The organism is Enterobacter sp. SA187 (assembly GCF_001888805.2).
Classification (GTDB): domain Bacteria; phylum Pseudomonadota; class Gammaproteobacteria; order Enterobacterales; family Enterobacteriaceae; genus Enterobacter_D.
This window is the reverse complement of sequence record NZ_CP019113.1, coordinates 3,213,732-3,271,402: the sequence shown is the minus strand read 5'-3', so window position 1 is coordinate 3,271,402 and position 57,671 is coordinate 3,213,732. Positions and strand designations below refer to the sequence as shown.

General features: G+C 54.6%; 51 protein-coding genes (2 of these 51 cut by a window edge). 21 read left to right on the top strand and 30 right to left on the bottom strand.

Going from position 1 to position 57,671, the window contains the following annotated elements; genetic code table 11:
• The 4 genes from BMF08_RS15700 to ycgZ all read right to left on the bottom strand — a co-directional run.
• A protein-coding gene (locus BMF08_RS15700) for a LacI family DNA-binding transcriptional regulator (protein ID WP_072568478.1) crosses the window boundary here: on the bottom strand, positions 1 to 694 show its 5' portion. 314 nt of this gene lie to the left of the window's left edge; the window shows 694 of its 1,008 coding nt (coding positions 1–694); its start codon is at positions 692 to 694; its stop codon lies off the left edge, out of view.
• Between the two features lie 124 nt (positions 695 to 818).
• Positions 819 to 2,690 (bottom strand): beta-glucoside-specific PTS transporter subunit IIABC, encoded by a 1,872-nt coding sequence (locus BMF08_RS15695; protein ID WP_072568477.1) that lies wholly within the window; start codon positions 2,688 to 2,690, stop codon positions 819 to 821.
• Between the two features lie 237 nt (positions 2,691 to 2,927).
• Complete coding sequence (locus BMF08_RS15690; protein WP_072568476.1) at positions 2,928 to 3,206, bottom strand: biofilm development regulator YmgB/AriR family protein; 279 nt, start codon at positions 3,204 to 3,206, stop codon at positions 2,928 to 2,930.
• 103 nt (positions 3,207 to 3,309) lie between these two features.
• Positions 3,310 to 3,555 (bottom strand): regulatory protein YcgZ, encoded by a 246-nt coding sequence (gene ycgZ / locus BMF08_RS15685; protein ID WP_072568475.1) that lies wholly within the window; start codon positions 3,553 to 3,555, stop codon positions 3,310 to 3,312.
• Between the two features lie 343 nt (positions 3,556 to 3,898).
• Between ycgZ and BMF08_RS15680 the strand changes: the two genes are divergently transcribed.
• Together BMF08_RS15680 and BMF08_RS15675 are read left to right on the top strand one after the other, a co-directional pair.
• Entirely contained in the window at positions 3,899 to 5,119 is a 1,221-nt protein-coding gene (locus tag BMF08_RS15680; RefSeq protein WP_072568474.1) for a diguanylate phosphodiesterase, read from the top strand.
• 177 nt (positions 5,120 to 5,296) lie between these two features.
• The gene (locus tag BMF08_RS15675; RefSeq protein WP_072568473.1) at positions 5,297 to 6,028 is read left to right on the top strand and encodes a MerR family transcriptional regulator; all 732 of its coding nucleotides are present in this window, start codon (positions 5,297 to 5,299) and stop codon (positions 6,026 to 6,028) included.
• 3 nt (positions 6,029 to 6,031) lie between these two features.
• On the opposite strand, the gene BMF08_RS15670 is transcribed toward BMF08_RS15675, so the two are convergent.
• Positions 6,032 to 7,405, bottom strand: a complete 1,374-nt coding sequence (locus BMF08_RS15670; protein WP_083580949.1) for a glycoside hydrolase family 10 protein — start codon at positions 7,403 to 7,405, stop codon at positions 6,032 to 6,034.
• A 192-nt stretch (positions 7,406 to 7,597) separates the two neighbouring features.
• Here BMF08_RS15670 and BMF08_RS15665 point away from each other — a divergent pair, with 192 nt between their 5' ends.
• The 4 genes from BMF08_RS15665 (at position 7,598) to BMF08_RS15650 (ending at position 12,907) form a co-directional block, all read left to right on the top strand.
• Complete coding sequence (locus BMF08_RS15665) at positions 7,598 to 8,608, top strand: LacI family DNA-binding transcriptional regulator (protein ID WP_072568472.1); 1,011 nt, start codon at positions 7,598 to 7,600, stop codon at positions 8,606 to 8,608.
• Between the two features lie 109 nt (positions 8,609 to 8,717).
• A complete protein-coding gene (locus BMF08_RS15660; RefSeq protein WP_072568471.1) occupies positions 8,718 to 10,112 on the top strand; it encodes a glycoside-pentoside-hexuronide (GPH):cation symporter in 1,395 nt (464 codons plus the stop codon).
• A 14-nt stretch (positions 10,113 to 10,126) separates the two neighbouring features.
• On the top strand, positions 10,127 to 11,488 hold the full coding sequence (locus BMF08_RS15655) for a NosD domain-containing protein (protein WP_072568470.1): 1,362 nt from the start codon (positions 10,127 to 10,129) through the stop codon (positions 11,486 to 11,488).
• Positions 11,489 to 11,698: 210 nt separating this feature from the next.
• Positions 11,699 to 12,907 (top strand): aldose 1-epimerase family protein, encoded by a 1,209-nt coding sequence (locus BMF08_RS15650; RefSeq protein WP_072568469.1) that lies wholly within the window; start codon positions 11,699 to 11,701, stop codon positions 12,905 to 12,907.
• Positions 12,908 to 12,943: 36 nt separating this feature from the next.
• On the opposite strand, the gene BMF08_RS15645 is transcribed toward BMF08_RS15650, so the two are convergent.
• Positions 12,944 to 13,939, bottom strand: coding sequence for a LacI family DNA-binding transcriptional regulator (locus tag BMF08_RS15645; protein ID WP_072568468.1), 996 nt, complete (start codon positions 13,937 to 13,939; stop codon positions 12,944 to 12,946).
• A 243-nt stretch (positions 13,940 to 14,182) separates the two neighbouring features.
• Between BMF08_RS15645 and BMF08_RS15635 the strand changes: the two genes are divergently transcribed.
• The 4 genes from BMF08_RS15635 (at position 14,183) to BMF08_RS15620 (ending at position 19,314) form a co-directional block, all read left to right on the top strand.
• Complete coding sequence (locus BMF08_RS15635) at positions 14,183 to 15,424, top strand: MFS transporter (protein ID WP_072568466.1); 1,242 nt, start codon at positions 14,183 to 14,185, stop codon at positions 15,422 to 15,424.
• A gap of 16 nt (positions 15,425 to 15,440) precedes the next feature.
• A complete protein-coding gene (locus tag BMF08_RS15630; protein ID WP_072568465.1) occupies positions 15,441 to 16,874 on the top strand; it encodes a glycoside hydrolase family 32 protein in 1,434 nt (477 codons plus the stop codon).
• Positions 16,875 to 16,995: 121 nt separating this feature from the next.
• On the top strand, positions 16,996 to 18,339 hold the full coding sequence (locus BMF08_RS15625) for a carbohydrate porin (protein ID WP_072568464.1): 1,344 nt from the start codon (positions 16,996 to 16,998) through the stop codon (positions 18,337 to 18,339).
• A 21-nt stretch (positions 18,340 to 18,360) separates the two neighbouring features.
• Positions 18,361 to 19,314: an aminoimidazole riboside kinase gene (locus BMF08_RS15620; protein ID WP_072568463.1), complete on the top strand. Its 954-nt coding sequence runs from the start codon at positions 18,361 to 18,363 to the stop codon at positions 19,312 to 19,314.
• Between the two features lie 36 nt (positions 19,315 to 19,350).
• Here the strand turns inward: BMF08_RS15620 and BMF08_RS15615 are convergent, their stop codons facing one another.
• Both BMF08_RS15615 and BMF08_RS15610 read right to left on the bottom strand, forming a co-directional pair.
• On the bottom strand, positions 19,351 to 21,852 hold the full coding sequence (locus BMF08_RS15615; RefSeq protein WP_325005287.1) for a bifunctional diguanylate cyclase/phosphodiesterase: 2,502 nt from the start codon (positions 21,850 to 21,852) through the stop codon (positions 19,351 to 19,353).
• Between the two features lie 208 nt (positions 21,853 to 22,060).
• On the bottom strand, positions 22,061 to 23,626 hold the full coding sequence (locus BMF08_RS15610) for a methyl-accepting chemotaxis protein (protein WP_072568461.1): 1,566 nt from the start codon (positions 23,624 to 23,626) through the stop codon (positions 22,061 to 22,063).
• A gap of 443 nt (positions 23,627 to 24,069) precedes the next feature.
• On the opposite strand from BMF08_RS15610, the gene BMF08_RS15605 reads away from it, so the two are divergent.
• On the top strand, positions 24,070 to 24,831 hold the full coding sequence (locus tag BMF08_RS15605) for a linear amide C-N hydrolase (RefSeq protein ID WP_083580914.1): 762 nt from the start codon (positions 24,070 to 24,072) through the stop codon (positions 24,829 to 24,831).
• A 7-nt stretch (positions 24,832 to 24,838) separates the two neighbouring features.
• Here the strand turns inward: BMF08_RS15605 and BMF08_RS15600 are convergent, their stop codons facing one another.
• The gene (locus BMF08_RS15600) at positions 24,839 to 25,387 is read right to left on the bottom strand and encodes a winged helix DNA-binding protein (RefSeq protein ID WP_072568459.1); all 549 of its coding nucleotides are present in this window, start codon (positions 25,385 to 25,387) and stop codon (positions 24,839 to 24,841) included.
• A gap of 254 nt (positions 25,388 to 25,641) precedes the next feature.
• On the opposite strand from BMF08_RS15600, the gene BMF08_RS15595 reads away from it, so the two are divergent.
• From BMF08_RS15595 to BMF08_RS15585, 3 genes are read left to right on the top strand one after another with little or no spacing between them, the layout of a single operon-like run.
• A complete protein-coding gene (locus tag BMF08_RS15595) occupies positions 25,642 to 26,364 on the top strand; it encodes a DUF969 domain-containing protein (protein WP_072568458.1) in 723 nt (240 codons plus the stop codon).
• Positions 26,361 to 27,347, top strand: a complete 987-nt coding sequence (locus BMF08_RS15590; protein WP_072568457.1) for a DUF979 domain-containing protein — start codon at positions 26,361 to 26,363, stop codon at positions 27,345 to 27,347. The genes BMF08_RS15595 and BMF08_RS15590 overlap by 4 nt, the downstream gene beginning before the upstream one ends.
• Before the next feature lie 26 nt (positions 27,348 to 27,373).
• Positions 27,374 to 28,369: a DUF2891 domain-containing protein gene (locus BMF08_RS15585; RefSeq protein ID WP_072568456.1), complete on the top strand. Its 996-nt coding sequence runs from the start codon at positions 27,374 to 27,376 to the stop codon at positions 28,367 to 28,369.
• A 54-nt stretch (positions 28,370 to 28,423) separates the two neighbouring features.
• On the opposite strand, the gene bdcA is transcribed toward BMF08_RS15585, so the two are convergent.
• Positions 28,424 to 29,137, bottom strand: a complete 714-nt coding sequence (bdcA, locus tag BMF08_RS15580) for an SDR family oxidoreductase (RefSeq protein ID WP_072568455.1) — start codon at positions 29,135 to 29,137, stop codon at positions 28,424 to 28,426.
• Between the two features lie 73 nt (positions 29,138 to 29,210).
• On the opposite strand from bdcA, the gene BMF08_RS15575 reads away from it, so the two are divergent.
• On the top strand, positions 29,211 to 29,825 hold the full coding sequence (locus BMF08_RS15575; protein ID WP_072568454.1) for a TetR/AcrR family transcriptional regulator: 615 nt from the start codon (positions 29,211 to 29,213) through the stop codon (positions 29,823 to 29,825).
• Positions 29,826 to 30,059: 234 nt separating this feature from the next.
• Here BMF08_RS15575 and BMF08_RS15570 read toward each other — a convergent pair whose 3' ends face one another.
• The 3 genes from BMF08_RS15570 to BMF08_RS15560 all read right to left on the bottom strand — a co-directional run bounded on the left by BMF08_RS15570 (position 30,060) and on the right by BMF08_RS15560 (position 32,245).
• Positions 30,060 to 31,385: a type II toxin-antitoxin system HipA family toxin gene (locus BMF08_RS15570; RefSeq protein ID WP_072568453.1), complete on the bottom strand. Its 1,326-nt coding sequence runs from the start codon at positions 31,383 to 31,385 to the stop codon at positions 30,060 to 30,062.
• 4 nt (positions 31,386 to 31,389) lie between these two features.
• The gene (locus BMF08_RS15565; protein WP_072568452.1) at positions 31,390 to 31,683 is read right to left on the bottom strand and encodes a helix-turn-helix transcriptional regulator; all 294 of its coding nucleotides are present in this window, start codon (positions 31,681 to 31,683) and stop codon (positions 31,390 to 31,392) included.
• Between the two features lie 238 nt (positions 31,684 to 31,921).
• A complete protein-coding gene (locus BMF08_RS15560; RefSeq protein WP_072568451.1) occupies positions 31,922 to 32,245 on the bottom strand; it encodes a hypothetical protein in 324 nt (107 codons plus the stop codon).
• Positions 32,246 to 32,492: 247 nt separating this feature from the next.
• Here BMF08_RS15560 and BMF08_RS15555 point away from each other — a divergent pair, with 247 nt between their 5' ends.
• Entirely contained in the window at positions 32,493 to 32,858 is a 366-nt protein-coding gene (locus BMF08_RS15555; RefSeq protein WP_072568450.1) for a hypothetical protein, read from the top strand.
• A gap of 10 nt (positions 32,859 to 32,868) precedes the next feature.
• Positions 32,869 to 34,965, top strand: a complete 2,097-nt coding sequence (locus BMF08_RS15550) for a pyrroloquinoline quinone-dependent dehydrogenase (RefSeq protein ID WP_072568449.1) — start codon at positions 32,869 to 32,871, stop codon at positions 34,963 to 34,965.
• A gap of 126 nt (positions 34,966 to 35,091) precedes the next feature.
• On the opposite strand, the gene cspE is transcribed toward BMF08_RS15550, so the two are convergent.
• The 4 genes from cspE to BMF08_RS15530 form a co-directional block, all read right to left on the bottom strand.
• Positions 35,092 to 35,304, bottom strand: a complete 213-nt coding sequence (cspE, locus tag BMF08_RS15545; RefSeq protein WP_072568448.1) for a transcription antiterminator/RNA stability regulator CspE — start codon at positions 35,302 to 35,304, stop codon at positions 35,092 to 35,094.
• A 311-nt stretch (positions 35,305 to 35,615) separates the two neighbouring features.
• The gene (locus tag BMF08_RS15540) at positions 35,616 to 35,882 is read right to left on the bottom strand and encodes a VF530 family DNA-binding protein (RefSeq protein WP_072568447.1); all 267 of its coding nucleotides are present in this window, start codon (positions 35,880 to 35,882) and stop codon (positions 35,616 to 35,618) included.
• Positions 35,883 to 36,023: 141 nt separating this feature from the next.
• Positions 36,024 to 37,301, bottom strand: a complete 1,278-nt coding sequence (locus BMF08_RS15535) for a PTS ascorbate transporter subunit IIC (protein ID WP_072568446.1) — start codon at positions 37,299 to 37,301, stop codon at positions 36,024 to 36,026.
• Between the two features lie 297 nt (positions 37,302 to 37,598).
• On the bottom strand, positions 37,599 to 39,158 hold the full coding sequence (locus tag BMF08_RS15530) for a sensor domain-containing diguanylate cyclase (protein ID WP_072568445.1): 1,560 nt from the start codon (positions 39,156 to 39,158) through the stop codon (positions 37,599 to 37,601).
• Between the two features lie 328 nt (positions 39,159 to 39,486).
• On the opposite strand from BMF08_RS15530, the gene BMF08_RS15525 reads away from it, so the two are divergent.
• Positions 39,487 to 41,055 (top strand): methyl-accepting chemotaxis protein, encoded by a 1,569-nt coding sequence (locus tag BMF08_RS15525; protein ID WP_072568444.1) that lies wholly within the window; start codon positions 39,487 to 39,489, stop codon positions 41,053 to 41,055.
• A 326-nt stretch (positions 41,056 to 41,381) separates the two neighbouring features.
• Here BMF08_RS15525 and BMF08_RS15520 read toward each other — a convergent pair whose 3' ends face one another.
• From BMF08_RS15520 to sad, 11 genes are all read right to left on the bottom strand, one after another.
• Complete coding sequence (locus BMF08_RS15520; protein WP_072568443.1) at positions 41,382 to 42,833, bottom strand: tagaturonate reductase; 1,452 nt, start codon at positions 42,831 to 42,833, stop codon at positions 41,382 to 41,384.
• Between the two features lie 100 nt (positions 42,834 to 42,933).
• Positions 42,934 to 43,476: a GNAT family N-acetyltransferase gene (locus tag BMF08_RS15515; RefSeq protein WP_072568442.1), complete on the bottom strand. Its 543-nt coding sequence runs from the start codon at positions 43,474 to 43,476 to the stop codon at positions 42,934 to 42,936.
• A 95-nt stretch (positions 43,477 to 43,571) separates the two neighbouring features.
• Complete coding sequence (locus BMF08_RS15510) at positions 43,572 to 44,531, bottom strand: sensor domain-containing diguanylate cyclase (RefSeq protein ID WP_072568441.1); 960 nt, start codon at positions 44,529 to 44,531, stop codon at positions 43,572 to 43,574.
• Between the two features lie 53 nt (positions 44,532 to 44,584).
• The gene (locus BMF08_RS15505) at positions 44,585 to 45,577 is read right to left on the bottom strand and encodes a sensor domain-containing diguanylate cyclase (protein ID WP_072569444.1); all 993 of its coding nucleotides are present in this window, start codon (positions 45,575 to 45,577) and stop codon (positions 44,585 to 44,587) included.
• 133 nt (positions 45,578 to 45,710) lie between these two features.
• Positions 45,711 to 47,138, bottom strand: coding sequence for a GGDEF domain-containing protein (locus BMF08_RS15500; RefSeq protein ID WP_072568440.1), 1,428 nt, complete (start codon positions 47,136 to 47,138; stop codon positions 45,711 to 45,713).
• A gap of 231 nt (positions 47,139 to 47,369) precedes the next feature.
• The gene (locus BMF08_RS15495) at positions 47,370 to 47,867 is read right to left on the bottom strand and encodes an Hcp family type VI secretion system effector (protein WP_072568439.1); all 498 of its coding nucleotides are present in this window, start codon (positions 47,865 to 47,867) and stop codon (positions 47,370 to 47,372) included.
• 3 nt (positions 47,868 to 47,870) lie between these two features.
• Positions 47,871 to 48,221, bottom strand: a complete 351-nt coding sequence (locus BMF08_RS15490) for a putative T6SS immunity periplasmic lipoprotein (protein ID WP_072568438.1) — start codon at positions 48,219 to 48,221, stop codon at positions 47,871 to 47,873.
• Positions 48,218 to 48,772, bottom strand: coding sequence for a type IV secretion protein Rhs (locus BMF08_RS15485; RefSeq protein ID WP_072568437.1), 555 nt, complete (start codon positions 48,770 to 48,772; stop codon positions 48,218 to 48,220). The genes BMF08_RS15490 and BMF08_RS15485 overlap by 4 nt, the downstream gene beginning before the upstream one ends.
• Positions 48,773 to 48,947: 175 nt before the next feature.
• Positions 48,948 to 49,865: a glutaminase B gene (gene glsB / locus BMF08_RS15480; RefSeq protein ID WP_072569443.1), complete on the bottom strand. Its 918-nt coding sequence runs from the start codon at positions 49,863 to 49,865 to the stop codon at positions 48,948 to 48,950.
• A gap of 60 nt (positions 49,866 to 49,925) precedes the next feature.
• On the bottom strand, positions 49,926 to 51,515 hold the full coding sequence (locus BMF08_RS15475) for a methyl-accepting chemotaxis protein (RefSeq protein ID WP_072568436.1): 1,590 nt from the start codon (positions 51,513 to 51,515) through the stop codon (positions 49,926 to 49,928).
• 154 nt (positions 51,516 to 51,669) lie between these two features.
• A complete protein-coding gene (sad, locus tag BMF08_RS15470) occupies positions 51,670 to 53,061 on the bottom strand; it encodes a succinate-semialdehyde dehydrogenase (RefSeq protein ID WP_072568435.1) in 1,392 nt (463 codons plus the stop codon).
• A gap of 104 nt (positions 53,062 to 53,165) precedes the next feature.
• Here sad and ptrR point away from each other — a divergent pair, with 104 nt between their 5' ends.
• Together ptrR and BMF08_RS15460 are read left to right on the top strand one after the other, a co-directional pair.
• Positions 53,166 to 54,035: a putrescine utilization regulator PtrR gene (gene ptrR, locus BMF08_RS15465; RefSeq protein ID WP_072568434.1), complete on the top strand. Its 870-nt coding sequence runs from the start codon at positions 53,166 to 53,168 to the stop codon at positions 54,033 to 54,035.
• An 87-nt stretch (positions 54,036 to 54,122) separates the two neighbouring features.
• Entirely contained in the window at positions 54,123 to 55,067 is a 945-nt protein-coding gene (locus BMF08_RS15460; protein ID WP_072568433.1) for an L-lactate dehydrogenase, read from the top strand.
• A 2-nt stretch (positions 55,068 to 55,069) separates the two neighbouring features.
• On the opposite strand, the gene BMF08_RS15455 is transcribed toward BMF08_RS15460, so the two are convergent.
• Positions 55,070 to 55,867 carry a PhzF family phenazine biosynthesis protein gene (locus BMF08_RS15455; RefSeq protein ID WP_072568432.1) on the bottom strand — a complete coding sequence of 266 codons (798 nt, stop codon included), beginning with the start codon at positions 55,865 to 55,867 and terminating at the stop codon, positions 55,070 to 55,072.
• A gap of 180 nt (positions 55,868 to 56,047) precedes the next feature.
• Between BMF08_RS15455 and BMF08_RS15450 the strand changes: the two genes are divergently transcribed.
• A complete protein-coding gene (locus BMF08_RS15450) occupies positions 56,048 to 57,244 on the top strand; it encodes a sugar transporter (RefSeq protein ID WP_072568431.1) in 1,197 nt (398 codons plus the stop codon).
• 38 nt (positions 57,245 to 57,282) lie between these two features.
• Here the strand turns inward: BMF08_RS15450 and BMF08_RS15445 are convergent, their stop codons facing one another.
• On the bottom strand, positions 57,283 to 57,671 hold the 3' portion of the coding sequence (locus tag BMF08_RS15445) for a MarC family NAAT transporter (protein ID WP_072568430.1). Its footprint extends 277 nt past the window's final position; 389 of the gene's 666 nt are visible here — the last part of the coding sequence; its start codon lies off the right edge, out of view — the gene reads right to left on this strand; it ends in the stop codon at positions 57,283 to 57,285.

Below are 57,671 nucleotides of genomic sequence, written 5' to 3'. Positions count from 1 at the left end.
ACCCGGCTTCATAGCCGCTTTCCGTGCTCCAGCTGCCGCGCACGATCAAGGATTCATCCGGGACAATTCCCGCCTGGTTTAATGCATCGCGATACCCGGCAAGGCGGCTGTCGCCCGTTGGGGAACCTTCAGCGCCTCCCACAAAGGCAATGGTGCGGTGCCCCTGTTCCAGCAAATAGTTCATCATCTGCATGCTGCAACGGTGATGATCGACATACACGGCGTTATTGCGGTTACGCTTCAGCTCGCGGTTAATCACCACAACGGGCACCGTATTCTGATCGATGATGTCATCAAGTTCGTCAACGCTGAGATATTTGGGATAGATCATGATCGCCTCGCAGCGCAGCTGCAGCAGGAAATTTATGGCATTACGCTCATCTTCCCGGCTGTGCTTGCCGTCGGCGAGCACCAGCTGGCGCTGGTGATCTTCACTACAGGTCGCGGCCTGGTAAATCATGGCGGAAAAGAAGGGGCCGTTATACAGGCCGTTGGTGATCACCAGCCCGACGGAATTCGATTCACTGGTCGCCAGTTTGCGCGCCAGCAGATTAGGCCGGTAGCCGGTTTCTTCAATGGCCTGAAAGATGCGGGCTTTAACGTCCTCGCTGACCACTACCTTACCGTTAAGCGCGCGTGACACTGTCGCTTTTGAGACGCCCGCTTTTCTGGCAACATCCAGTATCGTGACCATAAATTCCTGCTTGTTATCAATACCTCTGCCTATTATGCAGCAGGAGCATGATAGTAAGGGGATTTTGCAGCGGAAATTGTGCGGCAGAGCAGCGAATTGGCCACTCTGCCGCAGGATGACTGCCTCAGGCCACGGTCATCAGCGGCGTGTTCTGCCGGATATCTCCGTGAGACTGATGTTTGGTTAAGCGGTAGTCGTCGCTGTTGATCACCAGTACCGGCGTGGTCAGGTCGTAACCGGCACGCTCGATAGCCTCTTTATCAAACTCCAGCAACGGCGTACCCGCTTTTACCATATCGCCTTCTTTGACCAGCGGGCGAAAATGTTGCCCCTGTAAATTCACCGTGTTCAGGCCGACGTGGATCAGCAGCTCTGCGCCGTTATCACACGCCAGCCCGACCGCATGATGAGAGTCGATGAGCGTTTCTACGCGAGCGTCACAGGGAGCGACAACCAGGCCCGACTGCGGCCGGATGGCGATACCATCACCCAGCGCTTTCTGCGCGAAGGCGTCGTCGGCGACATCTTCAAGGGCCATCACTTCGCCGTCCAGCGGGCTCATGATTTTCAGGCTGACAGGCGCAGCCGTCACTGGATTATTTGCCGGTTCGCTACGCTGTTCTTCAGCCACCGGATCCTCAAAGCCGACAAACTGTACCAGCACAATGGTCAGGACGATCGCCGTGGCGCTTCCCGCCAGCTCGCCAATAAAGGACAGTGGCGCGTCCGGGCTGATGGCGTTCACCAGCGTGAACAGACCAGGCAGGGCGGCGTACGCGTAATAGAGGGAACCAAACAGGCTGGCGACGACAGCGCCAACCGCGCCACCGATGCAACCACAGATAAATGGCTTTTTAAAGCGCAGCGTAACGCCATAAATAGCGGGTTCAGTAATACCGAAAATCGCCGTCACGCCCGCCGACAGCGAGGTGGTTTTGAGTTCGCGGTTGCGGCTTTTCAGGAAGACGCCGAACACCGCCGCCATCTGGCCGATCACCGCGATGGTCTGGTAGGCCTGGAAGGAGTCATAGCCCTGGGTGTCGAAGTTCGCCATGATCACCGGCGTAATGCCCCAGTGAACACCAAAAATCACCACTATTTGCCATACGCCGCCAATCACCGCCGCTGCCACCGCAGGGGCTGCCGCAAAGAGCGCGTTATAGCCGGAGGCAATGCCCATCGCCGCCCAGGTGGTTACCGGCCCGATGATAATCAACGTCAAGGGTACAATGATCACAAAGCACACCAGCGGAGTGAACAGGGCGCTAACCACGTCCGGCAGGATGCGCTCGACGCGCTTTTCCAGCCACGACAGCGCCCAGACAAGAAACAACGGCGGCAGCACCGACGAGGTGTACACCGTTTTCGCCAGCGGGATGAACAGGAAAGTAATGGTTTCACCGCCCGCGATACGGCCCGCCATGGCGGACCATTCCGGGTTGATCAGCGCACAACAGCAGAGCACCGCAATATAGGGGTTACATTTGAAATGCCGCGCGGCGGTTATGGCGATAAATACCGGCAGGAACGCAAAGGGCGTCCATGACATAAAGTTCAGAATGGCGAAGGTGCCGGTGGTTTTTACATCGGCATCGATAAGCCCGACCACAATCAGCAGCCCCTGCAGGATCCCGGCTGCCGCCAGAATATAAACGATGGGCGCGAACACCGCCGACATGGTGCCGATCACTGCATCCAGCCAGCGGGTTTTCGGTTTTGCTGTTGCACCGGCATGGTTTTCGCCGAGCAGGGCGGAGAGCGCGTTGAATACGTCGGCGACGTGGGTACCAATCACCACCTGAAACTGACCGCCGCTTTCCACCACGGCGATGACGCCGGGCAGATCCTGAATGCGCGTTTTAGCTTCCGCCGGAGTTTCATTGAGTACGAGGCGTAACCGGGTGGCGCAGCGGGTAAAGCTGCTGATGTTATTTTCACCGCCTGCCTCGCGAAGGATGTCACTGGCTAACTTATTGTAATCCCTGATAACTGCCATTATTCATGTACCTTTTTTATGGGTAAATTTTTATGTGACTTTTCGTGTAACCGGTTTCATGCTAGCAGTGAACGACTCGCGTGCAACCGGTTTCATGGCGGAGTGTGGGCTGAATCACATTGATTGGCTGAATGAATAAACCAGACAGTGGGGGATGAAATGCAAAAACCGGGGAAGCAAAAGGCGAGGTAAAGAGGGGGGGCCAATCCATTGGCCTGATGCAGAGTTAAATCTGTCTCAGATGTCGTCCATGGTGTAGCTGACCACCAGTTCAAGGCAGTGACGGATCACGTCAGCGGTAGTGGCATCGTGCGTGGTTTCCAGCGTACCGATTAACCACAGGATAATGTCTTTATTGCTGGCATGTCCCTGGGACACCAGCAGGCTTCTGATAGCGGTAGCCAGCAGGGCGGATTCATCCGGCATTAAATCAGAGGCGTTGCGAACATAAGCGGATAAAGCGGGGTTGTGCAGTGCTGAAAATACGTCTGGTTGCTGTGCAATCATGGAATTCATTATTATTTCACCGCGGTTAAGAGTTTATTGGCTGACTGAAGTCAGGGAATATACAGACACTTTGCTTTCATTCGAAATCTAATGATTTCTTAAGTGAAAGACATCAAATCTGCCGTTCAAATAACATGCCGATCAGCGCCTGATAATGTTGTTCTTCTTCCTGGCTGCCGGCCTGTTCAAGGCGTACCAGTAATTTTGTACAAAGATTTTTGCGATTGAGATGGCGACCTGTCGTCAGGATTTCCACCACAATTTCACCCAGCGTTTCCTGCTGAGTCGGCAGAGCGGCTTTACTAAAATATTGTGCAATGGCAGCAGATGAATCGAAGGTATACCCGTCCTGTTGCATTGGTCGCTCCTGTTAAATGTGCTGAACTTGTTAACTTGTCGACTAAGTTATACAAACTTTCTAAACTTGTACATAGCCAGCGTACAGGTTTTTAGGTATTTTGGAGTCTGGAGGATATATCGTCCTCATTTCAGTCTGTTAGGGTCGAAAATAAATTGGCGGTGTAAATGGGGAGTTGTACAGCTTATACAAGGCAAATTTGTACTCAGAATGACTTTCGTATCGGGCTTAAGCCACTGTAATATCTGGACAAAAATATATTTTCTGAAGACCACAGACGGACAAGACGAATAGCCTGGCATCTGTTAATGTTGGCCGCAGATATCACACTCTCGGGGAAAAAATGCTCACAACCATCATCTACCGCAGCCATATATGCGATAACGTTTCAGTTAAATCGCTGGAAGAAATGGTAGCGGGTGCAAACCAGATAAATAGTCGGGCAAATGTTACGGGCATTTTACTTTTCAACGGCACGCACTTCTTCCAGTTGCTTGAAGGCCCTGAAGAAAATGTGGTGGAAATTTACCGTCATATCTGTCGCGACCAACGCCACTATAACGTAGTGGAGCTTCTGTATGATTACGCTCCTGCAAGACGCTTCGGCAAAGCCGGTATGGAATTGTTTGATTTACGGCAGTCCGAAAAAGAGGAAGTTTTGCAGGTCGTACTGGACAAAGGCACGTCGAAATATCAGTTAACGTATAACGACAGGGCGCTGCAATTCTTCCGCACCTTTGTCGAAGCCACAGAAAAAGAGAATTATTTTGAGATCCCTGCCGGCGATGCATGGGAATTTGTACCCGATGATGAGGTTGTACAACTTGGCGCACCGTTGAAATCAACGTCAACAGAGTACAGCTTTGCGTTTCAGCCCATTATCGACCCGCTGACCCGTGAAATCGCGTCGGTAGAAGCGTTGTTACGTACACCGGATGGCGGCGGCCCGCAGGCGTATTTTGCGGGTATGCAGGGGGATGAGGTATACCTTGCCGATCTGCACAGCAAAAAAGTCGCTTTTGCGATGGCGGGGGGATTAAACCTGCATGAGCAGGCGTTGTCGGTAAATCTATTGCCGATGACGCTGGTGAAAATACCCGAAGCGGTTGATGTGTTGTTAGAGGGTATCGCCACCAGCGGACTGGTGCCGGAACAGATCATCGTGGAGTTTACCGAAGGCGAGGTAATATCCGGTTTTGACGCCTTTACCGGCGCGGTGCGTCAGCTGAAAGCCGCAGGTATCAGCGTGGCCATCGATCATTTCGGCGCAGGTTTTGCCGGTCTGCAATTGCTGACGCAGTTTCAGCCGGACAGGATCAAGATTAACCGCGAGCTGATTAAGAACGTGCATACAAGCGGTCCGCGGCAGGCGGTGATACAGGCGATTATTAAATGCTGCCACTCGCTGGAAATTGCCGTTTCCGCGGTGGGCGTCGAGAAAGCAGAAGAATGGATGTGGCTGGAGTCGGCTGGCATCAGCCAGTTCCAGGGACATCTTTTTGCCCGTCCGGCCTTTGATCAAATCCCGCAGGTGGCCTGGCCGGAAAAGAAAGCCGACTTATAATCATCCGCTACACCTTTGTACAAGCCCCGCAGAAGCGGGGCTTTTTTTTCATTCGAAAATTATAAATAGTGTTGATAAACAGTCACATAATTCTTGTACAACAAAAAAGGGTTTGTACAAGCTCAGGATATTGGTTAGTTTAAGGTGAAGTGTTAAATAGATGTACAAAGGAGACCTATGGCTCATTACAGTATTGGCGATGTCGCTGAACGATGCGCAATCAATCCTGTAACGCTGCGGGCCTGGCAACGTCGTTATGGATTGCTGAAACCTCAGCGCAGTGAAGGCGGCCATCGACAGTTCGATGAAGAGGATATTCAGCGCATCGAAGATATTAAGCGTTGGATCAAAAGCGGCGTACCGGTCGGAAAGGTGAAGGCATTGCTGGAAGCAAAAGAAGTGGCGGTGGACGACGGCTGGTCATTACAGCAGGAAGAGATGATGGCCGTGCTGCGCCGCGTGAATCCTGCGAACTTACGCGCCAAAATCAATGAAGCAGGGCGTGAGCACCCGGTCGATGCCTTAATCGATCATGTTTATACCCCGGTGCGTCAGCGTTTAAATCTCGATCAAAATACTGCCCGCGCGATGAGCAGCCTGCTGGATGGCGCGCTGATTGAATACGCCGTGAGCTGTGTCGCGCAGGCACGTTTAAAACCAGGTAAAGAGGCGCTCCTGATTGGCTGGGATACTGACGACCGTACCCGGCTGTGGCTGGAAGCCTGGCGTCTTTCGCAGCGAGGCTGGCATATTGACGTGCTCGCCGAACCGCTGGATCTGCCGCGTCCGGAACTCTTCCCGGGGCAGCATATTTTTATCTGGACAGGTAAAACCCTGACGCGCCGCCAGCAGGAACAGTTTGAGCACTGGCACGAACAGGGTTTCACCATCGTATTTCACGGTAAGTAAGCGTTATTTTCCCCAGCGGCCACGCAAATAGCTGACCGCCTCCCGGGTCTGGGGCTGATTAAGATAGTCTTCCCTGAACAGAATAGTGCCGTTGATATTCGGCACAGACTCGTTCAAATCGATCTGTTTTTTCAGCTCCGGCACACCGCCGTTAATTGTCCAGTCGGGTTCATTTTTCGACGCTTCACCCACTTTATATAATGCGACGCCAATATACAGGCGCGTATTTGTCGGCTTCACCACGTTTGCCCACCAGTGCGCCAGCACATCGTAACGCGCCGCATCCCGTGCAAAAGGCCAGTAGATCTGCGGGGCGATATAATCCAGCAATCCCTGTTGTACCCAGCGCCGCGTATCCGCAAAGGATTCGTCATAGGCCGCCGCGCCGCGCGTGTTCGAACCGGAGGGATCGTGGGAAATATTGCGCCAGACCCCCGCCGGGCTGACGCCAAATTCCACTTCGGGTTTCAGCTGCTTGATGGTGCGCGACACCTGTTCGATCAGCTGTTGCGTATTATGCCGCCGCCAGTCTGCTTTCGAAGCAAATCCCTGCCCGTACTGCCGGAATGTCTGGCTGTCGTTAAGCGGCGAACCAGGCGTTTCCGCATAGAAATAATCATCGAACTGCACGCCATCCACCGGGTAACTTGTCACCACTTCCGCCACAATGCTGGTGATCCAGTCGCGCACTTCCGGAATGCCGGGATCGAGCACATAGCGGTCCCCTGCGGTACGGATCCAGTCACGGTGCAGCACAAAAATACTGGCAGGACGCAGCGCCAGCGTACTGTTCAGCTCGCTGGCGGTAGAGGGTTTGATATTGGTGGAGACGCGATAAGGGTTAAACCAGGCGTGGACTTTCATGCCGCGCCGGTGCGCTTCATCCAGCATAAACTGCAACGGATCGTAACCGGGATCCTGACCAATTTTTCCGGTCAGCATATCTGACCACGGCAGAATTTTTGACGGCCACAGCGCTGTACCGTCGGGTTTTACCTGGAAGAAAACGGTGTTGATGCCAAGCCGCTGCAAATTATCCAGCTTGGTTTTCAGCGCTTCCTGCTGCATCCGGATGCGCACCGCGCTGCTGCTGCCGTTGACCGACTCACGCGGCGGCCAGTCAAGGCGGGACACCGTCGCCAGCCAGACCCCGCGCACCGGTTCGTCAGACTGTGATGATTTATCCGCCAGCGGCTGCTTTGTCACCGGCGGCAGCGGGGTGACCAGCGAATGCGGCGCTCTGGAGGAACAGCTGGCAAGCAGCAGAGCGCAGCCGGTAAGGGCAGCCACGCGGGCAACGCGGCGCAGGCGCGGCAAGCGATGATAACGGGCGATGATAGTCTCCGGATTCGCATTAAGCGGTGTGGGTGGCGTCATTTTCATGGTATTCAGACTTAAGTCAATGAGTTAGATAACTGGTAATGATGGTAGTCTCTCCTGAATCAAATGAAAAATGAGATCCCGATCTCTGTGCCGATGTAACGAAATGACATGTGAACGGGCTAACATTTTTGAGCCTGATCACACTCTATAGTTACTGCACATCAAACAGAGACACAGTAACTTCTTATGGCATCCCTGAAAGACGTCGCCAAAAAAGCCGGTGTATCAACCGCCACCGTATCCCGGGTGCTGAATAATCATCCGGGCGTGAATCCGGAAACGCGCCAGGCGGTGCGGGATGCCATGGATTTTCTCTGTTATGTGCCACTGAAAAGCGCCGTGCAACTCAGCGGAAAATGTTCGGGTCTGATTGGCGTGGTATTACCCAATCTGGTCAACCCTCACTTTTGCGAATTACTGGCCACCTTTGAAGAAGAGGCCCGCTATATTGGCAAATCGGTGATTGTGAAAACGCATCAGAATCAGCCGCAACAGGATAAACAGATTATTCATAGTCTGATTGGCATGGGCATAGACAGTCTGCTGTGGGTGCCCACTGAAGCCGAGGCGGAATTATCGGAATGGCTTCGTGCCACCCACATACCGGTGGCGGTAGTCACGCAGGTCTCCCGCTTTTTTAATTCAGTGTCCATTAACCAGACCCGTGGCGCGGAGAATATCGCCGGGCATTTTATTCATACCGGCCACACTGCCTTTGGTTTTATCGCCCAGGACGGGGTGGATAATCGCAAGGTGTCGGCCTACAGCAGGAAAATTACCGGGCACGGCCTGCAACTGGCGCTGGCGCACCAGTTCTGGATCGGTAAAGGCGAGGGGGAGAGAACCTCCGGGCATATCCATAACCTGGACGTGATCATCGATAAACTGAAAAATGACCCGGCGCGCTGCACCTGTCTGCTGGTCTATAACGATGTCGCCGCCTGCTACATTATCGATGGCCTGAAAGCGCAGGGGCTGACCGTTCCGGACGATATTGCCATCGCCAGCTTTGATAATACTGTGCTGGCGCAAACACAAAAAATAACCAGCGTCGCGCAGCCAATAAATGAAATTGCGCACCTGGCGTTTCAGATGGTGAAAAATAACAGCCAGCTGGAAAGTATCGACATGGTGGAGATCGTTTCGCGGTTAATTATCCGCGAGAGCAGCGTCAGGCTGAATATCACCACCTTATGACGCGTTAATTTTTTATCTGAATTTTATTACCACGACATTTATCCCGGATGGGACCGGTCTGATGACCCGTGCCCGGCGTTCACGACTGCGCAATGAAAAGGTACACGATATGTCTGTCACTCTGTCTGTAAAAACAACATCAAAGCACAGCGCTTATGAAAAGCTCAGCCTGAAAGAAAAAGTGGGCTACGGCATGGGGGATGCCGGTTCCTGCATGATCTGGAGCGTGCTGGCACTTTATCTGACCTGGTTTTACACCGATATTTATGGCCTCGATGCCGGCGTCGTGGGCACCTTATTTCTGGTGATCCGTATATTTGATGCCTTCAGCGATCCGGTGATGGGCGCAATATGCGATCGCACTAAAAGTCGCTGGGGCAAATTCCGCCCGTGGTTGCTGTGGATGGCGGTGCCTTTTGGTCTGGGCGCGGTGGTGATGTTTACCACGCCCGATCTGACGATGAGCGGCAAAATAATCTATGCCTGGGTGACTTATCTGGTGATGTCGCTGATTTATACCGCGATAAATATTCCCTACTGCTCGGTGGCGGGTGTGATCACGCTGAATCAGAAAGAGCGGCTGGGCTGTCTGTCGTGGCGCTTCTTCCTGAACGGACTGGCGACGCTGATTGTGTCCTCGTCTATTCTGCCGCTCACCGAATGGCTGGGAGAGGGCGACCGCGCGGCGGGTTTTCAGCAGACCATGATGATCATGGGTGCTGCCGCCACCCTAATGTTCCTGTTCTGCTTCAGCAGTATTAAAGAGCGGGTGAGATCAGTAAAAGCCAATGACTCCTTAATGCGCGATCTGAAAGACATCATCAAAAATGATCAGTGGCTGCTGATGATCTCTATTACCTTTTTAAACGTTTTCCCGGCCTTTATTCGTGGGGCGGTGACTATTTATTACGCCACCTATGTGATGCACGCCTCGGTAGGATTTGTGACCTTTTTTATGGCGCTCGGCGTTGCCTGCAATATGTTCGGCAGCGTGATTGCCAAACCGCTTACCGACCGTTTCGATAAAATTAAGCTTTTCCGCATTATCAATATTATTCTCGGCATTCTGTCATTCGCGCTGTGGTTCGTTGATCCGCAATCACTGACGCCGCTGCTGGCGCTGTTTATCGTGATCAATATTCTGCATTTGATCCAGTCCGGTCCGATTCTGTGGGCGATGATGTCTGACGTGGATGATTACGGTGACTGGAAATACGGCAAGCGTCTGACCGGCATCTCCTTTGCGGGCAATCTCTTTATGCTGAAAATGGGGCTGGCAGTCGCCGGGGCTATCGTCGCCTGGATCCTCTCCTTTACCGGCTACGTCGCCAACCAGCCGCAACAAAATCCGCAAACCCTCCAGGGCATTATTATCATGTTCTCCTTACTGCCGATGGTGAGCTATTTCATCAGCGCCTGGATGGTGCGTTATTTCAAACTCGACAATCAACTGCTGGAAAGAATCAAAGTCGACCTGGCTAAACGCGAACTTTCTGTCATGTAAATGAGGATCTACTGATGACGAGCAATAACCATTATGATGTCACCCGCTGGCATACCGGTAACCCGTACAGAGATATTGGCGAGGTGATCAACAGCATCATCGCCGATATTAAAAGCCGACAAACGCAGACTGATAGTAACGGCGGCGGCAAGCCCGGCGCGGTCATTTATATTCCGCCGGGTGATTATCACCTCACCACGCAGATACTCATCGACATCAGTTACCTGAAAATCATGGGCGCCGGGCATGGCTTTACGTCTTCCAGCATCCGCTTTAACGCGCCGCAAAATGAATGGCCGAACTGGCATGAAATCTGGCCGGGCGGCAGCCGTATTCTGGTGGATATTGCCGCAGGCGACGGGCAGCCGGAGCATGCAGGGGCGGCCTTTTATGTGGAGCGCAGCGGCGAGCCGCGCATCAGCTCGGTGGAGTTTTCCGGCTTCTGCATCGATGGGCTGCATTTCGTCGATGACGACCTGGGGCATAACGATCCGGAAAACAGCTATGTGAACGGTAAGACGGGGATTTATATCGCCAGCGCCCAGGACTCGTTTCGCATCAACGGCATGGGTTTTGTCTATCTGGAGCACGGCCTGACCATTTACCACGCCGACGCGCTGTCGGTGCATGATAATTTCATTGCCGAATGCGGTAACTGCGTGGAACTGCGCGGCGCGGGCCAGGCCTCAAAAATTACCGATAACCTGATCGGGGCAGGCTACAAAGGCTACTCCATTTATGCGCAGAATTTTGGCGGGCTGCTGATCGCCGCCAATAATATCTTTCCGCGCGGTAAAAGCAGCGTGCATTTCTCGGGGGTGGCGCGATCAAGTATTACCGGCAACCGTTTTCACGCCTTTTATCCGGGCATGGTGATCCTTGAAGATAACTGCTCGGAGAACCTGATTTCCGCCAACCATTTGCTGCGTGACCGCGAGCCGTGGCCGCCGATGCAGGGCTACGATAACGGCCTTGATGACAGCTTCGGGCTGGTGCATATCAATGGCGATCACAATTCCGTGATCGGTAATCATATCTCTGCGTCCCCCGACACGGCGCTTAGCACACCGCCGGACACAAGGCCGGTGATCATTCATCTCGTCGTCGGGCAGGGGAATTACATCGCTAGTAATCATATCATCGCCACCCGCGAAGCAGGTGCTGAACAGTCTGCTGACGCTGGCTCCTGTTTTACCACCCAGGTGGGGGCCTTGCTGGCAACGGATCGCCGCGTTGCGCTGGCGGTGACAGCCGTGCTGGTGGCGTCCGCAGCCACGCACAATACGGTGCTGGATTCCGGGGCGGATCACCAGGTCATACTGGACCGCAGCCTTAACGCCTTTCGCGCCACACCCGTGCCCGGCCAGCCTGTTTAGCCGCTGAATCGTTAAAGCATTATCTGTTCAACCCCGCATAATTACGGCAATCGTGCGGGGATTTTTCATTCCTCATGCGATCAAAACCACATAATTTCCCTTAAAAACGCTGCTTTTCCCGGCAGGTGAACCTCGTCACATTTCTTTAACCTGCTAATCAGTAGATTCGGGCGGGTCAGTCAATAATCGATTCAGCAAAAAGGACGAAAAATGAAAATTAAACTGGCTTTAACGGTGCTTGCAGTAATGATTTCGGGACAGGTGGCGGCAAAAACCTGGGTGCTGACCAGCGCTGAACAGGGCGTGGAAAAAGGAAACTGGAAGATTTCCAGCCAGGAGCTGAACGTCAAAGATCACAGTTTCAGCATTGAGCAAAAAGTGCTACATGGCGGTAAGCAGGAAGGGAGTAAAATACTCATCCTTACCAGTAAGGACGGGCTTACCATCACCCTCAGTCCGACGCGCGGTATGAATCTGCTGCGTGTGGAAGGCTTCGGCTCAAAAATGGGCTGGGAGTCGCCGGTGAAAGAGGTGGTTAACCCGGCGTTTATTAATCTGGAAAGCCGTAACGGGCTGGGCTGGCTGGAAGGTTTCAACGAAATGATGGTGCGCTGCGGCTACGAATGGACCGGTCATCCGGTCACCGCTGACGGCCAAATCTATACGCTCCATGGCAAAGCGGGGAATACGCCCGCCTCGCAGGTGGAAGTCGAGGTAGCGGACGCCGCGCCCTATGAGATCCGCATTCGAGGGTTGATTAAAGAGAGCACCTTCAAGAAAGCGGATTTGCAGACCCTGACCGAGCTGCGCTACGTGCCGGGCAGCAACAGTTTCAGCCTGCACGATGTGCTGACCAACGATGCGGACTATCCGCACGATTACCAGATCATCTATCACAGCAACTTCGGCATGCCGATCCTGGAAGAGGGCGCGCGCTTCCTCGCGCCGATGTCCGCTATCAGTCCGTTCAATGACTATGCCAAAGAGGGCCTGAAAAACTGGCAGACCTACGCCGGGCCGACCAAAGGCTTTGACGAGATGGTATTCAACATTCAGCCGCTGGCAGGGGAAGATCATCAGACGCTGGCGGCCGTGGTGAACAAAGCGGGTGATAAGGGCGCATCCATCCAGTTCGACACCCGCCAGTTGCCGGTGCTGACGCTATGGAAAAATACCGACACCCTCAAACAGGGCTACGTCACCGGCATTGAGCCGGGCACCAGTTTTGCCTATCCGGTGACCATCGAGCGCGAGCAGAAACGCGTGAAGCAGCTCCAGCCAGGGGCGAGTACGCAGTTTGATCTGACCTACACCCTGTTGCACAGCAGTGAACAGGTGGCGGACGTTGAGAAGAAAATTACCGCCATTCAGGGCGAGACGAAAATCGACGAGAACGCCACGCCGATCGCAAAAGAGTAATCCCGGCACACGCGCCCGCCTGTCCGGGGGCGCGTTTTACAACGACTCGCGCAGCAGCAGCGGGCTTTCCACACGGACAGTATCGCGATGAGTTTGCTGTTGAATGATATGCAGCGCGCTCAGACGACCAATCTCATAATGCGGCAGCTGCACCGTCGAGAGCGGCGGCACAAACAGATCGCCGATGCCCACCATATTGTCGTAACCCAGTACCGCCACGTCCTGCGGAATGCGCAGCCCCTGTGCCAGCAACGTCTGGTAGACCATAAAAGCGATGCGGTCGTTACCGCAGATCACCGCGTCGAACTGCGGTCTGCCGTCGTGGATATGCGCCAGCAGCAGGGCGGGCATATCGCGGTAGTGTTCATCGCCAAATTCCATATACGCGTGGTTAAGCGTATGCGGATCGATACCCGCTTCGCGACAGGCGCGCTCCAGCCCCTGACGGCGGCGGATGGTCGCCAGATGCTTTTCCGGGAGATGCAGACAGAGCGGGCGGCGATAGCCCGCCGCCAGCAGCGCTTTCACTGCGCTGTACTGACCCTGTTCGTCATCCGGAATATAGCTGGCCACCGGATCGTGCAGGCTTTCACAGTTCGCCAGCACGCAGGGCAGCGTCAGCAGCTTGGCGGGCAGCGGCACCTGGCGCAGGCCCATGGTGGTATAGATAATGCCGTCCGGTCGGTGGGAGAGCAGCAGATCGACCATGGTGTCCGGGCTGTCGTCGGAAAACATGTTGACCACAAAACTGTTCCAGCCGTGGGCGCGGGCGGTTTCTTCAATAGAAAGAGTGATCTCCACCGAGAAAGGCGTGGTCACAGTATCCAGCGCCAGCACGCCGATGGTGCTGGGGGAGGCATGGGCGCCGCGGATCTTTTTGGCGGACAGATCCGGCACGTAATTGGTCTGTTCTATGGCCTGCTGTACGCGAGCCAGGGTTTCCGGTTTTAGCCGTTCCGGGCTGTTAAGCGCACGCGAGACGGTCATCAGCGATACGTTTGCCAGTTTTGCCACATCTTTCAGGGAGGCCATTCTTTTACTCCATCATTGCCGCGCTGCCAGCGGCAGTATAACTAAGTTGCTGATGTAAAAGGATCATACGCTATTCCTTTTCCGCTGTGTCGCAGTCTGTGGGTCTGAAATGTTGATCGCGATCTCATCTCCATTATGTTAACGTTAACTTTTGTGATTAACATCATGAATCTCAGCAAAACGGCGTGAAGGTGAGATTTTGTTAACGTTACCATTAGCGCATTACTCCAACACGAGATCGCCATGATGAAAGTCCATCATTCTCACAGTTACCCTTTACTCAGTGCCTTGCTGTTCTTCTTTTTTGTCACCTGGTCCTCCTCAGGCTCGCTGCTTTCCATCTGGCTGCATCAGGAAGTCGGGCTGAAGGCGGGGGATACGGGGATTATTTTTGCCGTACTGTCGGTTTCGGCGCTGTTCGCGCAGATCTGTTACGGCTTTGTGCAGGATAAACTCGGTCTGCGCAAGCATCTGCTGTGGTATCTGACGGCGATGCTGATCCTCTCCGGCCCGGCGTATTTGCTGTTCGGGCATCTGCTGACCATTAACATTCTGCTCGGCAGCGTATTCGGCGGCATTTTTATCGGCCTGACCTTTAACGGCGGCATCGGCGTGCTGGAATCCTACACCGAACGCGTGGCGCGTCAGAGCCAGTTTGAATTTGGTAAGGCGCGCATGTGGGGATCGCTGGGCTGGGCGGTGGCGACCTTTTTCGCCGGGCTGCTGTTTAACATCGATCCGCGGCTGAACTTCGCGGTTGCCAGCTGTTCCGGGCTGGTGTTCATGGTGCTGCTGGCCCGTCTGCGGGTCTCCTCCGCGCCCCATGCCATGCAGGAGGCGGTGGCGGGCGGTAAAGTCACCCTGGCGGACGCGCTGCGTCTGTTGACGCTGCCGCGCTTCTGGGCGCTGGTGTTCTTTGTCGTCGGCACCTGTATTTATGGCGTCTACGATCAGCAGTTCCCGGTCTATTTCTCGTCACAGTTCGCCACGTCGCAGGAAGGCAATGCGATGTACGGCTATCTGAACTCCTTCCAGGTGTTTCTTGAAGCCGCCGGGATGTTTTGCGCGCCCTGGCTGGTGAACCGCGTCGGCGCGAAAAACGGCCTGATCTTCGCGGGCATGGTGATGGCAATGCGCATGATCGCCTCCGGGCTGGTGGAAGGGCCGCTGCTAATTTCCATCACCAAACTGCTGCACGCCGTCGAGCTGCCGGTGCTGCTGGTGGCGATCTTCAAATACAACAGCCTGAATTTCGACAAACGCCTCTCATCCACGCTCTATCTGGTGGGATTTGCCTGCACCAGTTCGGTGATCGCCTCGGTGCTGTCGCCGCTGGCAGGCTACAGCTACGAAAAATATGGCTTCGCCGAATCCTATCTGTTTATGGGCATGCTGGTGTTCGGCATCACCTTTATCTCCATCTTTTTACTGCGATCCGGCAAGGCTTCAGCGGATCCGCAGGTACCCCAACTTTCCGCTATCTGAATAAAGAGTGAAGACTATGACCTACTCAATTGCTGACGCTGAACAGGAACTCAGGGTAAAGCGCGACGCGCTCAACCTGCGCTGGTATCCGCATTACCATCTGGCGGCCCGTGCGGGCTGGATGAACGATCCCAACGGGCTGGTGTGGTTCGACGGCTGGTATCACGCTTTTTACCAGCATCATCCTTATTCCACGCAATGGGGACCGATGCACTGGGGGCATGCGCGCAGTCAGGATCTGGTGCACTGGGAACATTTGCCGGTGGCCATCGCCCCGGAAGGACCGGAAGATAAAGATGGTTGTTTTTCCGGCTCGGCGGTGGTGGACGGCGACACCCTCGCGCTGATTTACACCGGCCATAAATTTCACGGCGACGCCGGTAACGAAGACAACCTCTATCAGGTGCAGTGTCTGGCCACCAGCCGCGACGGGATCCACTTTGAGCGGCAGGGCATTGTGGTGAATACGCCGCCGGGCGTGCATCACTTCCGCGATCCCAAAGTCTGGCGCGAAGGGGATAGCTGGTACATGATCGTCGGCGCACGTCTGGGCGAAACCGGACAGGTGCGTCTGTATCGCTCGGCGGATCTGCGCCAGTGGCAGGACGAAGGCGTGCTCGATGAAGCGGAAGCCGGCATGGGCTTTATGTGGGAGTGCCCGGACTTCTTCACCCTGAACGGCAGGCGCGTGCTGATGTTCTCCCCGCAGGGCATGAACGCCGACGGCTTCAAAAATCGCAATCTGTTCCAGAGCGGTTATCTGGTGGGCGACTGGCAGCCCGGCCAGCCTTTTATCCGCGCCGGTGAGTTTGCCGAAATGGATCACGGCCACGATTTCTACGCGCCGCAGAGTTTCGCAACGCCGGACGGACGCCGCATCGTGATCGGCTGGCTGGATATGTGGGAGTCGCCGCTGCCGGAGCAGCAGGACGGCTGGGCGGGCATGCTCTCCCTGCCGCGGGAACTTAGCCTGAGCCATGATAACCGCCTGCAAATGCGCCCGGCGAAAGAGGTGGAAAGCCTGCGTCAGGCCTGGTTCCCGTGGCCGGTCAGCACCCTTAAAAATCAGCAGATCAGCGTGGCGGAAAACGCCGGGGCCATGGAAGTGGTGCTGAACTGGAATAGCGCCGACAGCACCGCCGAACAATACGGCATCAGCCTCGGCGACGGCCTGCGGGTGTATGTCGATGCCCAGCAGCAGCGGCTGGTGCTGGAGCGGTATTATCCGCAGCACGCTTTATGCGGGACGCGCAGCGTGCCGTTATCCCCCGATCGCGATCTCAGTGTGCGGCTGTTTATCGACAGCTCCTCCGTTGAAGTTTTTGTGAATAACGGCGAAGCCTGCCTCAGCAGCCGTATTTATCCGGATGCCGGAAACCGGGAATTACGTTTATTCGCCTGGAGCGGAAGCGCTTCATTAACCGACGGCGGCGCCTGGCAGCTGGAATAAATCACACTCAGATTATCAATAACCCGTCCCTGGCGACGGGCGGGTTATTGCTGTCGCTGTCGCCGGAATACCCTCTGCACCATTAATGATTGAATAGCGAAATAATAAAAAAGGTTCCCCGATGAAAATATTATGGATCGGTTGTGTGTTGACGTCTGTATTCAGCAGCGTGGTCTGTGCGCAGGAAAATCTTTCACTGGAAGCGCGTCTGGCGCAAATGGAAAGCCGCCTTAAGGCCACCGAAGCGCGAGCCGCCAGCGCGGAAGCGGAGATCCGCGCCTTAAAACGGCAGGACGCGCCCCGTGCGGTTGCCAGCGCTGCACCGGCAAAACCCTCTTTACAGGTGAATGACACCGACGAATTAAAATTCTATGGCGATGTGGAATTTAATATGGACGGCGCCAGCCGCACCGGAGGGCTGACGTCCCTTAAAACCAGCGCTAATAAAGACTGGACGCCGGGTGAAAAAGAGCGCTGGGATATAAACGGCCGCATTCTGCTTGGCTTCGACGGGATGAGAAAGGGCGCAGACGGCAAATATGCCGGATTCAGCGTACAGCCGCTGGCGGATATGAGCGGCAAAATGAATCTTGACGACGCGGCTTTTTTCTTCGGCCAGCAGGATGACTGGAAAATTAAAATAGGGCGTTTTGAAGCCTGGGATATGTTCCCGTTTAATCAGGATACCTTTATTGAATATTCCGGTAATACCGCCAACGATCTCTACAGCGATGGCTACGGCTATATCTACATGATGAAAGAAGGGCGCGGACGCAGCAACAGCGGCGGCAATTTCCTGCTCAGTAAAAACCTTGATAACTGGTATTTCGAGGTCAATACGCTGGTTGAGGACGGCAGTTCGCTGTTCGTCGATCAGAACTATCATGGAAACGCACTCGATAACCGCAAAAACGTGGTCTATGTGCGCCCGGTCGCCGCCTGGCAGTCCGGCCCCTGGACGGTGGCCGCCGCGCTGGAGAGCAATCTGGTCAATAACGCTTACGGCTATCAGCAGGAGAACGGCCGCTTTCGCGATCAGTCCAGCCGCACCGGTTACGGTATGACCATGAGCTGGAACACCCAGCGGATCGACGCGGAAAACGGCGCGGTGGTGAATCTGAGCACCGCCTACCTGGATGCGGCAGACGAAAAAGACTTCAGCGCCGGAATCAATGCCCTCTGGCATCGCGTCGAGCTGGGCTATATCTACGCCCATAACAAAATCGACCGCTTCAATATGGCGGGCGTCGATGCCGACTGTGACAGCGACTGCGCGATCCTCGCCCCCGGTCGTTACGACATCCACACCCTGCATACCTCATGGCAGCTGCCGGAGATCATGGATATGCCGAATTTCAATATTTACCTCGGGGCTTACGCCTCCTGGCTGGATGCCTCGGCGTCTGAAAGCGGCAGCAATGACGACCGCTATGGCGCGCGGGTGCGCTTTAAATATTTGTTCTGATAATCAGGTTAAGGGGAGTGTATGAAGATCTGGGCATTAGGCGACGCGGTGATCGACTTGTTACCGCAGGGAGAGATGCAGTACAGCGCCTGTGCGGGCGGTGCGCCGGTTAACGTCGCGGTTGGCGCGGCGAAACTTGGCGCGGATTGTGGCTTTATTGGCCGTACCGGGGACGATCCCTTTGGCCATTTTCTGCAAACAACGCTGGCTGAGCAGGGCGTGGATACCCGTCATATGCAGTTTGACGCGCAGCACCGTACCAGCACGGTGCTGGTGTCGCTGGGGGACGAGGGTGATCGCAGTTTCACTTTTCTGGTCGATCCCTCCGCCGATCAGTTTTTAACGGCGGACGGGCTGCCGGAATTTGCCGACGACATTCTGCATTTTTGTTCGCTGGCGTTGGTAGCCACGACCTGTCGCGAAACCCTGGTGCGCGCCATTGGCAGCATTAAACAGCGCGGTGGTCTGCTGAGTTTTGACATCAATCTGCGTGAACAGATGTGGCCGGATGCGCAGGAGATGTCCGACACGGTGCGTCATTTTGCGCGCCAGGCCGATATCCTCAAGCTTTCACAGGAGGAGCTGTACTGGTTAACCGGCACCACGCAGCATGACAAAGCTCTGGCGATTTTGGGCGGGTATCCGTCGCGCCTGAAGGTCGTGACCTGCGGGTCGGATGGCTCTGTGGTGTTATGGCAGGATCAGATCGTTGAGATGAGCGCATATAAGGTGGACAGTCTGGATACCACCGGCGCGGGAGATGCCTTTATGGCGGGATTGCTGGCAAGCCTGGCGCAGGGGAATGCGTTAGCGGATCTGACGCAGCTGAAGCAGGCCCTCAGCCAGGCCAGCGCCTGCGGCGCGCTGGCCACCACCGCCAAAGGGGCGTTGGCCGCGCTGCCGGATGAAAACGTCCTTAAAGCGTTCAGGGCGTCTGCCGCGGAACTGGCGGTTAACCTGCGCCCGGCGCGCTAGCCTGCGGGTAAAACAGGGAGCCTCGCGGCTCCCGTATCACATCATTTTATTGAGCTGGATTTTATCCAGCGGCATCGGCCTGCCAATGTAGTAGCCCTGCGCCTCATCGCACTTATACTTCTCCAGCATGGTGAGTTGCCCGGTGGTTTCCACGCCTTCCGCCGTGACGTTCAGGGAGTAGGATTTACCGAGATTAATCATATTCTCGATCACGTCTTTCGCGGTCTCTGAAGACTCCATGGCAAAGATAAAGGACTTATCCAGCTTGATGCCGTCAAAAGGAAAGGTACGCAGATAGTTCAGGGAGGAATAGCCGGTACCAAAATCGTCAATCAGGAAGCGCACGCCGATGGATTTAAGTTCATGCATGATCTCCAGCACGCGCTCCGGTTGTGACAGCGTCACGTTTTCGGTGACTTCCAGCTCAAGCTGCGCGGCAGGCAGGCCGGAAACCTTCAGCGCCTCCTTCACCCGCTGCACCAGTCCGGGATTGAGAAACTCCACGGCGGAGATATTCACCGACAGGATCATCTCCGGCAGGCTTTCGCTGATATCGATACAGGCTTTGGTCAGCACCCAACGGCTCAGCCCCATAATCAGGCCGGAACTTTCCGCCAGCGGAATAAACTGGTCGGGCATCAGCAGCCCCAGGCGGGGATGTTCCCAGCGCACCAGGGCTTCAACCGCGTTAATACGCGACTGCTTGAGGTCGTAGCGCGGCTGATAATACAAAATGAACTGGTTTTCATTGATAGCGCAGCGCAGATCGTTTTCCATTTCCCGCCGCTGGATGATTTGCTCGATCATATTCTGGCGGAAGTAGATCCAGCGGGTATGTTCCTCTTTTTTCGCTTCATAAAGGGCGATGTCAGAAAAGCGCATTAAATCCCAGGGCGTTTGCGCATCCTGCGGATAGAGCGCGATCCCCATGCTGACGCCGATATAAATATCGTTGTTCTCCACTATCTTAAAGGGCGCTGTGATCGCCGCATTAATTTTTTCACATATCGCATCGATCTGCGCTACGTGCTGAATATCGGAAAGAATAATCACGAATTCATCCCCGCCGTGGCGGCTGACCAGATCGTTTTTATTGATGCAGCCTTCCAGCAGGCGTGCGACCTGTTTGAGAAGTGTATCGCCGGCGGCGTGACCAAAGAGATCGTTTACCGGTTTGAATTTATCCAGATCCAGGGTAATGACCGCAATCTGATGGCCAAAATAGGGCTGCTCACGCACTCTGGTTTCGAGAAAATCCTTCAGATACATGCGGTTCGCCAGGCCGGTTAATTCATCATGGCAGGAGAGGAATTTCACGCGTTCGTGGGCTTCCAGCTCGGCGGTGACGTCCGTCGCCGTGCCCCTGTAAGTCGTGCTGCCACCCGGCAGATCGACGCGTTTTATCACCAGACTGCAATAACGGGTCTGCCCGCTGGCGGAGACATAACGGCAGTTTTTTAAGGTAAAAAGCGTATCCGCGCGGGGATCGCTGAACCACTGCGAAATCTCGGCGGCAGACTGGGGCAAAAAGTCGGTCAGGCTTCGCCCGAGCCAGTGACGGGTTGGATAGCCGGTGATCGCCGGGAAACGTTCTGAGATCCAGCTAAGTTTACGCTGATGGTCTATTTCCCAGATCCAGTCGGTGGTGGCTTCGGCGACATCGCGAAAACGCCGCTCACTCGCCGCCAGCGCCAGCTGACTCTGTTTTAATAGCCCGATATTGTTATCGTTGCTGCGCGCTTTGGCTAATACGTTGCGTAGCAGCGCCAGCACCAGTAACAGCGTAATGGCTGCCATACCGAGCAATAACGGTAACTCCCACTTTAACAGCGCTCCACCCGGATCATCGCTTTTCCAGTTCAGGATCATGCTGCCCTCATCGGTGGGGATGGACACCTCGCCCTGGCGATACGGCGTGCCGCCATGCCTGTTATAGCTCACCTGTTCAACGCCGTACTCGTTACCCATCAGGACAAGTTTTTCCGGGGTGAGTTTATCGACAAAGATCATCAGCGAGTGTTTATCAGAGGTGGTGAGTACGCGGCTATCGCTTCCGGCTTTGATCCAGGCCGCGCCAATAATCACCGGCTGACCTTTGGCAATCACCATGCGCGTCAGCGGCAGGCCTTTAGTGAACATCAGCTCATTCTGCAATGCCTGTAAAACCGGCTTACCCAGCCAGTTTTCGAACGGATCCTGCACGCGTTCGCCGTAGAGCACGCTGTATTTGGTTTGACCGTCGGGTGAAATAACAAAAACCCCTTCGTACTGAAATAATTTGTACAGCGAATCCCCGAGGTTCTGTCCTTCCCATGCCCACTGTAAATTCATACTCTGGTGAAGATTAATGTAGGCTTCTCCCCAGTCGGCATAGTCCGCCAGATGATCGCGGATGGTGGCGGTCCGGTTTTCTATCGCTTTTTTCAGCAAATTCCCGCTGCGGAAATCGGAACGCGCATTTTGATCGCCTGCCACATGATAAGTGGCCGTGATGGCGAGGATAAACATCACCGCAATCATCAGGATCATAATCAGCATTGATTTCTTCACTATGCTGAGGGTGTCGGTCTTTACAGCGTTAAGCGCTTGAGTAGGTTGCCAGTTCATTTTTTATCGCTCACCCATCACCGGGTACAGATGATTATTATCCAGAGGTCTCCGGAATGGTTATCGGCAGAAAAGGGAAGAGTGTTAATCACCGGCGGGAAAGGGTAAGCATTCCCGCCACGGCTGGCGGGAAGTTATCTCAGGCCTGCACCCTGTCAGCGTCATGACAGGTAAAGACCTCCACGCTGTTTAACAACAGACGCGCCTGCTCCTTGAGCGATGCGCTGGCAGCGGAAGATTGTTCAACCAGCGCGGCGTTCTGCTGCGTGGTGGTATCAATCTGACCCATGGCAATATTAATCTGGGTGATGCCGTCGCTCTGCTCGGCGCTGGCGCGGGCGATTTCATCAACCAGCTGCTGCACGTCGATCACATTATTCACGATGCCTTTCATTCCTTTATCGGCTTCATCCACCAGTTCACGACAGCTGTCGATTTTGCTGAGGGACGATCCGATGATCTCCTTAATCTCTCTGGCTGAAGAGGAGCTTCGCTGGGCGAGGGTGCGCACTTCACCGGCGACCACCGCAAATCCACGGCCCTGTTCACCGGCCCGTGCCGCTTCGACAGCGGCGTTAAGCGCCAGGATATTGGTCTGGAAGGCGATACCTTCAATGGCGGTGACGATGTCGGTCATCTTGCCGGAGGCATTATGAATATCTTCCATACTGAGCAGCACGTCATTCATACGCGCACCATTTTTGCGGATGACGTCCCCGGTTTCGCTAAACAGCTGGTTAACATGGCGGGAGTTATCCGCCGACCGTTTGATGGTTGAAGTAAGCTGTTCCAGCGTGGCGGCGGTTTCTTCCACGCTTGCGGCCTGTTCTTCCGTTCGTGACGCCAGATCCTGATTACCGGCGTCAATTTCACTGGCGGCATGGGAAATGGTCAGCGCGCCCTGTTTGACATCCGTGACGGTACTGCCCAGCCCGGCAACCATATCCTTTAATGACTGCATCATCATCCCCAGCTGATCGTCTGAGCGGACATTCACTTCCACCGTCAAATCCCCTGCGGAAACATTGCCTGCAACGCTTACGGCCTCAGACAGCGGTCGCGTAATACTACGGGTGATATACCCGGCGATAATGATGCCCAGGATGATGCTGGCAATAATAAATGTCAGAATGATGTTTTCTGATTGATTCGCGTCCCGCCGAATGTCCGCATAGGTTTTATCGATGAGCGCTTTCTGAAAATCACGCAGCTCGGTCAGTGCCTGGGTGTATTCCTGGGTTGCCGGATAAAAGCGATTCAGTATAAAAGCGCTGATCTGTTCATCCTGCCCGTTTCCTGCAAGCTGAAGTCCTTCCTGTCGTAAGGAGACAAACTTTTCACGCGCCGCGCTAACTTTCGCCAGCAGGCGTTGCCCGGTCGGTAAGCGCAATAACGGCGTCAGTTCTTCCTGAACACGGGTGATGTCCGCGGATCCTTTCTCCACGGTTTCCTGCAACGATTTGCGCAGGGCAGGATCGGCGGTGCTCATCGCCGTCATGGCTACTCCGCTGTTAGTATTTAAAAGCCTTGTCCAGTCTTCAATCATTCTTTCTTTAACAAGATGCCAGGAGATCATTTCTTCTACTTTCTTCTCACTGCTCATAGTCAGCCAGAATGCACTACTTCCCATAATGACTGACATGAGCAAAAGAAGGGCAAAGCCGGTTCCCATGCGCATACCCACACTCATATTATTCAACTTCATGATCTCTCCTGCGAAACTAATAACCCGCTTTGATATTCATCATTGCATATCGGCTTTACGGCGGCTTTCTGCACCGCAATTTCGCAGTAAAAGCATCATTCAGACATAAATATGATCTGGATCATGAAGGGTGAAATAATACGATCAGCTATCTCACCATAATAGTGTAGCAACGCTAATAACCATTTTAGCAGTGAGGTTAATTTCTTTACTTTTATAAAGCGCATTTAATGTCTTTTGCAGTGAACACTGAACATCTTTTAATTTGCTTATTTTTCTAAAACCGCTGACTGCTAAGGTTGGACTGGTCATTATAAAAAGGAAATTCAGGAGCTACATTATGGATAAGAAAGTCATTGCTCTTTTTTGCAGCGCCATACTTTCAGCAGGCACACTCTCATCCTCTGACGCCTGCACCCGTGTCACCTGGGCCGCAATCAGGCATGAATGAAAAGGGGTTGCAGGCCGATCTTTTATATCTCGGCGAGGCGAAATACGGCAAGGCTTCACCGGCAGAGAAAACCCTGGAGGCAAAAACCTTTATTCAGTACGTGCTGGATAATTTCGCAACGGTTGAGGAGGCAGAAAAAGCGCTTAAAAGCGAGCCGATACATATGATTAGCAAGGGCATGCACGCAGGACTGCATTATATGGTTACCGACCGCAGCGGCGCGAATATGATTATTGAAATTGCCGGGGGTAAACTGAAAATATATCCCAAAGCAGGCAACGCCGTAATGACCAACGATCCCAGTTATGAATCCATGCTGAAAATATATGATTATTATAACGAAAAGAATCTCGCCAGAAACATGCCTGGTTCTCCCCACTCGGTAGACCGTTTTATGCGCGCGACAGGCTGGCTGGAACAAATCAGCCCTGACAAGATGGACACTATTATTAACCTGGTTCCCGGTAAGAATTTCGCCATGCAGGCGCGTATGAGCGTGCTTTCCGTCATGCGCACGCTGTCCACGCCGTTCGCTATCTCAACCGAAAGGAATCCGGAGAACAGTACCACCCTCTGGCGCGGGATAAGCGATCTTAAAAACAACATCATGATGTTTGATCTGGCGGATTCTCCCTCCACGGTCTGGGTGGATCTCAATAAAATCGACTTCAGTCAGGGGGAAAGGGCGCTCAGCCTGTCTGATGGCGAGATCAAACAGGGGGACGTGACCCGTCAGTTCACGCCCGTGCAGTAACGCTGCGTCACAAGGATGCCGCTGCCCGCGCGGCGGTGTCATACAGAGAAGATATGGTACGCAGCAACTGTGCCGTGTCGCCAATGGCGCTGCCTGCTATGCCACTTTCAGCATGAATGTTGATCAGGCAGGCTTCACGCACATCACGGTATTTCATGCATAAGGCTTTACCTTCATCGGTGGTGGAGAAAAAGAGTTCTTTTCCTGCCTTTTCGCTGGTCACATAGCCTGCCTTAACCAGTTTTTTCAGCGCATAGGTCACCACGTGCGTGTCTTCCACGTTCAGCACAAAGCAGATGTCCGCCAGCTTTTTTTTGCGATTGCGGTGATTCACATGATGCAGAAGCGAAACGTCAAAAGCGCCCATATCCGGCTCACCGGCGGCGGTCATACAGCGCACCATCCATTTGTTAAACGCATTGCTGGTCATGATCAGCGCGTACTCGAGCTCCGATAACTCTGCGCAACGCTCAGAAACCAGATGGCGGGAGGAAACGATACGGCCGTCAGCAATATCGTCGTGATGCGTTGAGGTGGCACTCTTTTTTGTGGTCATAACGTCCCTTATCGGATTGTGACTCTTCACCAAAAATGTAAACGCAAAGCGATAAAATAAGAACATTTTATTGATAAATTGTTTACATGTTTTTGCCGTTCAGTTATAGATTTTTAGTACAGGCTCTGTGCGAATGACAGATCCCTGGCAAAACACAACATCTTTCGCCGTTATGGATCACGCTTCGCCTTGATGTGAAGTATTAAAAAAATAGCCGCCGGCGCGCAACGCTCACTTTAGACAGGATAAAAGTTATGGACGGTTCTACGCTGCTGCCGCTCATCGGGATACCGATAGTGGTTATTGGTTTTGCACTGCGATTTAACCCGCTGCTGGTGGTGGTCGTTGCCGGCCTGTCGACCGGTCTGCTGGTGGGAATGGATTTCGGCATGCTGCTGGAAACCTTTGGCGAAAAATTTGTAAACAGCCGCTCACTGGCCACCTTTATTCTGATCCTGCCGGTCATTGGCCTGCTGGAGTATTACGGGCTGAAAGAGCGGGCGCAGGCCTGGGTGGCGAAGATAGCCAGCGCCACCTCGGCACGTATTCTGATGCTCTATTTTGTCGCCCGTGAAGGTACCGCCGCGCTGGGACTGATGTCCCTTGGCGGCCATGCGCAGACCGTCCGTCCGTTACTTGCGCCCATGGCCGAAGGGGCGGCGCTCAATGAATACGGCGAACTGCCGCAACATATCCGCGATAAGATCAAAGCCCATGCCGCCGCCTGTGACAATATTGCCGTCTTCTTCGGTGAGGACATTTTTATTGCCTTTGGCGCGGTACTGCTGATTGACGCCTTCCTGAAAGAGAGCGGCATTCAGGGCATTGAACCGCTGCATATCGGCCTGTGGGCTATTCCCACCGCTATCGCCGCATTAATTATTCATATGACCCGCTTGTTGCGCCTTGATGCCAGTATTCGTCGCGACGTCATGGCCTGGAAAGCAGAGCAGGGCGCACAGGAGGCGACACGATGAGCACCTTGATCACCATTAACCGCGTCTATTACCTCATCGGCTTTGTTGTGATGCTGCTGGTCATTATGACGCTGCGCGATCGGGCTAACCCGAAACGCTTTACCACCGCGCTATTCTGGTTTCTATTCGGCGGCATTTTCCTGTTCGGCGATCTGATGGTGCAGGAGCTGGGCAAATCGCTGGCTTACCGGATCATTGGCGGCGGCGTGATCGCCATTGCGTTGCTGGCAGGCTTTGGGCTGGTGGGCAAAGGACACTATAAAATGTCCACCGATGAAGAGCGGGAAGCCTCATCCCGGCGACTGAAAAACTGGCTGTTTTTACCGGCGCTGATGATCCCCGTGGTGACGGTGATCGGCACGCTGTTCCTGAAAGGGGTTTCCATTGGCGGCGTGTATCTGCTAGATCAGAAGCAGCTCACGCTGGCCGCGCTCTGTGTCGCCTGCGTCGCCGCGATCCTCACGGGCTGGTGGCTGACGAAAGGAACGCCGCTGCATGCGATCCGCCAGTCGCGGCGTCTTGTGGACACTATCGGCTGGGCGGTGATCCTGCCGCAAATGCTTGCCATGCTTGGCGGGGTCTTTGTGGTGGCGAATACCGGCGAGTCGGTGCAAAAAGTGGTGAGTCTGTTCGTCAATCCGGATAACCGCTTCATGCTGGTGGTGATCTACTGTATCGGCATGGCGCTGTTTACCATGATCATGGGTAATGCCTTTGCCGCATTCCCGGTGTTGAGCGCGGGGATCGCGCTGCCATTCCTCATTAACGTTCATCACGGCAACCCGGCGCCGCTGCTGGCGATTGGTATGTATGCGGGTTATTGCGGCACGCTGATGACGCCGATGGCCGCGAACTTCAATATCGTTCCCGCCGCGTTGCTGGAACTGAAAGATAAATATCAGGTGATCAAGATCCAGATCCCAACGGCGCTGACGCTGCTGGTGGTGAACGTCATTTTAATGTATTTCCTCGCGTTTCGCTAAGCGCGGCATTGAGCTAAGGAGCTGTTATGGAATTAACGCAACATCAGGCGGATGCATTCGCCAGAATGCCTTTAACCTATCTGCGCCAGGAATACCCTAATCACATTATGCATCTGCTTAATGATGATGGTGATGTCTTACCGCCGCGCGCGCTGCATCCGATTTTTTATGGCTGTTTTGACTGGCACTCGGCGGTACACGGTTACTGGTTGCTGTTACGCTGCGTGCGGCTATACCCGGAGTTGTCCTGCCGTGATGACATCGTTGCGCTGTTTGACGAACACATGACGGAAGAAAACGTGGCCCAGGAACTGGCGTACTTTAACGCGCCGTTCCGCGCATCCTTCGAGCGCCCGTACGGTTATGGCTGGCTGCTGGCGCTGGCGCAGGAGCTGAAACAATCCTCACTGCCGCAGGCGCAGAAGTGGCATCAACTGCTGGAGCCATTAACCCAGGATATTCGCAACCGGCTGATGGATTACCTCAGCAAGCTGACGTATCCGATCCGCGTCGGAACGCATTACAACACGGCCTTTGCGCTGGCGCTGGGGCTGGATTATGCCAGGGCGCTGACTGACCGTCCGCTGGAGCAGGCCATTCTGGATGCGGCGACGCGCTTTTATCAGGCCGATACGGATTATCCTGCGCATTATGAGCCAGGGGGTGATGAGTATATTTCCGGCGCGTTAACGGAAGCCCTGCTGATGAGTAAAGTGGCGGATAAATTCCCGGCGTGGTTCGATGCATTCCTGCCGCATGTGGGATCGGTGTCGGCGCTGATGAACCCGGCGGAAGTGAGCGACCGTACCGATCCGAAAATCGCGCATCTTGACGGGCTCAACCTGAGCCGCGCCTGGTGTATGAAGCATATCGCAAAAGCTTTACCGCAAAACCATCCGGCGCAGACGCCGCTGCGCGAAGCCGTGGCGCGTCATCTGACGGCCAGCGTGGAGCATGTGGTGGGAAGCCATTACAGCGGCGGTCACTGGCTGGCGAGCTTTGCATTGCTGGCGCTGGAGTAAGGGCAGGGCAGAAACGGCAAAATGAGGGGTTCGGCGATGCCGAACCCCGACGGATCACGCGCCAAATGCGCCGTCAATGGTATGCATGGCGCCGGTCACAAACGAGGCTTCCGGCCCGGCAAGCCAGGCAACCATACCGGCCACTTCTTCAGGACGCCCGTGGCGTTTGATGGCCATAAAGCTGTGCATCAGATCTTTCATCGGGCCATTTTCCGGGTTGGCGTCAGTATCAATCGGACCTGGCTGTACAATGTTGATGGTGATGCCACGCGGGCCAAAATCCCGCGCTAACCCGCGCGCCATGCCCTGCAGGGCGGATTTGCTGACGGCGTAAGAAGCCATGCCGGGGAGGGGCATCCGATCGCCATTGACCGAGCCGATAATAAGGATGCGTCCGCCTTCCGGCATCTGACGCGCAGCCTCAACGGCGGCGTGGTAGGGCGCATGGATATTGATGCGAAACAGACGATCCACCACATCGCTATCCTGCAGAAGCGCGTCACCAAACAGCGCAATGCCTGAGTTCACCACCAGGATGTCCAGCGGTCCGGCCGCGCGTACCAGATTGATCACCGCGTCGCGATCGGCGCTGTCTGCCTGCACCGCTTTACTGCCTGTTTCTGCCGCCAGCTGTGTGGCAGCATCATGCGATCCCGCGTAGCTGAAAGTGACCGATGCGCCTTCGGCAGCGAAGCGGCGAACGATGGCTGCGCCGATACCACGGCTGCCGCCAATAACCAGAACGGATTTATGCTGAAATGAAGTCATGTGCGTGTCCTTGTGATATTGTAGTGATGATTACAATATTCAACGGTCACGCAGCCTGTCAAGGAGTTATGTAGTGGTCACTACAAAACAAAGTAAAACACCGGGGCGTCCCCGCAAGTTTGATGCAGAGCAGGCGATCGCAACTGCGCAAAAACTTTTTCATTCAAAGGGATACGACGCCCTGAGCGTAGCGGATTTGACCAGAGCGCTGGGCATCAATCCACCCAGCTTTTACGCCGCGTTCGGCAGCAAGTTCGGCCTGTATCAACGTGTGCTGGCGCGCTATTCCCGCCAGGGCGCGATCCCTTTTGCCGAAATTTTGCGTACAGATCGCCCGGTAGCGCAGTGCCTGGCGGCTGTGCTGAATGAAGCGGCAAGGCGCTACGTTGCCGATCCCATCGCCAGCGGCTGTATGGTGGTCGAGGGCACGCATAGTGACGATCGGGAAGCGCGCGAAGCGGCCTGCGAAATCCATCAGGCAGCAGAAACCATGATCCGCGATTTCATTGCGCGACAGTATCCCGATCAAGCCGAACGGCTGACGGATTTTATGGTAACCGTGATGGCCGGACTTTCCGCCAGTGCGCGGGCAGGGTACAGCGAAGCGCGATTACGCGAAACCGTGCGTCTGTGTACCGACGTGCTGGAACAGGCGTTGCCGGATGCTGCTGGCGCAGACGTGGAATAACGGTTTATTGCGTGAGTCGCATAAGGTTGCAATATAAACCCGGCTGTCGTGCCGGGTTTGTTTTAAGCGGTGTATAAGAGATCGGCTCGTGATGATGAGGGGCGGGGACAGACTTACAGGCGGTGCGCGTAACCATAAATCCAATTTAACATAATATACATTATGCGCACCAGAATGCATTTATGCAGATTGTGTGGCATTGAGCTTTCCGTGACCCGTCCTCAGGATGCATAACTATTTTTCTTCCAGATGCCTGCATTGCTGCCTGATGCCATTAAAAATACTGTCAGCAAGTTCCTGCGGATACGTCTGCGGAAGTAACGCCATAACACGGTCAATGACGCCCGGCGTCACGGAAATAATTTCATCCAGCATGGTTTCTATCTGCTGCTCACCCAGGCCAGCCAGCTTGCCATGGTTGATCCAGTGCCGTTTTTGTATGCGGTAAATCTGGTAATAATTGCTGCTGCCCCGGACGGCCATCGCCAGCTTGCATTTCTGCCAGGCGATCTGATTATTCCCGTGACCGATCACCGACCATGCCGACAAAACGTCATACAGCGGCGTCAGATGATAACGGCCCTGCGGCGCGATCGCGATACTGAAATTTTTGGCGTGGCCGTCCGTTGCAGCCATCAGCCAGAAAATAATCTGCGCTCTGAAGAACTGCGCTCTGTCATGTTCAGCCAGGTCAGAATGACTCAGTATTTCCATAATGTCCGAAATACCCGGCCCACCGTCCGCCTGGTATTTTCGTAAAGGAGAAACGCCCAGAGCCTGACACATATCCTCCTGGGGTAAACGAATGATCCACTGCCGATCGGCGGACCATTTCCGGTCAAAACGCGCTACCACCAGGGCCTTCTGATCTTCAAACTGCGCGATCTCCGTTCGTGCCACGGGGATGCCGTAGTGTTCAAGAAGCAACGAACACAGCCATTCATTTTCTACTGACGTACTCATATCAGCTTTCATATTGCCGACCAGCCCGAGCGGTAACTTGAAAATATGGGTCGTCGGCGTATTACCTTCGGGCATGCACCACTGGCCTTCATGCCACAGTAAGGCTGTTTTTTCCTGCGCGCCGGCAATCGATAAACACAGATCGTTAGCATCATCCTGCCTGCCGGGCAGCAATACCTGGGTAGTATTTCGCAAGGCTGTCGCGATTTCTGATGCAGAAAGCGGACGATATTTTACGGAATATAAATCCGTGGGCTCCTCGTCTTCATGCAAAAGTTGTATCGCGCCCACGCAGTCTTTTCCCAGCTCTGTCAGCAGGTCAAAAGGTTCAAGACTTTCTGCCTGATAGCGCATCGCCAGGCGTCGGCGTATCCCTTCACTGTCGGGTAATAAATTATCAAAATAGTCGCGGACAATATTCCCGCGCCAGGCTTGATTACCGGGTGTAAAAGGAAGGGACAGTGATAAAGGCCTGCCCTGCCCGTCAGCAATCCATTCCGGCAGATAGCGCAATAAATCTTCCCCTCTGCTTTTCTCCCAGAATCCGACGTGGATGCCATTCATCCATATTGCTAAACGCGGCTTTATCCTGCTCATATCGTTACCATTTCTCCAGCCGTGCAGGTGAATGTAAATCTGAATTTCCCTCCGCCTGCCTGTTCTCTGAGGCAAGGGTCGCTGAGGAAAGGCTGATTTCGACACCCAGGACGGAAAACACCTTAAACAGGCGCTCAATGCTGGCACTGGCAGGATTGGCCTCCAGACGGGCGTAAGTCTGCTGCGTTACGCCTAACCTTTCGGACACCTCTTTTTGCGTCAGGCCATGCGCTTTGCGAAAACCAAGGAGTAATGGACGCAGCTGGTTAAGCGTTTTTAACGGGTAAACATTTTTCATAATGAGGAGGCCACTTTAACGGGAGCTGATACAACTCTCAGGCTGTATTCTGAAGATACACCCTACAGGCTGTTTTATCAATATTACAGCCTGAAAGCTGTTAATGAAGGGATACGACTTTGAAGCGGTAAGACAATGAGATGACTTTGGAATATCGCCGCTCTACATTTAACATAATTACGCCCGCCTGGCGCGGACGTTCATTTCAGCATGCTGCACAGTTACCGGCGTTGACGCTTTACGCTGACGAAGCTGCGCCATCACCGGTTCCCTGGTTTTCCTGCCAGTGTGTTTTGCAGCGCTCTTTCGCTTCACCGGGGAGATCGCGTAGTTCTGGCAGGCCGTCACTGGATCCATAATCCATGGTAGACGACGCTGCTTTTTGCTCCTCCCGGGCCGCAAACTCAAGCGTTTCATCAAGTTTGATCCACTCGCCCTGATCTTGCCGGTAAATCAGCGCATAGGCAGGTCTTTGCTCATCATCGCCATAAATCTCATACTTCTGAGCGGTCGCACCATCATTGCCAAACTCCAGCGTATCAATAAGTATTGGATCAGCCATTACCTTCTCCTCTTTGCGTTAAGAGCTGAGATTTAAGTTTAGCTAAAGTTAACATTCCGGCACGCCTGCATCTTAAACCTTTATGATGAACCGCTGACCGGCAACTCCCAGATTTGAGCGCCCCATAAAAAAAACCATCTTCTATACTGAGTTACGTTCAGTGAACTTTGCCGCTGCGCATGTCAGCTGCAAAATTCACCGATACACCCTTGTTACTCTTTTTTTATTTTTGATGGGGACTTCCTGGATGTTACAAACTCAATCCTCGCGCACCGGCAGCTGGCTGCTGCTGCTGGCTGCCGTGATCGGCTTCGTCGTCGCGCTATACGCCTGGCTGACGCCGCTTACCGGCGTCACCGGTACCATCGGCGCACTGGGCGTGGCTATCGACTGTGTCGTGGTGGCGCTGCTGGCCTTTGCTATACGTGCCGTATCCCGCCGCGGTATGCGCATTTTTCTGGTGATTATTACGCTGATCATGCTGGTCGGTATTGGTTTTGCAGCGGCGCTGCTGCACCAGTACATCATTACGGCCGCAATGGTAGTCGGTCTCATTGGTCTGATCATGATGAGCCGCAACCCCGCGCATCACAACCATCGCGTAAAAGTCTGAGGAATCGCCCGTGTATAACGATAAACACTATCCCTTAATGAAAGTCAGCATGACGGCGCTGGCGCTACTGGTCGCGCCCCTCTCCCTTCAGGCGCAGGACAAAGCCGCTGAAGCCTCGATGGGAACACAGGAAAAAGTGAACGTGGACGCAGCGGATCAGCAAGATCCCGGCACCACAAAAACCACTGACGAGGCGTCTTCCGGTCAGTCAGACGGCAAAAAAGTTGAATCTGCCGGCAATCCGGCGACATCTCTGGTGCCGTCTTCCGCCACCTGGGACAGCTTCCACGGCCAGCTTAACGCCCAGAAATATAGCCCGCTGAAGCAAATCACGGCGGAAAACGTCGGTAAACTGAAGAAAGTCTGGGAGTTCCATACCGGCGATGTGTCGGATGGCAAAGGCGATACGCCTGCCACCGTCTGGTCAGCCACGCCGATTTTCGCCAACGAAACGATCTATATCGGCACACCCTTTGATCGTCTGATTGCCCTGGATCCAGGCACCGGCAAAGAAAAGTGGCACTATGACACCAAATCTTCCCGCAAAGCGCTGACGCAGCCGGTACTGAAAAACCGTGGCGTCTCTTACTGGCAGGCAAAAAATCCGGTCGCCGGAGAGGCCTGTCAGAAGATCGTCTATATGGGTACGGTGGATGGCAAACTCTTTGCGCTGGACGCCGATTCCGGTAAGCCGTGCGAAGGTTTCGCTGATAAAGGCGTGCTGGATATTAATCAGTGGAACACGGTAAACGCCAAATATCCGCTCTCGATACTGCAACCGCCAACGGTCGTCGGTAATCATCTGCTGGTTGGCTGGGCCGGTAAAGACTGGGCTTATGCCGAAGCGCCTCCGGGCAGCGTGTTTTCATTTAATGCGCAGACCGGCGAGCGCGAATGGACCTTTGAGGCGATCCCGGAAGAAATTCGTAAACGTACCGGTACCGCCAACGTCTGGACGCACATGTCTGCCGATGAAGCCCATGGTCTGGTCTATCTGCCGGTCTCCTCTCCTTCCCCTAACTACTGGGGCGGTAACCGCGTCGATCCGATCCCGCTCGGCACTTCCACCACGGCGCTGGACATTAACACCGGTAAAGTGGTCTGGTCACGCCAGTGGGTGCATCATGATGTGTGGGATTATGATATCAACTCCGCGCCGACGCTGATGGATATCACCGTTGACGGCAAACAGATCCCGGCGCTGATCCAGGCGACCAAACAGGGCTTCCTGTTTGTGGTAAACCGTCTGACCGGCGAGGATGTCTGGCCAATCGAAGAACGTCCGGTGCCGCAGGGCGATGGTTCGGTGCAGGGCGAAGTGCTTTCGCCAACGCAGCCGTTCCCGACCAAACCCGCCCCGCTGCTCGATCAATCGAAAAAGCCGGAAATCTGGAAACTGGCGGATATGGTGGGCGCGGGCCAGTGCTCCCGTCTGTGGGATAACCTGACCTATGAAGGCATGTATACGCCGCCAACCACTAAAGGCGAAGGCGCCCTGACCTATCCGGACAGCGCCGGTGGCGTGCAATGGGGCGGCGTGGCATTCGATCCGCAAAAACAGATCGCCATCGTCAACACCTCGCACATTGTGCAGTATGTGAAGCTTTACAGCCGCGAAGATTACGATAAAGCGGATAAAGGTTCCGGTAACGAAAGCGGTTTCGCACCGCAGGAAGGCGCGCCTTACGGTATGCGTCTGATGGTGGCGAATAACTGGCTGGGTATGCCGTGCTGGCAGCCGCCGTTCGGCGAAATCGTCGCGCTGGATATGCATACCGGTGATGTGAAATGGCGTCGTCCGGTTGGCGCGTCTCAGCAGTACGGCTTCTTTATGCCGGAAAGCTGGGGCTCACCGACTATCGGCGGTCCGGCTGTCACCGCTGGCGGCGTGGTCTTTATCGGCGCGTCGATGGATGCCAAAGTTCGCGCCTACTCGGTTGAGAGCGGTGAAGAGCTGTGGTCCGATCAGGTGGAAGCCCCTGCGGTAGCGAACCCATCGGTCTATGAATATAAAGGCCGTCAGTATGTGGCGTTCGTGGCAGGCGGGAATACTATCCTGAAGGATCAGGTTGGCGATCAGGTCGTGGTCTATGCGCTGCCTGAATAATGGCGTATAAATCCTGCCGCTAAAATAATAAAAAACCCGCTCATGGCGGGTTTTTTTATCACGTTCACTTATCTGCTCAGGCTTATACCGTCATCGCTGTCGTAAGCGTCAGTGCGATTTTCGCGGTTAAAGCGCGGTAACGTTAGCCGCTGCCGGGCCTTTAGCGCCATTCTCAACAGAGAACTCAACTTTCTGGCCTTCATCCAGGGTCTTATAATCGTTACTCTGAATGGCGGAAAAATGTACGAATACATCTTTGCTGCCGTCGGCTGGGGTAATAAAGCCGAAGCCTTTTTCAGAGTTAAACCATTTTACTAAACCAGTCATTTTATTAGACATAGATACTTCCTTTAATTATTTGAGCCACACGTCGTGGCGAACATGGCCTGTTGCAGATGATGACTTATTGGGCGCTTAGGAGGAGGCTCATGCAGAAGAGTATCTTTGGATAACGCTTGAAATGAGGACTGCTTTACTAAAACTGCTTTCATAAGGTCTGTATGCCAAACCGATGACGCATAGTGGACTGTTAAGAATTAATTAGCAAGATTACTTTTGTCAGTGATTTGAAAAGGGAATTTACAAATGTGCCGTGCCGCGATGTTATCAGCCCCGACCGGCACGGCCAGGGCATGCGGTATATGGTCGCCCTACTTCCATTTAGCCCAGGGATCTTCCCCAGGCGATGCTACGCTTTTTTCACCCAGCGTGCTGACGTACAAATCTTCCACCTCTTTGCGCGCCCAGGGCGTGCGGCGCAAAAATTTCAGGCTTGATTTGATACTCGGATCTTTTTTAAAACAGTTGATATTGATGCGCGCGGCCAGTTCTTCCCAGCCAAAACGGGCGACCAGATCGGTCAGTAAGGCTTCAAGTGTGACGCCGTGCAGCGGGTCTTTGGAAACATGCTCTGCCATGGTGATCCCGAAGAAAGAAAAAATCCTGCTCACCATACTGTCCGGCGCGGCGTAATGCAATTGTTGCGCAAGGCTCTCACGAGTTAAAGCGCGGCAACAGGATTCAGAAAACCGGAGGAGCCTGCTCCCCCGGTTTCTGGTTTAGCTGAATAACCGCAGCAGATAATCAAGAATCAATGACGGCAGCGTAAAGTCCGGATCCGCAAAGGTTACGCCTTTCGCGCCCAGCTGCGAGAAGATAGGCAACGTCAGCGCCGGTAATACGCACAGCAGTAATCCGTTAATGCTGCTGGCGATCACCGCGCCGCGGAATCCTCCGGTGGCATTACCAAAGATAGCCGCCGCACCGCCGGTGATAAAACTCGCCATGATCCCCGGCACGATAATCGGCAGACCGATAAAGGGGAACAGGAAGATACAGACCAGCTCAACCGCAAAGCTGATGAGGAAGCCAATCAGCGTGGCGTTTGGCGCTTTGGTGAATAACACCATCACATCCACCGCCGGGACGGCCCCAGGCGCAAATACACGGGCAAAACCTTTAAAGGCCGGGACGATCTCTGCGGTAAATAAATTTACCCCGGCTTTAGCCAGATACAGGCCGCAGGCAAATGTCGCCGACTGCTCAAGCACAAAGATAACCACGTTCTTATCCCCTGCCCCTGCGCCATACACCACGGTCATGGCATCCTTAATCTGCGGCTGGGTGGCAAAAATACAGGAGATCAGCAGCAGCACCAACATTGTTAACAAGGTTGCAATATTTGGCTCACGAATAAAATCAAATTTATTGCTGATATTTAAATGTTCGGTATCGCTATTTTTATTACCGAACCATTTCCCCATATAAGAGCCAATAACATAAGAAGAAATAGCCGCATGAGAAATAGCGTATTCATTGGAACCGATGATTTCACGGCTAAAGCGGCTCAGGATAAATGGCGATACCGCCATATAGGTGCCGATAAGCAGCGAGGCAATGATAATCATCATGGTATGACTGAAACCGAACTGCATCAGCACCGCGGTGATGGCAAATGCCATAAACAACACCAGATGCAGCGACAGGTAAATGTATTTACAACGGGTAAAACGGGCCAGCAGTATATTTAAAATCATGGAAAACAACAGGATAAGCGCAGCGATTGAGCCCAGCTTATCAATGGTAGCCGCCATGATGGCTTCGTTGCTGGGCACCACCCCAACGATGTTAAAGGCATTAGAAAACAGTGAGCTAAAGGCCGTCAGCACTTTCATTAAGATGCTGCCGCCCACTTTGATCATCGTAAAACCGATAAAAGATAAAAAGGTTCCTGTAATTAAACGGGAAATTGAGGCTTTTTGAAATAACAATCCCAGAAAGGCGACGATTGCTATGATAACGGCGGGCGTTTTAACAAGCCCTAAAAGTATATCCATTATTCTCATCCCAGTAGGTACGACTGATTACACCATTATTTTTGGGTTTCCATGCAAAGAACCCGCCGGGATACTAGCACTGCCGATTGTCGCAGATCTGCTAGCCACATCACAGTTGAAATAATATATATAGTAAATTAAAACAATATTTCATTTACAGATGGTACTGGTTGTTGGGATATTTAGGCAGGATGGTTAAACTATTGTTACGCCCACTGTGGTTTTATTGAAGGGCTATAAAACGTCGCCCAAAAAAAAGCATGCCGTCGGGCATGCTTTTTCGGGGTAAGAAAATGCTTATGGCGCTGGCGACACCACAAAAGCACGATCTCGGCCTTTGATTTTTGCGGCATACAGCGCGGAATCCGCGCCCTCTTTTATTATCCGCGCATCGTCATCAGTGCCGGTGCCCGTCATGCTGAAGCAGCCCGCGCTGATGGTCACTACTTTGCGCCCGGTGGAGGAATGTTCGTGTTTGATATGTGCATAGCGCACCGCATCCACCGCATTTTGCGCCAGCATAAAGGCTTCGCGCAGATCGGTCTCCGGCAGGACGATAGCGAATTCTTCGCCGCCGTAACGGGCGATCAAATCACTCTGCCGCAGATTCAGCTTCATTAGTATTTCGCCAACCTGACGCAAACAGTTATCGCCCGCCACGTGACCGTAGTGATCGTTGTAGCGTTTAAAGAAATCGATATCGATCATGATCAGCGACACGGGCCGTTGCGTATGCACCGACGTTTTCAGCGCCTGGGCAAGGAACAGATCAAACTGGCGACGGTTCGCCAGCCCCGTCAGGCCATCTGCCAGCGCCATGGTCTGTAAGGTGTGGTTGATGCTGGTCAGCTCATCCCGCAGCATAGTCAGCTCCGCCTGATCGCGTACGTTGCGTCTCACCTGGCGGAAAACCAGCGCCCCCATAATGACCGTGCCCAGCAACAGCATCGCGTTGAGGATGATATCCGGTAGGCTTTCCGTGAGCCAGCTTTGCCACAGCGCCGGTTTGTCATACCCCGCCGCCACAACCAGCGGGAATCGTTCCAGGCGCGCGTAGCCATAAATCCGTTCTACTTTATCGAGCGCTGACAGCCAGGTGGCGTTGCCGCGATCGTGTTTCGGGAGTTCACGGGTGAATAACGGGCTGACAGAGAGATTGCGGTTAATGACGTTGTCATCAAATGGCCTGGCATAAAGTGCCGTGCCGTCGGTGCTCAGCAGCGCTAACAGATCGCGCGGCCCCAGCTCGAAGTAATTATAGAAGTGACGGAAATAGTCGAGTTTCACGGTGGCCAGCGCCACGCCGGCAAAGCCGCCGTAGGCGTCATTAATGCGCAGCGACACCGGAATAATCAGATCCCCGGTCGAACGGCTGCGGATCACATGCCCGATGTGCACGCTGCCGTGTCCGTTAGCGCGGTGATAAACAAAATATTCCCGATCGGCATTATTGGTAATGGCAGGCAGCTTGCCAAAAGAGGTCACGCGCATAAAACCCTGGGCGTCATAGACGAACAGGCCATGCAGCTGTGGCAGGCGCTCTTTGATATCGGCCAGAAAGCGGTTAAATTTAACCGGATCCATACCGGTGATCCCGCTTTGCGGCACGTTACGACGGATATCACGCAGCGCCAGTTCCGCCTGTACGAAGGTATCTTCCGCCTGACGAGCCTGCGACACCGAAAGGTTGATTGCGCTGCGCTCCGTCTCTTTGATGGCGCGCTCCCAGGAACGGTTCAGCGTCCAGGCGCTGGTGGCGATGCCTGCGATTAGCAATCCGCTCATAAACAAGGTAATGCTGCGCCCCAGCGAAGAGTTGAGCGACAACGCACCCGCGATGTATTTACCGACGTTCACCGTTCCTCCTGCGCCCCGTCCTTTCTTTCAGTAAAGCACATAATGCAATGATTCATTAAAAGAATAAGGCGACAAAATGCGCACAGCTATGAGCCAGTCAGAGCATGACCGCCCTGCCCCCGGCAAAATCTGCCCGAGTATCCGGGGCGCTTTAGGGCAAATTTATCACAGCAAAAATACATATTTAAAACATCGCATTAAAGTATTTATACGCCTGATTTACACCAGAAATTAAATAGATGGTTATGTGATGAGGATCAACTTACGGAATCAATATTTTAAAGGTTATGCCGTTAATAGTATTACCTTTTATCACTAAGTTACTCCTATGAAAAAATATGCACAGTCAACGGTCTTAACCAAATTATTAACCGGCTTTTCAATTCTGATTGCCATGATGTTGTTACTGGGCGTGGTGGCTATTTATCAGCTCAACGTCAGTAATGAGAATATTGATGCTTTTCGCGATAATCGTATGCCAGGGGTGCGTTCCTCCCTTGAAATGCGTGGCGTGTTATCGGAAATGCGCTTACAGCAGATCCAGTACATCAGCTCCACAACGCCCGCCGAGCGGGAAAAACATCGCCTTGAGCTGCTGCAAAATCAGGATATTTTTCTCAATGCGCAGCAGCGCTATGCCCGTCTGACGTCCCATATGACGCCGGAAATGCAGGCGCTGTTTTCTCAGGTGGTCAATAACTTCACACAATTTGTCGATGTGAATGCAAAAGTTATTGAGGCGGTAAATGCAGAACGTTTACAGGAGGCCAGCCAAATAAGCGGCGCGGTGTCGGCGAAATATCGCACACAGCTGATGAAAGATTTAGCCACGCTGGTGGATATGGAAATAGCCATTGGCAATCGGGCCAGTCAACAAGCCGCCGACGGATATAAACAGGCGTTGTCTGTGCTGTGCGGTTTATTGATCCTCGCACTGATAGCCACCGGCATTATCGCCGCCTGGATTTCCCGTAACCTTGCCCGGCAACTGGGCGGTGAACCGGGTTATGCGGTGGAAATCATGCAGCAAATTGCAGCCGGTAAGCTGGCCACTCAAATTAATCTGAAAGAGCAGGATCAGCACAGTTTGCTGGCGACGATTAAATTTATGAATGGCAAGCTGGCGGAAATTATTCACGGCATCATCAACGGCAGTGAGTCTATATCCCATGCCGCCAGTGAGATCGCCATGGGCAACAGCGATCTGTCACAGCGCACCGAAGAACAGGCCGCCTCGCTGGTACAGACCTCTGCGAACATGCAGCAGATCACCGAAAACGTGAAAAGCAACGCCGAGAACGCTTACAAAGCCAGCGAGCTGGCGCGGCAGACTTCGCAAACCGCCGTCAAAGGCGGAAAGGAAGTCCAGGATATGCTCCAGCGGATGCATCAGATTGCCGACAGTTCACAAAAAATTGTCGATATTATTTCCGTGATCGAGGGCATCGCTTTCCAGACTAATATTCTGGCGCTTAATGCCGCTGTGGAAGCCGCGCGAGCCGGGGAACAAGGCAAAGGCTTTGCTGTGGTAGCCGGTGAAGTGCGAAATCTGGCGCAGAAAAGCGCCGAAGCGGCAAAAGAGATCAAAACGCTGATCGATGGCACGGTAGAGAAAATCACTGAAGGGTCGCGCTATGCGGATACGGCCAGCCGGGCCATGGAAGACATCGTCAATTCGGTGAACAAAGTGACCAACATTGTGGCGGAAATCTCCTCGGCATCCCATGAGCAACACCAGGGTATCCGCGAGATCAGCGTTGCCATTGACCAGATGGATCAGGTGACGCAGCAGAATGCCGCGCTGGTTGAACAGGCTGCGGTGGCTGCCCTTTCCATGACCGAACAAAGTGAACAGTTGCGCCATTCGGTGCGCTTCTTCCAGCTCCCGGCCAGCTAACGCATCAAGGGGGCGCAGGCCCCCTTTCATGATCAGGGTAAATCGGTAACAAGAGAGAGGTCGTAAGCGGTGGCGAATACCGCAACGCAGGCGACCAGCACCACTATCATCTGAACGATTCTTTCCATTGCGCGTTCCTCCTCTGTTCAGGACTCATCTTAGGACCAATGCAACAGAAATGCTAAGTAAATGTCGCGCAATTGTTTCATTGCTAGACGATTACGTCGCTGAAGCCACAGTTCAGGGAGCTAAACAGCAAATGGATGTTGTAACTATAGAATGAGGAGTAAAAACCCGGCCGCAGCCGGGTCATTGTTAACCGGTTATCAGCACAGCGGCTTAACCGCCTCGCGCATACCACGTAACAGGATGGCGTCCAGATCCAGCGACACCTGCTCGACCAGGCCTGATACCTGCGTCAAATCCTGCTCCCAGTGATCGGTAACGGACAGCACGGCTTTGACCAGTTCGCTGGTGCTCAGCTGGCGATCGCCATGCTGCGCCCACAGTTGCTGATAACGCTCGATCCAGTGGGCATCATCCTGCACCGGATAGGTTTCACCATCACGCTCGCCGCGATAAAAAGCAATCAGCGCCGCCAGCGCAAAGGTCAGGCGCGCCGGGAGTTTACCGCTGGCCTTTTGCCCTGCCAGCAGCTGCGGCAGAATACGCGTGCGGAATTTGGTCATGCCGTTAAGGGCGATGGACAGCAGCTGATGTCTGATATAGGGGTTGCGGAAGCGTCCGGTAACGGCGCTGGCAAAGGTTACCAGTTCATCGCGCGGCAGATCCAGCACCGGAATGATCTCTTCATAAATGGCCTTCTCCACGAACGCACAAATCTGGCTGTCGTTCATCGCCTCCCCTACGGTGTCGATGCCCGCCTGGTAAGCCACCGGCACCAGGGCGGTATGCGCGCCGTTGAGGATCGCCACTTTGCGCTCTTTGTACGGTTTGATGTCGTCCACAATCAGCACGTTGAGCGGGAATTTATCCAGGCGCAGTTCAGACGCCAGAGATTTCGGCCCCTGAATAACAAACAGGTAGAAATGCTCGGCGGTATCGAGGAAAGCATCGTGATAGCCCAGCTCTGCTTCGATGCTGGCCACTTCATCACGGGGATAACCGGTCACGATGCGGTCCACCAGGGTGGAACAGAAGGCATTGGCGCTGTCCAGCCACTGCACGAAAGCGGTCGGTAACGCCCACTCCTGCGCATAACGCAGCACCAGTTCACGCAGCGCATCGCCGTTATAGTCAATCAGCTCGCACGGCACGATCACCCAGCCTTTATCAGCCGCGCCGTTAAAGTGGCTGAAGCGTTCGAACAGCAGGCGGGTCAGTTTCGCGGGATAGCTGACCGCAGGGGCATCTTCAAACTTGTCGCCCGCATGGTAGCTGATGCCTGCTTCAGTGGTGTTAGAGAACACAAAACGAATGTCCGGGTTGTGCGCCAGCTTCAGGAACTCATCGTACTGCGTGTAAACGCTGATTTCGCGGTTCACGGAACGGATCAGACGCGCATCGCTGACGGCTTCACCTTCGTCATTCAGACCACGAATGATGGTGGTATACAGCCCATCCTGCGTGCTCAGCGACGGCGGAAAATCACTCTGGATCGGACGAACAATCACAATACCGGCGTCAAGATCGGTATTTTCGTTCAGCAGATCGATTTGCCAGTCAACGAATGCGCGCAGGAAATTCCCTTCGCCGAACTGAATAATACGTTCCGGGTACTGGGCTCCGGGAAAATCGCGACGATTGATCGTTTTCACAATGGGTTCCTTATTGATTAGTCATACAACCTGGGAAGATTGGTGTGATAACTTACCAGACTTTACGACCATGAAACCCTGTTTTGATCAATTGCAGTCGTTAAATTGCGTTGGATGTTAAATTCTTATAAAAAATTGTCGTCCCCGTCACAGTTCCGTCCGGCATCTGAGCATAGCCAGGGATTTCCCCCACGCGTTCCCAGCCGCTGCGGGCATAGAAAAACTCCGCGTCGCTGCCTGTGGCGGTGTCGAGAACCAGCAGGGTTTTGCCATTTTTCTTAGCAATATCATCAAGATTATCCATCAACTGCCGCGCCACGCCCTGGCGGCGTGCAGATTGGTGAACCAAAAGTTTGGCGACATCGGCGCGGTGCGGCTGATTGGGGGGTTGATCCAGGATAATCTGTGCCGTGCCGATGATGCGAAAGTCGGCATTCTCAGCAATCAGCACGGCGCGCTCGCCGCGCCCCACGCTTTCCGCCACGCCCTGCCAGAAGTGCATGGCCGTGTCGCGGGTGATGGGCAGCATAAAGCTGACGGACGCCCCGCCGCGCACGCAGTCTTCGAGCACGTCACAGAGTTCGTCAATTCGCTGGATAATTTCATCGCGCCCGAGCGGGCGGCAGAGGACAGTAGTGATCATCATGTTTTCCTTTTCAAAATGATCACTATGCTGATAACAAATATTTAACGCAACGGCGTTGCGATAGCGTTTTCTTATGGCTACCGATCAACGTGCTAACGGTTTTTCTCTTTCATGGCGTACATCCGATCGTCCGCCGTTTTCAACCAGCTTTTCATATCCGGCATCGCCTGGTGATCGTATTCGCTCAGCCCCCAGGAGAACGACAGTTTCCAGGGCTTTTGTGAGGACGCATTAAAGGCTTCCGCCTGCTCAACCAGGTGCGTCATCGCCACCCAGGCGCCGTCTTCGCTGGTATCGGAGAAAAGCACCGCAAACTCATCGCCGCCAAAGCGCACCAGTAAATCTGCCTCGCGGAAGCTCTCGCGCAACAGATTTGCCACTGCCTTCAGGGCATTGTCGCCCTCCTCATGGCCCCAGGTATCGTTGATGTATTTGAAGCGGTTCAGATCGATCCACGCCAGGGTTAACGGCTCCGCCCGACGCCGGGCGGCGGTAATGGCGAATTTCGCGAGGTTTTCAAAGCCACGGCGGTTATACAACCCGGTCAGCTCGTCGGTGGTGGCCACGCTGATGGTGGCGAACTCATCCTCCACGATGGCGGCGAAATCTTTCAGTACCGCAAGTTCCGCAGGGGTAAATTCCCGCGGCTGACGATCGATAATGCAGAACGAGCCGACGTTGGATCCATCCGGCACGCGCAGCGGATAACCGGCGTAGAAGCGGATGAAAGGCTCGCCGGTGACCAGCGGGTTTTCACTGAAACGCGGATCCTTAAGGGCATCCGCCACCACCATCGGCATATCGCTGAGAATGACATGACCACAAAAGGAGATTTTCCGCTCCACCCGGCCATCAGGAATGCCGTCGCAGGAGATAAAGTGCAGCGTATCGGCCCCCACCAGACTTACCAGCGCGATGGGCACATTAAACATTCTTTTCGCAAGACGGGTCAGCCTGTCGAAGCGTTCCCGGGATGCCGTTTCCAGCAAACCGGACTCGTGCAGCGAGGCCATCCTTTGCGATTCATTTGGGGGGATTTCAGGGTGTTTCATAACGCACTCTTCTCGCCAGACATGCATAAAGTCTAGTTCATTCAGCGCGTTTGTCAGTGACAGTAGATCTGGTTCTTGCCTTCACGCTTGGCGCGGTAAAGCGCATCGTCGGCGGCTTTTAGCCAGTCTGTGACGTCGTCCATCGCCGGAGTGGCGCTGGCGATGCCGATACTCAGGGTCGTGCGGAATGAAATATCCGCGCCAATGGTCATCACCGACGCGCCGTCCATAATGCGCGTGGCGACGATATAAGCTTCGTCCAGGGTGGTATCCGGCAGCAGGATGACAAACTCATCGCCGCCCAGCCGCGCCGGGGTATCGGTTTGCCGCGTTGCCGCGTGCAGGATTTTCGAGACCGTCACCAGCAGCGCATCGCCGACTTTATGCCCGAATCGATCGTTTACCTCTTTGAAGTTATCAATATCAATGAACATCAGAATTGAGCTGCGGCAGCGCTGGTTGAGGGTGTCCAGTTCATGGGTAATACGTTTTTCCAGCAGACGACGGTTCGCAATATCCAGCAGCGGATCCATCATGGCGATGCGCTCCAGCTCGCGGCTTTTCAGCCGCAGCTTGCGGCTAATGGCGTCGGTCAGTACGCTCAGCGCCAGCATATAAATCGCCACCAGCGGCAGCGTGGCGAACATGGTGCGCTGGGAAACCTGCGGTTCAAAAGGCATACCGCTTATCAGCCAGGCGAACAGGCCGGTTGCCACCAGCGCGATGGCGGCTTTCCGCAGCAGTTTCAGGCCGCCTGCCGCCAGTCTGTCCGACAGCAGAATAGTGGCGATCACCACCGATGGCAGCGGATTCAGCGCCATCATGGCGATCCAGAAACCACCCGCTCCGGCATCCAGCAGCAGATTCTGATGTTCGGTATTGTGCGGCGTGGCAGAACGCCGGGCGCGCAGAAACGCCAGGCCGGGCCAGACGAACGCGTTGACGCCCAGCAGCACCATCAGCCACAGCGGTTGATGATGTTCCACCAGCACCGAGAGAACAGGGAAAAAACAGAGTAGCGTACCGAGCATACGCATCAGATACATGCGGCGAACAAATCGCAGACCAGTTACCCTGGCGTTAATATTCAGTTTGTCCGATCCGTTCATGCCGCATGTCTCACCAGGTTTACCCGGCCATATTATTGACGCCGAAAATACCTGGCAAGTTATTTAACAGTCATATCAATAAAGTCTGCGCACCGCCCTGCACGCTGACGCGATTACGCCCGGCCTTTTTAGACTGATAGAGATATTCATCGGCTTCATTGAGCAGACGGTTAAAGGTTTCGGTGCGCTGCCAGAATTCGCTCACCGCATGACTCAGCCCGATACTGACGGTCAGCGAGAGCGTCTGTTGCCGCCAGCGAAAACGATGCTGCTCGATACTCTGACGGATGGTTTCCGCCAGTTGCAGCGCCTGCTGCTCATCCGGTACGCTGGCGATCACCGCAAACTCCTCCCCGCCCATCCGCGCCACGTTACCGGCATTCCCCACCACCTGTTGCACTTTCTGCGCTACAGCAGAGAGGATCTTATCCCCGCATTCGTGACCATAGTTATCATTAATGGTTTTGAAGTAATCAATATCCAGCAGCATCACCGACATCGGGCGCGGGGCATGGTTAATTTTCTCCTGTTGACGCAGGAGTTCATACAGACCAGAGCGGGAATAGACCTGGGTGAGGAAATCGAAATCGGCGCGCAGCGATACCTGCTTCATTAACGCATTAATGGCATTCACGCTGACTGACACCATAATCGGGCAGATGGTCATGGTGGCGATCCCCAGACGCGCAGAAAACATCTGCGAGGTATGCAGTTTCGCGGACATGGAAATATTAATGATGGAGTTAGCCACCAGTATGATTTCCGCCGCGCCGGTGATCAGCGTCAGCAGCGCCGTGGTCAGCAGAGAATAACGCACCGCGCACCAGATCAGCGCTGGCAGCGGAAACGCCAGGCTGCCCGCCCCGCCAATCACCACCGAGGCGACAATGCTCAGGGCCAGCGCTATCAGCGGCAGCAGGTGCTGCACCTTAAACGGACGGCTCAGCCCCGGCCAGGAGAACGCCAGAATACAGGGCAGGATCATCACGCCAGTGGAGAACTGCTCGCTGAACCAGTCGGCAAACAGCGGCCAGAACGCCTGAGTGTCAATACCCAGCGAACCAAAAGTCCCGCACAAGGCACACAGCACCGAGGCCAGCAGACAGTAATTAAACAGCCGCAGGGCGACAGAGAGCGCTTCCGCCTGCACGGGGACATGTTTGTCCCGCTGGACCAGCAGCGCAAAGGTGAGGATAAACACCATATTGGAGAAGTTAATCACAAACGAGGCCGGGCCCCAGTCGGTGGTCAGCCCGTCGTAGAGCATCATCGCGGTATAACAGATGGCGTAATTATGCAGGCGATTAAGCCAGGCGAAACGGGCAAAAATACCGGCCATCACCGCATTCAGCGGCCAGAACAGCGACAGCTCTTCCACCAGCCGCAGCATCGCGCCAATGGCGTAAAACAGCGTGGTGATCAGGAATATACAGACAGCGTTACGCAGCGGTTTATCTTCACGGAACAAACGAAAAGGCGTCATCACATCAGGGCGCATTAAATTAGTATTCCAGACAATCGCACAGGGCGAGCATAAGGTCAGAAAAAATGGTACAGGAGCTTAACATGTCCTTTACCATCTTAATCATCTGACGCTTAATATTATCCGTGCTTATCTCTGCCGATCAGTAGACGGAACGCCCCATTAGCATGGTTAGGGCTTCAACCATGGTGGTTAGCTTTCCACAGTGTCGATGGACACAACAGGCGCTCTTTGGTGACGGTTGTATTACTTCTTCTCTTGCACAGGGAGAGGCTTTGACCACGCATCTGAATACCTGATCGTACCGTCAAGATATAACCACTCAATACTATTATACCTTAGTCCGACTGTTTCAATCATATTGTGTTTATTGGAACCTGGAATATACGTATGATTAGCATTCACATATGTTATGACAACACCTTCCATTGTCACTCTATAGATTTCCCTTTCAATCCCGGCATCATTTATTTCGTAATATCTTATTTCTGCTTTTTTTAGTCGACGACCTTCACAGACACACACCACAAGAAACGGAGAAAGTTTATCGACATCCTTATGAAGAATATAAGGCTCATGATGCCGTGTGCCAGTAATTCTACCCGTATAAGCGTCTACTGGTTGGCTAACACCATAACTACTGCTCAATATTTCAACTGCGCCTTCACGTCCAAGCCCAGCAGAACCATTGTTTAACAACATACCATTTTCATCATAGAGAAACATATAAGCTGGCAATGACATCAATTACCTCCATGGCACTAAGATATTATTTTCATTATCAATTATAAACGTATAATAATAATTCTCTCCATCAAGGGCAAAAGCTGCATTGTAAGTTACGCCTTTTTCCAGGTGGACGATAAAGCAAGTATCAGGATAGGAAAGCCTGACAGCATTTCCATGTAGCAATTCTTTATAGTAAGCACCATTTGTTGTCAAAATGTAGCGTGTAAGTACAGCCTGCTTATCTAAAGAAAAACAAATATGATCACCATTCAGGAATATTGACCGCTGTCTGCTCATCTTCAGTCCGTCTTTCCCAGGACAGCCTGTAAGCAGGGTAACTAACAGAACTGTAGTGAATCTTTTTCTCATCCAGGAAAACTCCCTAATACACGCTCATATTTATTAAGTAGCTCAAAAAATGGTTCATCATTATTATAGTCTCTATAATCGATAAGATACGCATAATGCCTAAAGCCATAGGTTTTTAATAACCAATAATCGCTAACAATAGAGGCCTGCTGCTCGAGGCTATAATCCAGTAATTTGTTTTTATCGAGATCATAAGTATAATCAGCAAAACGGGAAATTAAACCTCTTGTTCTCACCCACATTCCACGCTGATGTTGCCAGACGTGCATCATTTCATGCATAAAAAGGTGTTGTTGTTCAACCCTTGGTTTTTTAGGCATGGAAAAATCATCTTCATGCTTATCTCTGAACCACATTTCGCCATTTGGTGCCATACCAATATCGCTTGGTTGAAGATTCAAAGGCAAATAACTATCATAATGCACCCATACTTTGTTGTAATAAATACTGTGTCCATAGAGAGAACTTGCAAGATTAATTTCACCCAGCCGTAATCTCCTTAACCCGCCATATTGTGTCTCACGCCAACGGACCGAATTTGGATAATACATATCTTGATCCTTTAAGATGCTGCGTTTCATCGATAATGGTACATCCTAATAACACCTAAAATGTAATATTATTTATTGAAATAGCTCTTATAATCAAAAATATCAGATATGGCTTATCAGCCGGCAATGAAAGCTCCGGCATAACAAGTTAAGGTCATGAGCGTCTGCCTGCCGATCAGTAGACGGAGCGCCCCATATGTCTGGTCAATACTTCCAGCGCCGCAATGCCCGCCAGCGAATTCCCCGCCTCGTCCAGTTCCGGGCTCCAGACGGCGATCACCATTTCGTGAGGCACCACGGCGATAATCCCCCCGCCGACGCCGGACTTAGCCGGTAGCCCCACGCGCCAGGCGAATTCTCCGGCGCTCTGATACATGCCGCTGGTCGCCATCAGGGCATTCACCTGACGCGCCTGTAAGGGCGATACCACCGGCTCCGCAAGATGCGGCGCGCGCCCTTCGCAGGCGAGAAACAGAAAGGTCTTCGCCAGTTCGGCACAGTTCATCCGCAGCGCGCAGTAGTGAAAATAGTTTTGCAGCACCGTGGTCACGTCATTATGAAAATTGCCAAAGGATTTCATCAGCCAGGCAATGGCGGCGTTACGGGCGGAATGTTCGAACTCCGAGCGGGCGACGGTCGCGTCATAGGCAATATCCGGCACATCGCTTAGCTTACGGACGATTTCCAGCATCCGCTGACGGGGCGCGCTGAGACGACTTTGCAGCATATCGCACACCACCAGCGCACCGGCGTTAATAAAGGGATTGCGCGGGATCCCCTGCTCGATTTCTAACTGTAAGAGGGAGTTAAAAGGGTGACCGGAAGGATCTTTCCCCACTCGCGACCACAGCTCATCTTTCTGATAGTGGTTCATCGCCACCACCAGACTCAGCACTTTGGAAATCGACTGAATGGAGAAGCGTTCATGGGCGTCGCCTGCCGCAAAGTGCTGTCCGTTCACCGTACTGATGGCGATACCCAGCTTATTGCCCTCCACCGAGGCCAGCGCCGGAATATAATCCGCGACTTTACCGCGCCCGATAAGCGGCCTGATCTGCGTCAGGATGGTTTCCAGTACGTCGTTATCAATCATCGCCACAGTATGCTCCTTACACCCCGGCCATAAGAGGCCGGGAGTATAGCAGAGCGTCCGTCAGGCGGGCAGACGAAAACGCGCCACCGCCTGCATCAGTTGATGAGAATCATCATGGAGTTGCTGCGAGGCCAGCGCCGCGCTGCTCACCAGTTCGCCGGTATGCCGCGCCACCTGATTCAGACCATGCAGCTGACGGGTCATCTGGTGGATATTCTCTCCCTGATTCAGGGTGGCAGCGGAAATATCACTGAGCAGCGTACTCAGATGCCCCACCAGCCCCGTTACCTGTTGCAGATTATCTTCCAGCCGCGTGACCGCCTGGGACCCGTCTTCAATGCCCTGTAATGAATGCTGGATCAGTTGCTGAATGGTCTGCGTGGAGTGACTGCTCTTGCGTGCCAGCAGACCGACTTCTTTCGCCACCACCGCAAAGCCGCGCCCGTGATTTCCGGCATGGGCCGCTTCAATGGCGGCATTAAGCGCCAGAATATTAGTCTGGAAGGCCACGCTGTCGATAATTGACACAATGCCGCGCATCTCTGCGGAGCGTTCGACAATGGCGCGCATGGAGGCATTCACCATATCCATCATGCGATCGCCCCCCGCCGCCACCTGTTGCGCCTCATCCGCCCGCTGGCTGGCAAGCTGCGCGTAGCCGGTATTGCCTTCAACGTGAGATTCCAGCGCCGCGATATGGGCCGTCACCTCATCCAGCTCTTTCGCCTGGCGCGCCGATTGCTGATACAGCTTCTGGTTGCCGTCCGCCAGACGGTTAATATGATCCACCATCGAGGCGGTGGCGTCGTTCACCTGCACCACCAGCTGCAACAGACCGTGCTGCATGGTGCTGATACTGGCAGCGAGCTGACCTACCTCACGGTTAAAATACGCCACCTGCGGCAAGGGCGTGGAGAGATCTCCCGCAGCCAGCAGATTGATATGTTTAATCAGCCCACGCAGCGGCGTGATCACCCAGCGGGACATGCCGAACCACACCGCCACGGCAATAGCCAGCAGCAGCGCCGGAGCCAGCAGATAGAGATCCTGTAAGCCGGTAAGACTGCCCATCAGCGCCTGACGCCCCTGCTCCGCCCGTTGCTGGCTGGCCTGCTGGTAGCGGGCAAAGTTATCGTTGAAATCCGCCTGAAAGGCCTGGGCGGGCACGGCAAAAAACGCATCGATGGACTGCGTGCGCGTCAGCCCGTCCGCCTGCTCTTTGATCGCGCCAAAGAACTGCTGATAGCTGTTAATAAGCCCGTCATCATTTACCGGGTTCAGCGCCAGCCAGTCGTCCCAGGCCTTATGGGAGGTGACCAGCGCCTGCTGCGCTTCCTCCATCAGGCTGTGCCAGCTGCCGTCAGAGCCGGTGGCCTGATCCTGCATAAACCAGACGCCGGCGCGGTTTAACAGATCGCTGGCGGCCAACAGCGCGATGCGCGACTCATCCAGTTTGACCTGCTGTTGTTGCGCCAGCTGATTGCGCTGTTCGTTGTGCTGCGCTTCGTTAAGGGAGCGGGAGAGCAGCAGTGAGGAGGAGATCTGAAGGGCGGAAAACAGGCCGATCACGCAAAAAATACCGGCCAGCAAACCAAACTGCCGTGGAGTAAATCGCCGCGTCAGACGGCGAAAAGTTTGCAATAAGTTCATGATATTCTTCTGTAACCTCACAATGGGCGCGAGTCTACAAAAGATAAATGACAGTACCATGACATTGCCCGGCGGCGCTGCGCTTGCGCGGGCCTACATGCACGGACCTGGGGGCGAGATGTAGGCCCGGTAAGCGTAGCGCCACCGGGCAAGCTCACCAGACGCGATCCTTCCACACCGTCTGCACATTACAAAACTCATGCAGACCAAAATGGGACAGCTCGCGGCCAAAGCCGCTTTTCTTCACCCCGCCAAAGGCCACGCGGGCATCGCTGGCGCTGTAGCCGTTGATAAACACCCCGCCGCTCTCCAGACGCGCCGCAAAACGGGCGGCACGGTCTTCATCACCGGTAAAGAGCGTCGCCGATAACCCGAAATCGCTGTCGTTAGCCAGCGCCAGCGCATGCTCCGCATCCTTCGCCACGGTGATCGCCGCGACCGGCCCGAACAGCTCCTGACGAAACGCGGTCATCGACGGCGTCACGTTACCCAGTACGGTGGCCGGATAGTAATTTCCTGCGCCCGCTGGTTTCTCACCGCCGAGCAGCAGGCTCGCCCCTTCACGCAGGCTGACCTGCACCTGCTGATGCAGCTCATCGCGCAGATCGAAACGCGCCATCGGGCCGAGATAGTTCTCTTCCACATCCGGCGCGCCCATTTTCAGCGCCGCTGCCGCGGTAACGAATTTCTCCGTAAAGGCAGCGGCAATCCCTTCCTCGACGATAAAGCGCTTCGCCGCCGCGCACACCTGTCCGGTATTCTGATAGCGTCCGGCGACGGCGGCTTTTACCGCCAGATCCAGATCGGCATCGTTAAGCACAATAAAGGGATCGGAACCGCCCAGCTCCAGCACGCATTTCTTCAGCGCCGCACCGGCCTGCGCGCCAATGGCCGCCCCTGCCCGCACGCTGCCGGTGACCGTCACCGCCGCGATACGCGGATCCTTAATGGCCTGGCTCACCCCCTCATTGGTGGCATTCACCTGGGCAAACACCCCTTCCGGCACGCCCGCCTCGCGGAAAATGTCCGCCAGCAGCTCAGCGCAGCCCAGCACGTTAGGCGCATGTTTCAGCAAATAGCTGTTACCGGCCAGCAGGATCGGCACCGCGCCGCGCAGCACCTGCCACACCGGGAAGTTCCACGGCATCACCGCCAGCACCGGGCCAAGGGGACGATACTCAATCACCGCCTGATTATTTTCCACCTGCGTCGGCTCTGTTCTGAGCATCGCCGGGCCATGTTCCGCATACCAGTCGCAGAGATCCGCCGATTTTTTCACTTCGCCGCGCGCCTGCATAATGGGCTTGCCCATCTCCTGGCGGATGCGCTGCGCCATAGTTTCGCCGTGCAGACGCAGCGTGGCGCCCACCCTGCGCAGCATCCCGGCGCGTTGCTCAACATCCAGTTCCCGCCACTGGCGATAACCGCGATCCGCCAGCGCGACGGCGTTATTCACTTCTTCCGCAGTGGCCCACGGGCGTGTGCCCAGGGTTTCTCCGGTTGCCGGGTTGACGGGCAGCGCATGGGTGACAGATGAATGGGTCATTATTTTCTCGCTTAATGAATGTAAGACTTGCCCTATCCTGCCTGCCTCTGCTATTTCTGAAAACTGAATAATATTAACCCCACTGTTCACGAATTGAGAATGGTATGGATTTAACCCAGCTTGAGATGTTTAACGCCGTCGCCCGTACCGGCAGCATCACCCAGGCGGCGCAGCAGGTGCACCGCGTCCCGTCTAACCTGACCACCCGCATTCGCCAGCTTGAAGCGGATCTGGGGGTCGATCTCTTTATCCGCGAAAACCAGCGGCTGCGTCTGTCCCCCGCCGGGCACAGTTTTCTGCACTACAGCCAGCAGATCCTTGCGCTGGTGGATGAGGCGCGCAGCGTGGTCGCCGGTGACGAACCGCAGGGGCTGTTTTCCCTCGGCGCGCTGGAGAGTACCGCCGCCGTGCGTATTCCTGTCACCCTCGCGGAATACAATCAGCGCTATCCGCGGATCCAGTTTGACCTGGCGACCGGGCCATCCGGCACCATGATTGACGGGGTGATCGACGGGCGGCTCAGCGCGGCCTTTGTGGACGGCCCGGTGATGCATCCGGGGCTGGAGGGCATTCCGGTGTATCGTGAAGAGATGATGCTGGTGGCCCCCGGCGGGCATCCGCCTGTCACCCGCGCCGCAGAAGTGAACGGCATGAGCATCTACGCCTTTCGCGCCAACTGCTCCTACCGGCGGCATTTCGAAAGCTGGTTTCAGGCGGATCACGCCACGCCGGGTAAAATCCATGAGATGGAGTCCTACCACGGTATGCTTGCCTGCGTGATCGCAGGCGCAGGTCTTGCCCTGATGCCGCGCTCTATGCTGGAAAGTATGCCGGGGCATCATCAGATCAGCGCCTGGCCGCTGGCGGAGAACTGGCGCTGGCTGACCACCTGGCTGGTGTGGCGGCGAGGGGCGAAAACCCGGCCACTGGAGGCCTTTATTGATTTGCTCGCGGAGCGCGGGACGGCGTCATAGGATTTTCCTATACGCCGGTTAGCGCATTGCGCTCACCCGATCAGGAGCGATACTTTTAGTTATCTTTTTCCTGAAAACGGAACATCCATGAATACCAAAGCCCGAAAGGTCATGATTATCGGTACCGGCAACGTGGGCGCCTCTGCGGCCTACGCCCTGCTTAATCAGAATATTTGTGAAGCGTTGATTCTGGTGGACGTTAACCAGGAGCGCGTGGCCGGACATGCGCAGGATCTGGCCGATGCCGCCGCTTATATGCCGGGCATGATGACCCTTTCCACCCGTGAAGTAACGGACTGCGCAGATGTGGATATCGCGGTGATCACCGTTTCCGGCGGCGCGCTCAAACCCGGCCAGACCCGTCTTGATGAGCTGACCGGCACGGCGCGTATCGTGCAGACCATTGTGCCGCAGATGATGGCTAACGGCTTTAACGGCATTTTTCTCGTCGCCACCAATCCCTGCGACATCATTACCTGGCAGGTGTGGAAGCTTTCCGGGCTGCCGCGCAATCAGGTGATCGGCACCGGCGTCTGGCTGGATACCACCCGGCTGCGCCGCACGCTGGCGGAGGCGCTGGACATTGGCGCGCAGAGTATTGATGCCTTTATCCTCGGCGAGCACGGCGACACCCAGTTCCCGGTGTGGTCGCACTCTTCGGTTTACGGCTCCCCCATTGCCGAGGTGTACCAGCGGAAAACCGGGCAGCCGCTGGATGGCGACCAGCTTGCCGCGAAGGTACGGCGTCTGGGATTTGATATTTACGCCCGTAAAGGCTGCACCGAATACGGCATTGCCGGCACCATCGCCGAGATCTGCCGTAATATCTTTACCGGCAGTCACCGGGCGCTGGCCATCTCCTGCATTCTGGACGGAGAGTACGGCATGAGCAATATCGCCATAGGCGTACCCGCCGTGCTGGCGCAAAGCGGAGTACAGCAGATCATTGAATTACAGCTGGCGGACGATGAGCTGACGCTGTTCCGTCACTCCGCCAGCGTCATCGCCGCCAATATCGCCCGCCTGCCGTAAGGTTAAGGCTGTTTCAGCTGAATGCGCCCGGTGAGGTAGGTGGTGGCCTGACCCGCGATGCTCACCCGCTCGCCGCGCCATTCACAGCGCAGATCGCCGCCGCGGGCGGAAACCTGACGGGCCGCAAGGTGCGTTCTGCCAAGCTTCTCGCCCCAGTACGGAATCAGCATACTGTGGGCGGAGCCGGTGACCGGATCTTCCGCCACCGCTTCGCCGGGGCAGAAAAAGCGGCTGACGAAATCATGGTTATCCCCCCGCGCGGTGACGCAGACCATTTTGCCAAGCGGTATCATGGCGGCGATATCCGGTTGCAGGGCTTCCACCTGCTGCTGATTTTGCAGCACCACCAGATAATCCCGTGCGGCGCGCACTTCCACCGCATGGTCGATGCCCAGCGCGCTGAACAGCAATGGCGGGAGGTCCTCCACCGGCTGCGTCTGCCAGGCCGGGAAATCCAGCGTCAGCCAGTCGCCATTGTGGGAGACGCTGAGCGGGCCGACGAAGCGGGTGGTGAAAGCAATTTCCGTATCAGGATGCCCCAGATGGTTAAAGATCACGTGCGCGGCGGCGAGGGTCGCGTGGCCGCAAAGGTCAATCTCATACTGGGTGGTGAACCAGCGCAGCTCATAGCCGTCATCATGGCGCACAAAGAACGCCGTCTCGGACTGGTTATGCTGTTTCGCCATCTTCAGCAGCGTCTCATCCGGCAGCCATTCCGTTAATACGCATACCGCCGCCGCGTTACCGCCAAAGGCGCGGTCGCTGAACGCATCAACCATATAAAAATCAATTTCCTGCATTGTCTGCTCCTGTTGCGGATCCCGATGGCTACCATGACATAAGGCACCGCAGCGCGCAGCCGTTTTTATCGGTCAGCGCAGGCAGGAAAATGAGATCTAAATCACAAAACGGCTGTATTTTCACCACTAATCGTTTTAAGATCGCCGTCTTCCCTTATTGCATTCACGCCTGAGAAATTTATGACAACCAACACGGTATCACGCCGGGTCGCGTGGCTACGGGTGGTTACGCTTGCCATTGCGGCCTTTATTTTTAACACCACGGAGTTCGTCCCCGTGGGGCTGCTCTCTGATATCGCGCAGAGCTTTGGTATGGAAACCGCGCAGGTCGGAATTATGTTGACCATCTACGCCTGGGTGGTGGCGCTGCTGTCGCTGCCCTTTATGCTGCTCACCAGCCAGGTGGAACGGCGTAAGCTGCTGATTGGCCTGTTTGTGCTGTTTATCGCCAGCCATGTGCTGTCGTTCCTCGCATGGAACTTTACCGTGCTGGTGGTAAGCCGTATCGGCATTGCCTTTGCCCATGCGATTTTCTGGTCGATCACCGCGTCGCTGGCGATCCGCCTCGCCCCGGCGGGCAAACGCGCCCAGGCGCTGAGCCTGCTGGCCACCGGCACCGCGCTGGCGATGGTGCTCGGCCTGCCGATTGGCCGCCTCGTCGGGCAGTATTTCGGCTGGCGCACCACCTTCTTTATTATCGGCCTCGGGGCGCTCATCACCCTGCTGTGCCTTGTCAAACTGCTGCCGCGTCTGCCGAGCGAGCACTCCGGATCGCTGAAAAGCCTGCCGGTGCTGTTCCGCCGTCCGGCGCTGATGGCGATTTATCTGCTCACCGTGGTGGTGGTGACAGCGCACTATACGGCCTACAGCTATATCGAGCCGTTTGTGATGACGGTCGCCGGATCGAGCGCCAGCTTCGCCACCCTGCTGTTGCTGGTGTTGGGCGGGGCGGGCATCATCGGCAGCGTGCTGTTCAGCAAGCTGGGTAACGCCCACGCCTCAGGGCTGGTGAGCGGTGCTATCGCCCTGCTGGCGCTGTGCCTGGCGCTGCTGCTCCCCGCGGCAGCCAGTGAAATACATCTGGCGGTGCTGAGCCTGTTCTGGGGCGTGGCGATCATGATCATCGGCCTTGGTATGCAGGTGAAGGTGCTGTCGCTGGCGCCGGATGCCACCGACGTGGCGATGGCGCTGTTCTCGGGGATTTTCAATATCGGCATTGGCGCGGGTGCGCTGGTGGGCAATCAGGTGAGCCTGCACGGGTCGATGAGCGCTATCGGCTATGTGGGCGCGATCCCTGCGCTGGCGGCGCTGATCTGGGCGGTGCTGATATTCCGCCGCTGGCCGACGGCGCTGGAAGAGCACGCGCCGACCGTCTGAATTGCCAGCCCCTCACCGCCAGGTCAGGGGCTGTTTTTTTAATGGTAAGTGGTGATGATTTCCAGCACGCCATTAATGATGAACTGCACCCCCATACAGACCAGCAAAAAGCCCATCAGACGTGAAATCGCTTCGATACCGCCTTTGCCCACCAGCCGCATGATCGCCCCGGAACTGCGCAGGCTGCCCCACAAAATCAGCCCCACCAGCGCAAAAATCAGCGGCGGCGCGACGGTGATCACCCATTCCGGAAACTCGCTGGAGTGGCGCACAGTTGAGGCGGAACTGATGATCATCGCGATGGTTCCTGGCCCGGCGGTGCTGGGCATTGCCAGCGGGACAAAGGCGATATTGGTGTCCGGCGCATCCTCCAGCTCTTCAGATTTGGTTTTCGCCTCCGGCGTTTCATGGGCTTTCTGCTGCGGGA

Excerpts from the sequence above, each read along its gene's own strand:
- BMF08_RS15695 (WP_072568477.1), bottom strand. The coding sequence starts at position 2,690 with ATGGCAGTTATCAGGGATTACAATAAGTTAGCCAGTGACATCCTTCGC.
- BMF08_RS15690 (WP_072568476.1), bottom strand. The coding sequence starts at position 3,206 with ATGAATTCCATGATTGCACAGCAACCAGACGTATTTTCAGCACTGCAC.
- ycgZ (WP_072568475.1), bottom strand. The coding sequence starts at position 3,555 with ATGCAACAGGACGGGTATACCTTCGATTCATCTGCTGCCATTGCACAA.
- BMF08_RS15680 (WP_072568474.1), top strand. The coding sequence starts at position 3,899 with ATGCTCACAACCATCATCTACCGCAGCCATATATGCGATAACGTTTCA.
- BMF08_RS15675 (WP_072568473.1), top strand. The coding sequence starts at position 5,297 with ATGGCTCATTACAGTATTGGCGATGTCGCTGAACGATGCGCAATCAAT.
- BMF08_RS15670 (WP_083580949.1), bottom strand. The coding sequence starts at position 7,405 with ATGACGCCACCCACACCGCTTAATGCGAATCCGGAGACTATCATCGCC.
- BMF08_RS15665 (WP_072568472.1), top strand. The coding sequence starts at position 7,598 with ATGGCATCCCTGAAAGACGTCGCCAAAAAAGCCGGTGTATCAACCGCC.
- BMF08_RS15660 (WP_072568471.1), top strand. The coding sequence starts at position 8,718 with ATGTCTGTCACTCTGTCTGTAAAAACAACATCAAAGCACAGCGCTTAT.
- BMF08_RS15655 (WP_072568470.1), top strand. The coding sequence starts at position 10,127 with ATGACGAGCAATAACCATTATGATGTCACCCGCTGGCATACCGGTAAC.
- BMF08_RS15650 (WP_072568469.1), top strand. The coding sequence starts at position 11,699 with ATGAAAATTAAACTGGCTTTAACGGTGCTTGCAGTAATGATTTCGGGA.
- BMF08_RS15645 (WP_072568468.1), bottom strand. The coding sequence starts at position 13,939 with ATGGCCTCCCTGAAAGATGTGGCAAAACTGGCAAACGTATCGCTGATG.
- BMF08_RS15635 (WP_072568466.1), top strand. The coding sequence starts at position 14,183 with ATGATGAAAGTCCATCATTCTCACAGTTACCCTTTACTCAGTGCCTTG.
- BMF08_RS15630 (WP_072568465.1), top strand. The coding sequence starts at position 15,441 with ATGACCTACTCAATTGCTGACGCTGAACAGGAACTCAGGGTAAAGCGC.
- BMF08_RS15625 (WP_072568464.1), top strand. The coding sequence starts at position 16,996 with ATGAAAATATTATGGATCGGTTGTGTGTTGACGTCTGTATTCAGCAGC.
- BMF08_RS15620 (WP_072568463.1), top strand. The coding sequence starts at position 18,361 with ATGAAGATCTGGGCATTAGGCGACGCGGTGATCGACTTGTTACCGCAG.
- BMF08_RS15615 (WP_325005287.1), bottom strand. The coding sequence starts at position 21,852 with ATGCTGATTATGATCCTGATGATTGCGGTGATGTTTATCCTCGCCATC.
- BMF08_RS15610 (WP_072568461.1), bottom strand. The coding sequence starts at position 23,626 with ATGAAGTTGAATAATATGAGTGTGGGTATGCGCATGGGAACCGGCTTT.
- BMF08_RS15605 (WP_083580914.1), top strand. The coding sequence starts at position 24,070 with ATGAATGAAAAGGGGTTGCAGGCCGATCTTTTATATCTCGGCGAGGCG.
- BMF08_RS15600 (WP_072568459.1), bottom strand. The coding sequence starts at position 25,387 with ATGACCACAAAAAAGAGTGCCACCTCAACGCATCACGACGATATTGCT.
- BMF08_RS15595 (WP_072568458.1), top strand. The coding sequence starts at position 25,642 with ATGGACGGTTCTACGCTGCTGCCGCTCATCGGGATACCGATAGTGGTT.
- BMF08_RS15590 (WP_072568457.1), top strand. The coding sequence starts at position 26,361 with ATGAGCACCTTGATCACCATTAACCGCGTCTATTACCTCATCGGCTTT.
- BMF08_RS15585 (WP_072568456.1), top strand. The coding sequence starts at position 27,374 with ATGGAATTAACGCAACATCAGGCGGATGCATTCGCCAGAATGCCTTTA.
- bdcA (WP_072568455.1), bottom strand. The coding sequence starts at position 29,137 with ATGACTTCATTTCAGCATAAATCCGTTCTGGTTATTGGCGGCAGCCGT.
- BMF08_RS15570 (WP_072568453.1), bottom strand. The coding sequence starts at position 31,385 with ATGAGCAGGATAAAGCCGCGTTTAGCAATATGGATGAATGGCATCCAC.
- BMF08_RS15565 (WP_072568452.1), bottom strand. The coding sequence starts at position 31,683 with ATGAAAAATGTTTACCCGTTAAAAACGCTTAACCAGCTGCGTCCATTA.
- BMF08_RS15560 (WP_072568451.1), bottom strand. The coding sequence starts at position 32,245 with ATGGCTGATCCAATACTTATTGATACGCTGGAGTTTGGCAATGATGGT.
- BMF08_RS15555 (WP_072568450.1), top strand. The coding sequence starts at position 32,493 with ATGTTACAAACTCAATCCTCGCGCACCGGCAGCTGGCTGCTGCTGCTG.
- cspE (WP_072568448.1), bottom strand. The coding sequence starts at position 35,304 with ATGTCTAATAAAATGACTGGTTTAGTAAAATGGTTTAACTCTGAAAAA.
- BMF08_RS15540 (WP_072568447.1), bottom strand. The coding sequence starts at position 35,882 with ATGGCAGAGCATGTTTCCAAAGACCCGCTGCACGGCGTCACACTTGAA.
- BMF08_RS15535 (WP_072568446.1), bottom strand. The coding sequence starts at position 37,301 with ATGGATATACTTTTAGGGCTTGTTAAAACGCCCGCCGTTATCATAGCA.
- BMF08_RS15525 (WP_072568444.1), top strand. The coding sequence starts at position 39,487 with ATGAAAAAATATGCACAGTCAACGGTCTTAACCAAATTATTAACCGGC.
- BMF08_RS15515 (WP_072568442.1), bottom strand. The coding sequence starts at position 43,476 with ATGATCACTACTGTCCTCTGCCGCCCGCTCGGGCGCGATGAAATTATC.
- BMF08_RS15510 (WP_072568441.1), bottom strand. The coding sequence starts at position 44,531 with ATGAAACACCCTGAAATCCCCCCAAATGAATCGCAAAGGATGGCCTCG.
- BMF08_RS15505 (WP_072569444.1), bottom strand. The coding sequence starts at position 45,577 with ATGTATCTGATGCGTATGCTCGGTACGCTACTCTGTTTTTTCCCTGTT.
- BMF08_RS15500 (WP_072568440.1), bottom strand. The coding sequence starts at position 47,138 with ATGCGCCCTGATGTGATGACGCCTTTTCGTTTGTTCCGTGAAGATAAA.
- BMF08_RS15495 (WP_072568439.1), bottom strand. The coding sequence starts at position 47,867 with ATGTCATTGCCAGCTTATATGTTTCTCTATGATGAAAATGGTATGTTG.
- BMF08_RS15490 (WP_072568438.1), bottom strand. The coding sequence starts at position 48,221 with ATGAGAAAAAGATTCACTACAGTTCTGTTAGTTACCCTGCTTACAGGC.
- BMF08_RS15485 (WP_072568437.1), bottom strand. The coding sequence starts at position 48,772 with ATGTATTATCCAAATTCGGTCCGTTGGCGTGAGACACAATATGGCGGG.
- glsB (WP_072569443.1), bottom strand. The coding sequence starts at position 49,865 with ATGATTGATAACGACGTACTGGAAACCATCCTGACGCAGATCAGGCCG.
- BMF08_RS15475 (WP_072568436.1), bottom strand. The coding sequence starts at position 51,515 with ATGAACTTATTGCAAACTTTTCGCCGTCTGACGCGGCGATTTACTCCA.
- sad (WP_072568435.1), bottom strand. The coding sequence starts at position 53,061 with ATGACCCATTCATCTGTCACCCATGCGCTGCCCGTCAACCCGGCAACC.
- ptrR (WP_072568434.1), top strand. The coding sequence starts at position 53,166 with ATGGATTTAACCCAGCTTGAGATGTTTAACGCCGTCGCCCGTACCGGC.
- BMF08_RS15460 (WP_072568433.1), top strand. The coding sequence starts at position 54,123 with ATGAATACCAAAGCCCGAAAGGTCATGATTATCGGTACCGGCAACGTG.
- BMF08_RS15455 (WP_072568432.1), bottom strand. The coding sequence starts at position 55,867 with ATGCAGGAAATTGATTTTTATATGGTTGATGCGTTCAGCGACCGCGCC.
- BMF08_RS15450 (WP_072568431.1), top strand. The coding sequence starts at position 56,048 with ATGACAACCAACACGGTATCACGCCGGGTCGCGTGGCTACGGGTGGTT.